This window comes from Candidatus Marinarcus aquaticus, assembly GCF_004116335.1.
GTDB classification, from domain to species: domain Bacteria; phylum Campylobacterota; class Campylobacteria; order Campylobacterales; family Arcobacteraceae; genus Marinarcus; species Marinarcus aquaticus.
Genome location: NZ_PDKN01000009.1, coordinates 57,672 through 115,342 on the forward strand (window position 1 = coordinate 57,672; position 57,671 = coordinate 115,342).

59 protein-coding genes (1 of these 59 only partly in view) are annotated in these 57,671 nt (G+C 34.6%); 48 read left to right on the plus strand and 11 right to left on the minus strand.

Going from position 1 to position 57,671, the window contains the following annotated elements; genetic code table 11:
- Nucleotides 1-16 precede the first annotated feature (16 nt).
- The 3 genes from CRV04_RS11170 (at nt 17) to CRV04_RS11180 (ending at nt 3,543) form a co-directional block, all read left to right on the plus strand.
- Entirely contained in the window at nt 17-1,927 is a 1,911-nt protein-coding gene (locus CRV04_RS11170; RefSeq protein ID WP_128996933.1) for an FIST N-terminal domain-containing protein, read from the plus strand.
- Nucleotides 1,924-2,589 carry a response regulator transcription factor gene (locus CRV04_RS11175; protein WP_128996934.1) on the plus strand — a complete coding sequence of 222 codons (666 nt, stop codon included), beginning with the start codon at nt 1,924-1,926 and terminating at the stop codon, nt 2,587-2,589. Before CRV04_RS11170 ends, CRV04_RS11175 begins: the two co-directional genes overlap by 4 nt.
- A gap of 297 nt (nt 2,590-2,886) precedes the next feature.
- Nucleotides 2,887-3,543, plus strand: coding sequence for an NUDIX hydrolase (locus tag CRV04_RS11180; RefSeq protein WP_128996935.1), 657 nt, complete (start codon nt 2,887-2,889; stop codon nt 3,541-3,543).
- A gap of 1 nt (nt 3,544) precedes the next feature.
- Here CRV04_RS11180 and CRV04_RS11185 read toward each other — a convergent pair whose 3' ends face one another.
- Nucleotides 3,545-3,889: a DsrE family protein gene (locus CRV04_RS11185; protein ID WP_128996936.1), complete on the minus strand. Its 345-nt coding sequence runs from the start codon at nt 3,887-3,889 to the stop codon at nt 3,545-3,547.
- Nucleotides 3,890-3,962: 73 nt separating this feature from the next.
- Here CRV04_RS11185 and CRV04_RS11190 point away from each other — a divergent pair, with 73 nt between their 5' ends.
- The 11 genes from CRV04_RS11190 to CRV04_RS11240 all read left to right on the plus strand — a co-directional run bounded on the left by CRV04_RS11190 (nt 3,963) and on the right by CRV04_RS11240 (nt 21,815).
- Nucleotides 3,963-4,577: a fumarylacetoacetate hydrolase family protein gene (locus CRV04_RS11190; protein ID WP_128996937.1), complete on the plus strand. Its 615-nt coding sequence runs from the start codon at nt 3,963-3,965 to the stop codon at nt 4,575-4,577.
- Between the two features lie 54 nt (nt 4,578-4,631).
- Nucleotides 4,632-6,062 (plus strand): sensor domain-containing diguanylate cyclase, encoded by a 1,431-nt coding sequence (locus CRV04_RS11195; protein ID WP_128996938.1) that lies wholly within the window; start codon nt 4,632-4,634, stop codon nt 6,060-6,062.
- A gap of 3 nt (nt 6,063-6,065) precedes the next feature.
- The gene (locus CRV04_RS11200) at nt 6,066-6,428 is read left to right on the plus strand and encodes a methionine-R-sulfoxide reductase (RefSeq protein WP_128996939.1); all 363 of its coding nucleotides are present in this window, start codon (nt 6,066-6,068) and stop codon (nt 6,426-6,428) included.
- Nucleotides 6,425-6,913, plus strand: a complete 489-nt coding sequence (msrA, locus tag CRV04_RS11205) for a peptide-methionine (S)-S-oxide reductase MsrA (protein ID WP_128996940.1) — start codon at nt 6,425-6,427, stop codon at nt 6,911-6,913. Before CRV04_RS11200 ends, msrA begins: the two co-directional genes overlap by 4 nt.
- Nucleotides 6,914-7,202: 289 nt before the next feature.
- Nucleotides 7,203-9,773 (plus strand): TolC family outer membrane protein, encoded by a 2,571-nt coding sequence (locus CRV04_RS11210; protein ID WP_228126545.1) that lies wholly within the window; start codon nt 7,203-7,205, stop codon nt 9,771-9,773.
- Nucleotides 9,774-9,784: 11 nt separating this feature from the next.
- The gene (locus CRV04_RS11215) at nt 9,785-11,923 is read left to right on the plus strand and encodes a type I secretion system permease/ATPase (RefSeq protein ID WP_128996941.1); all 2,139 of its coding nucleotides are present in this window, start codon (nt 9,785-9,787) and stop codon (nt 11,921-11,923) included.
- Nucleotides 11,916-13,391 (plus strand): HlyD family type I secretion periplasmic adaptor subunit, encoded by a 1,476-nt coding sequence (locus tag CRV04_RS11220; RefSeq protein WP_128996942.1) that lies wholly within the window; start codon nt 11,916-11,918, stop codon nt 13,389-13,391. Before CRV04_RS11215 ends, CRV04_RS11220 begins: the two co-directional genes overlap by 8 nt.
- A 1-nt stretch (nt 13,392) precedes the next feature.
- Complete coding sequence (locus tag CRV04_RS11225; protein ID WP_128996943.1) at nt 13,393-13,989, plus strand: response regulator transcription factor; 597 nt, start codon at nt 13,393-13,395, stop codon at nt 13,987-13,989.
- A 98-nt stretch (nt 13,990-14,087) separates the two neighbouring features.
- Nucleotides 14,088-19,163 carry an Ig-like domain-containing protein gene (locus tag CRV04_RS11230; protein ID WP_128996944.1) on the plus strand — a complete coding sequence of 1,692 codons (5,076 nt, stop codon included), beginning with the start codon at nt 14,088-14,090 and terminating at the stop codon, nt 19,161-19,163.
- 148 nt (nt 19,164-19,311) lie between these two features.
- A complete protein-coding gene (locus CRV04_RS11235) occupies nt 19,312-19,914 on the plus strand; it encodes a transglutaminase-like cysteine peptidase (protein WP_128996945.1) in 603 nt (200 codons plus the stop codon).
- Complete coding sequence (locus CRV04_RS11240) at nt 19,911-21,815, plus strand: bifunctional diguanylate cyclase/phosphodiesterase (protein WP_128996946.1); 1,905 nt, start codon at nt 19,911-19,913, stop codon at nt 21,813-21,815. Before CRV04_RS11235 ends, CRV04_RS11240 begins: the two co-directional genes overlap by 4 nt.
- A gap of 27 nt (nt 21,816-21,842) precedes the next feature.
- On the opposite strand, the gene CRV04_RS11245 is transcribed toward CRV04_RS11240, so the two are convergent.
- Nucleotides 21,843-22,181 carry a hypothetical protein gene (locus tag CRV04_RS11245; protein ID WP_128996947.1) on the minus strand — a complete coding sequence of 113 codons (339 nt, stop codon included), beginning with the start codon at nt 22,179-22,181 and terminating at the stop codon, nt 21,843-21,845.
- A gap of 195 nt (nt 22,182-22,376) precedes the next feature.
- On the opposite strand from CRV04_RS11245, the gene CRV04_RS11250 reads away from it, so the two are divergent.
- Nucleotides 22,377-22,691: an MTH1187 family thiamine-binding protein gene (locus tag CRV04_RS11250; protein WP_128996948.1), complete on the plus strand. Its 315-nt coding sequence runs from the start codon at nt 22,377-22,379 to the stop codon at nt 22,689-22,691.
- 5 nt (nt 22,692-22,696) lie between these two features.
- Here CRV04_RS11250 and CRV04_RS12885 read toward each other — a convergent pair whose 3' ends face one another.
- Together CRV04_RS12885 and CRV04_RS11255 are read right to left on the minus strand one after the other, a co-directional pair.
- A complete protein-coding gene (locus CRV04_RS12885; protein ID WP_164969158.1) occupies nt 22,697-22,867 on the minus strand; it encodes a hypothetical protein in 171 nt (56 codons plus the stop codon).
- Between the two features lie 73 nt (nt 22,868-22,940).
- Entirely contained in the window at nt 22,941-23,510 is a 570-nt protein-coding gene (locus CRV04_RS11255; RefSeq protein ID WP_128996949.1) for a ribonuclease HII, read from the minus strand.
- A gap of 158 nt (nt 23,511-23,668) precedes the next feature.
- Between CRV04_RS11255 and CRV04_RS11260 the strand changes: the two genes are divergently transcribed.
- The 10 genes from CRV04_RS11260 (at nt 23,669) to mnmE (ending at nt 34,903) form a co-directional block, all read left to right on the plus strand.
- Nucleotides 23,669-24,739: an ABC transporter substrate-binding protein gene (locus tag CRV04_RS11260; RefSeq protein ID WP_164969159.1), complete on the plus strand. Its 1,071-nt coding sequence runs from the start codon at nt 23,669-23,671 to the stop codon at nt 24,737-24,739.
- A gap of 5 nt (nt 24,740-24,744) precedes the next feature.
- Nucleotides 24,745-26,877 carry an ATP-binding protein gene (locus tag CRV04_RS11265; protein WP_228126547.1) on the plus strand — a complete coding sequence of 711 codons (2,133 nt, stop codon included), beginning with the start codon at nt 24,745-24,747 and terminating at the stop codon, nt 26,875-26,877.
- Nucleotides 26,878-26,952: 75 nt separating this feature from the next.
- Nucleotides 26,953-29,529 (plus strand): ATP-dependent Clp protease ATP-binding subunit, encoded by a 2,577-nt coding sequence (locus CRV04_RS11270; protein ID WP_128996952.1) that lies wholly within the window; start codon nt 26,953-26,955, stop codon nt 29,527-29,529.
- A 21-nt stretch (nt 29,530-29,550) separates the two neighbouring features.
- Nucleotides 29,551-30,162: a PEGA domain-containing protein gene (locus tag CRV04_RS11275; protein WP_128996953.1), complete on the plus strand. Its 612-nt coding sequence runs from the start codon at nt 29,551-29,553 to the stop codon at nt 30,160-30,162.
- Nucleotides 30,163-30,257: 95 nt separating this feature from the next.
- Nucleotides 30,258-30,392, plus strand: coding sequence for a 50S ribosomal protein L34 (gene rpmH, locus CRV04_RS11280; protein WP_128996954.1), 135 nt, complete (start codon nt 30,258-30,260; stop codon nt 30,390-30,392).
- Nucleotides 30,380-30,715, plus strand: a complete 336-nt coding sequence (gene rnpA, locus CRV04_RS13055) for a ribonuclease P protein component (protein WP_128996997.1) — start codon at nt 30,380-30,382, stop codon at nt 30,713-30,715. The genes rpmH and rnpA overlap by 13 nt, the downstream gene beginning before the upstream one ends.
- On the plus strand, nt 30,712-31,050 hold the full coding sequence (gene yidD / locus CRV04_RS11290; protein WP_128996955.1) for a membrane protein insertion efficiency factor YidD: 339 nt from the start codon (nt 30,712-30,714) through the stop codon (nt 31,048-31,050). Before rnpA ends, yidD begins: the two co-directional genes overlap by 4 nt.
- Complete coding sequence (gene yidC, locus CRV04_RS11295) at nt 31,037-32,662, plus strand: membrane protein insertase YidC (protein ID WP_128996956.1); 1,626 nt, start codon at nt 31,037-31,039, stop codon at nt 32,660-32,662. Before yidD ends, yidC begins: the two co-directional genes overlap by 14 nt.
- Nucleotides 32,663-32,674: 12 nt before the next feature.
- Nucleotides 32,675-33,556, plus strand: coding sequence for a Jag N-terminal domain-containing protein (locus tag CRV04_RS11300; RefSeq protein ID WP_128996957.1), 882 nt, complete (start codon nt 32,675-32,677; stop codon nt 33,554-33,556).
- A gap of 6 nt (nt 33,557-33,562) precedes the next feature.
- Nucleotides 33,563-34,903: a tRNA uridine-5-carboxymethylaminomethyl(34) synthesis GTPase MnmE gene (gene mnmE, locus CRV04_RS11305; protein ID WP_128996958.1), complete on the plus strand. Its 1,341-nt coding sequence runs from the start codon at nt 33,563-33,565 to the stop codon at nt 34,901-34,903.
- A 4-nt stretch (nt 34,904-34,907) separates the two neighbouring features.
- Here mnmE and CRV04_RS11310 read toward each other — a convergent pair whose 3' ends face one another.
- Complete coding sequence (locus CRV04_RS11310; RefSeq protein ID WP_128996959.1) at nt 34,908-35,387, minus strand: SixA phosphatase family protein; 480 nt, start codon at nt 35,385-35,387, stop codon at nt 34,908-34,910.
- A 66-nt stretch (nt 35,388-35,453) separates the two neighbouring features.
- Entirely contained in the window at nt 35,454-35,957 is a 504-nt protein-coding gene (locus CRV04_RS11315) for a SixA phosphatase family protein (RefSeq protein WP_164969160.1), read from the minus strand.
- 87 nt (nt 35,958-36,044) lie between these two features.
- Between CRV04_RS11315 and CRV04_RS11320 the strand changes: the two genes are divergently transcribed.
- Together CRV04_RS11320 and htpX are read left to right on the plus strand one after the other, a co-directional pair.
- Complete coding sequence (locus CRV04_RS11320; RefSeq protein WP_128996961.1) at nt 36,045-36,956, plus strand: 5'-nucleotidase; 912 nt, start codon at nt 36,045-36,047, stop codon at nt 36,954-36,956.
- Nucleotides 36,957-37,005: 49 nt separating this feature from the next.
- Complete coding sequence (gene htpX, locus CRV04_RS11325; protein WP_128996962.1) at nt 37,006-37,848, plus strand: zinc metalloprotease HtpX; 843 nt, start codon at nt 37,006-37,008, stop codon at nt 37,846-37,848.
- A gap of 9 nt (nt 37,849-37,857) precedes the next feature.
- On the opposite strand, the gene CRV04_RS11330 is transcribed toward htpX, so the two are convergent.
- Nucleotides 37,858-38,451, minus strand: coding sequence for a DUF134 domain-containing protein (locus CRV04_RS11330; protein WP_128996963.1), 594 nt, complete (start codon nt 38,449-38,451; stop codon nt 37,858-37,860).
- Nucleotides 38,452-38,691: 240 nt separating this feature from the next.
- Here CRV04_RS11330 and CRV04_RS11335 point away from each other — a divergent pair, with 240 nt between their 5' ends.
- Nucleotides 38,692-39,024 carry a NifB/NifX family molybdenum-iron cluster-binding protein gene (locus CRV04_RS11335; RefSeq protein WP_128996964.1) on the plus strand — a complete coding sequence of 111 codons (333 nt, stop codon included), beginning with the start codon at nt 38,692-38,694 and terminating at the stop codon, nt 39,022-39,024.
- A 20-nt stretch (nt 39,025-39,044) separates the two neighbouring features.
- Here CRV04_RS11335 and aroC read toward each other — a convergent pair whose 3' ends face one another.
- The 4 genes from aroC to CRV04_RS11355 are packed head-to-tail and all read right to left on the minus strand — an operon-like array spanning nt 39,045 to nt 42,269.
- Nucleotides 39,045-40,118, minus strand: coding sequence for a chorismate synthase (gene aroC, locus CRV04_RS11340; RefSeq protein ID WP_128996965.1), 1,074 nt, complete (start codon nt 40,116-40,118; stop codon nt 39,045-39,047).
- Complete coding sequence (rnc, locus tag CRV04_RS11345) at nt 40,115-40,795, minus strand: ribonuclease III (protein ID WP_128996966.1); 681 nt, start codon at nt 40,793-40,795, stop codon at nt 40,115-40,117. The genes aroC and rnc overlap by 4 nt, the downstream gene beginning before the upstream one ends.
- 15 nt (nt 40,796-40,810) lie before the next feature.
- A complete protein-coding gene (gene rnhA, locus CRV04_RS11350; RefSeq protein ID WP_128996967.1) occupies nt 40,811-41,245 on the minus strand; it encodes a ribonuclease HI in 435 nt (144 codons plus the stop codon).
- Nucleotides 41,220-42,269, minus strand: a complete 1,050-nt coding sequence (locus CRV04_RS11355; RefSeq protein WP_128996968.1) for a tetratricopeptide repeat protein — start codon at nt 42,267-42,269, stop codon at nt 41,220-41,222. The genes rnhA and CRV04_RS11355 overlap by 26 nt, the downstream gene beginning before the upstream one ends.
- 111 nt (nt 42,270-42,380) lie before the next feature.
- Between CRV04_RS11355 and dnaG the strand changes: the two genes are divergently transcribed.
- From dnaG to CRV04_RS11455, 20 genes are all read left to right on the plus strand, one after another.
- A complete protein-coding gene (gene dnaG, locus CRV04_RS11360) occupies nt 42,381-44,018 on the plus strand; it encodes a DNA primase (RefSeq protein WP_128996969.1) in 1,638 nt (545 codons plus the stop codon).
- 60 nt (nt 44,019-44,078) lie between these two features.
- Nucleotides 44,079-44,465, plus strand: a complete 387-nt coding sequence (locus CRV04_RS11365; protein ID WP_128996970.1) for a RidA family protein — start codon at nt 44,079-44,081, stop codon at nt 44,463-44,465.
- 94 nt (nt 44,466-44,559) lie between these two features.
- Nucleotides 44,560-44,877, plus strand: a complete 318-nt coding sequence (rplU, locus tag CRV04_RS11370) for a 50S ribosomal protein L21 (RefSeq protein ID WP_128996971.1) — start codon at nt 44,560-44,562, stop codon at nt 44,875-44,877.
- A 26-nt stretch (nt 44,878-44,903) separates the two neighbouring features.
- Complete coding sequence (rpmA, locus tag CRV04_RS11375; RefSeq protein WP_128996972.1) at nt 44,904-45,158, plus strand: 50S ribosomal protein L27; 255 nt, start codon at nt 44,904-44,906, stop codon at nt 45,156-45,158.
- 139 nt (nt 45,159-45,297) lie between these two features.
- The gene (gene obgE, locus CRV04_RS11380; protein ID WP_128996973.1) at nt 45,298-46,392 is read left to right on the plus strand and encodes a GTPase ObgE; all 1,095 of its coding nucleotides are present in this window, start codon (nt 45,298-45,300) and stop codon (nt 46,390-46,392) included.
- Nucleotides 46,389-47,150, plus strand: a complete 762-nt coding sequence (gene proB, locus CRV04_RS11385) for a glutamate 5-kinase (RefSeq protein ID WP_128996974.1) — start codon at nt 46,389-46,391, stop codon at nt 47,148-47,150. Before obgE ends, proB begins: the two co-directional genes overlap by 4 nt.
- A 49-nt stretch (nt 47,151-47,199) precedes the next feature.
- Nucleotides 47,200-48,120, plus strand: coding sequence for a methionyl-tRNA formyltransferase (gene fmt, locus CRV04_RS11390; RefSeq protein ID WP_128996975.1), 921 nt, complete (start codon nt 47,200-47,202; stop codon nt 48,118-48,120).
- 62 nt (nt 48,121-48,182) lie between these two features.
- Nucleotides 48,183-48,818 carry a biotin--[acetyl-CoA-carboxylase] ligase gene (locus CRV04_RS11395; protein ID WP_128996976.1) on the plus strand — a complete coding sequence of 212 codons (636 nt, stop codon included), beginning with the start codon at nt 48,183-48,185 and terminating at the stop codon, nt 48,816-48,818.
- Complete coding sequence (locus CRV04_RS11400) at nt 48,815-49,594, plus strand: ParA family protein (RefSeq protein ID WP_128996977.1); 780 nt, start codon at nt 48,815-48,817, stop codon at nt 49,592-49,594. The genes CRV04_RS11395 and CRV04_RS11400 overlap by 4 nt, the downstream gene beginning before the upstream one ends.
- 4 nt (nt 49,595-49,598) lie before the next feature.
- Nucleotides 49,599-50,459, plus strand: coding sequence for a ParB/RepB/Spo0J family partition protein (locus CRV04_RS11405; RefSeq protein WP_128996978.1), 861 nt, complete (start codon nt 49,599-49,601; stop codon nt 50,457-50,459).
- A 103-nt stretch (nt 50,460-50,562) separates the two neighbouring features.
- Nucleotides 50,563-50,985, plus strand: a complete 423-nt coding sequence (locus CRV04_RS11410; protein ID WP_128996979.1) for a F0F1 ATP synthase subunit B family protein — start codon at nt 50,563-50,565, stop codon at nt 50,983-50,985.
- An 11-nt stretch (nt 50,986-50,996) separates the two neighbouring features.
- Nucleotides 50,997-51,515 carry a F0F1 ATP synthase subunit B gene (locus tag CRV04_RS11415; protein ID WP_228126546.1) on the plus strand — a complete coding sequence of 173 codons (519 nt, stop codon included), beginning with the start codon at nt 50,997-50,999 and terminating at the stop codon, nt 51,513-51,515.
- Nucleotides 51,515-52,045, plus strand: a complete 531-nt coding sequence (locus tag CRV04_RS11420; protein WP_128996981.1) for a F0F1 ATP synthase subunit delta — start codon at nt 51,515-51,517, stop codon at nt 52,043-52,045. The genes CRV04_RS11415 and CRV04_RS11420 overlap by 1 nt, the downstream gene beginning before the upstream one ends.
- Nucleotides 52,046-52,066: 21 nt before the next feature.
- Nucleotides 52,067-53,584, plus strand: a complete 1,518-nt coding sequence (atpA, locus tag CRV04_RS11425) for a F0F1 ATP synthase subunit alpha (RefSeq protein WP_128996982.1) — start codon at nt 52,067-52,069, stop codon at nt 53,582-53,584.
- Nucleotides 53,585-53,594: 10 nt separating this feature from the next.
- Entirely contained in the window at nt 53,595-54,482 is an 888-nt protein-coding gene (gene atpG / locus CRV04_RS11430; RefSeq protein WP_128996983.1) for an ATP synthase F1 subunit gamma, read from the plus strand.
- A gap of 18 nt (nt 54,483-54,500) precedes the next feature.
- A complete protein-coding gene (gene atpD / locus CRV04_RS11435; RefSeq protein ID WP_128996984.1) occupies nt 54,501-55,895 on the plus strand; it encodes a F0F1 ATP synthase subunit beta in 1,395 nt (464 codons plus the stop codon).
- Between the two features lie 18 nt (nt 55,896-55,913).
- Nucleotides 55,914-56,291 (plus strand): ATP synthase F1 subunit epsilon, encoded by a 378-nt coding sequence (gene atpC, locus CRV04_RS11440; protein WP_128996985.1) that lies wholly within the window; start codon nt 55,914-55,916, stop codon nt 56,289-56,291.
- Between the two features lie 6 nt (nt 56,292-56,297).
- The gene (locus CRV04_RS11445) at nt 56,298-56,858 is read left to right on the plus strand and encodes a MotA/TolQ/ExbB proton channel family protein (RefSeq protein WP_128996986.1); all 561 of its coding nucleotides are present in this window, start codon (nt 56,298-56,300) and stop codon (nt 56,856-56,858) included.
- Between the two features lie 7 nt (nt 56,859-56,865).
- The gene (locus CRV04_RS11450) at nt 56,866-57,255 is read left to right on the plus strand and encodes a biopolymer transporter ExbD (RefSeq protein ID WP_128996987.1); all 390 of its coding nucleotides are present in this window, start codon (nt 56,866-56,868) and stop codon (nt 57,253-57,255) included.
- Between the two features lie 2 nt (nt 57,256-57,257).
- On the plus strand, nt 57,258-57,671 hold the 5' portion of the coding sequence (locus CRV04_RS11455; protein ID WP_128996988.1) for an energy transducer TonB. Its footprint extends 330 nt past the window's final position; the window shows 414 of its 744 coding nt (coding positions 1-414); it begins with the start codon at nt 57,258-57,260; its stop codon lies off the right edge, out of view.

A 57,671-nucleotide genomic window follows, 5' to 3' on the forward strand; every position in this document is an offset into this window, starting at 1 on the left:
AAGGTTATGATTGTGTATGCAAACATTTACATATAAGTATGAACATCAAACATTAGAAAAGACCATACCTTTTGAAAAATTCAAGGATAAAGAAAATCTTCTAATACAAGTTTTTTGTGGCGAAAATAAAGAAATTTTACACTCTATTGCCAAGGATTTAAAAGAACAATTACCACAATGTGTATTGATCGGTACTACAACAGACGGTGAAATTAATAACTCAAATATACATACGCATAGTACCATTATCTCATTTTCAATTTTTGATAAAACGACTCTGAGTAGTCACAGTATCAGTGGCAGTGATTATTATGAAGATGGAGAATCATTAGCTCAAAAACTTATTAAAGAAAACACCAAACTGCTGATTTTATTCACAGATGGTACAACCGGAAACGGGGAAGAGTTTTTAAAAGGGATAGAATCGGTTAATAGTAATGTTATTATTTGTGGAGGGATGGCCGGAGATAACGGAAAATTTACACAAACATATATTTGTGAAAATGAAACCATTATAGAACAAGGTGCTGTTGGAGTTGCTTTGCATTCAGATGTTTTAGAAGTTTATAACGACTACCGTTTTAATTGGTCACCCATTGGTATTGAACATACCATTGATAAGATTGAACACAATCGAGTCTATACAATCTCAGGGATGACGCCTGTTGAATTTTATGAAAAATATTTAGGAAAAGAGGTTTCTAAAGAGTTGCCTTCAACAGGGATTGAATTTCCTTTAATCGTTGAAAAAAACGGTTTCAATATTGCCCGAGCGGTTATTGCGAAACATTCAGATGGAAGCTTGAGTTTTGCAGGTAATTTAAAGCAAGGGGATAAGGTGCGTTTAGGGTTTGGAAATGCTGAAATGATTATGAAAAAATCAATCGATACTTATGATGCAATTTCTCAACAAAATGCACAAACTTTTTTTATCTATTCTTGTATGGCTCGACGACGATATATGCCCAATTTAATCAATATCGAGATTGATCCTTTTGTAAAAGTTGCACCCACGGTCGGCTTTTTTTCATATGCGGAATTTTATCATCACCAAGGGCACAATGAACTTTTAAATCAAACATTTACGGTGGTGGGATTGTGTGAATCTGATTGTGGAAAAGATCCAAAAGGTACAGACTTCAAGAAAAAAACAGAACATGAAAAGAATGAATATGCCGTAACTATTGGAGCATTAACACATTTAATTGAACAATCGACACTGGATTATGATAAGCAAAGAATACGTTTACAAACAGAAAAAAACTATTCTAATAATTTGCTCAAATCGCAAGATTTATTTATCAAACATGCTGTACATGAAACCAATACGCCTTTGAGTGTGATCATGAATAATATTGAACTTTTTGAGATGGAATATGGTAAAAACCTTTATTTATCGAACATTGAAGCTGCCATGAAAAATGTTTTTAGCATCTATGATGATTTGTCGTATTTGATTAAAAATGAGCAGGTGATATATGTAAAGCACGACATTGATTTAGTGGATTATCTTAGGAGTCGTATTGAGTTTTTTGATATTGTGGCAAAAAAAGGAAAATTGGCATTTCAATTTGAGAGTGCTTTAGAGAATTTTAATATTCATTTTAATGAAACAAAACTGCAACGTATTATTGATAATAATATCACCAATGCTATAAAATATACCAAAGAAATGGAAATGATATATATTACTCTTCAAAAAGAAGATGAGGGTTGCAGTGTTGCATTTAAAAGTAAATCTTTACAAATAGAGAATCCGGATAAAATTTTTGAACAGTTTTACAGAGAACACTCCAAACAAAAAGGTTTTGGATTGGGGTTAAATTTAGTTAAAGAGATTTGTGACAGTGAAAAGATAAAAATAGAATTGAAATCTAACGAAGATGAAACGGCGTTTATTTACTATTTTACGGGAGTGAATGTATGAAAATGTTACTGCTTGAAGATGATACAATGTTGGGAGAAGCGATTACAAAGTATATAGAATCAACAGGACATGTTGTGAAGTTGGTCAAAAATGGGAATGATGCTTTGGCGCTTATTGGGGTTGAAAAATTTGATTTGTTGATTTTTGATATTACTGTACCCGGAATGGATGGGTTAACGTTGCTTGAAACCATTCATAATAATAAAATACGAATTCCCACGATTTTTATATCTGCTTTGATTGATATTGAGGATATTTCGCGTGCCTTTGACTTGGGTTGTTTTGATTATTTGAAAAAGCCGTTTCATCTAAAGGAACTCACTTTACGTATTGATAAGTTACTTCAAATACGACAAGGTCCACAAGCCCATAAGCGTCTTTCAAAATCATACAGCTTTGACAGTGATACGTTAACTCTATTATTTAATAATGAACCTCAGATTTTGCATAAACGTCAACTTCAAATTATAGAATTGCTTTCTCAAAATAGAAGCAGAGTGGTTAATTATGATATGTTCAGAGAATATGTTTGGAATGATGATGAAATTGATAATGCAACCATTCGAGCTGAAGTGAATCGAGTGAAAAAGAGTTTGCGTGAAGACTTCATTATCAATATTCGCTCAATTGGTTATATGATTGAGCGACCAACATCTTTATAATGTGGTATTTAAGCAGATGTCGGTTGCTCTTGTGTTTGTTTTTTTTAAAGTAAATCCTTCTTCCTGATACTGTCCACATCATTAATCCAAAAAACAATACAAATACGTCTATGTTTACTGGGATGGAGTAGTTGTATGTTGAGGATAAAATAGATACAATACTCTATAAAAAAGTGATGGAATACAAACTGTTATGTATCAAATAAAAGTTTCGATTGAAAGTGAAATGATGACTTGGATAACCAGAGTCTATTTGGATTTGTATGCATACATCTAAGAGTAAAGAAAAAAGAGATCATGAAAAAAAAAGAGTTTAAAAATCTGCTTCAAAATCTTCCTAAACGTCCAGGTGTAATGGGGCGAGACAAACTGTTTAACAGTGCGGTGCTTATTCCTTTTGTTAAAATCAAAGGGGAGTATTATATCCTTTTTCAAAAACGAGCAAAACATATACGTCAAGGGGGAGATATCTGTTTTCCTGGAGGTGGTTTTGAAGAAGGGATTGATAAGAGTTTTAAACAAACGGCTCTTCGAGAGATCAATGAAGAGTTGGGTATTAAGAAAAAAGAGATCAAAATCATTGGTCGTTTGGATACCATGGTAGCAAGTTTTGGTGCAATTGTAGAACCGTTTATTGGCTTGGTGAAAAAGTCTGCATTAAAAAAGATGGTCATTGATCACAATGAAGTTGAAAATACGCTTCTTATTCCTTTGGATTATTTTAAATCGCATGAACCTGAAGTCTATAATTTGCGAAGTGAAGTAAAACCTTATCATATTGATGAAATGGGCAACAAAGAGGTCTATTTCCCTGTCGATGAGTTGGGCTTACCTCAAACCTATCGTAAACCTTGGGGACATAAAAAACACAAAGTTTATGTTTATAAATACGAAGGTGAAGTCATTTGGGGAATGACCGCAGTGATTTTAAATGATTTGCTTCAAAGGTATTAACTCAAAGCGTTATCACCGCATAACTCTCATCTTTTAAGGCTTTGGTTAAAAGCTCTCCGGTGTGATTGATTTGAATGTTCAAGGCTTCTAATTCTTCCACACATGCATACTCTTCCACACATACAATGCATGCACTCATCTCCACACCACTTGTTTGCATCTCTTTGATTTTTTCTTGCAGGGTTGTATCGTGAGCAATGAGTTTAATCGAAGGCCCCCATAACATTAAATGAGCCGTTTTCCAATATCCTCGTTCTAAAACAACATTTCCATACAGCAATGGAAACTTCAATGCAACCTCTCTGTCACCGCTACTGAGTACTATAAGTAAATTTTCTTTTTCCATAAAAATCCCTAAAAAGCTTTTGTGGTTATTTTATCTAATTATGTTAAAATATTTTATACTTAAGGAGAAAAATATGAATAAAATTTTATGTCAAACAAAAGATATATACCCTTCTAAAATTGTCTGTATCGGGCGTAATTATGTGGATCATATTAAAGAATTAAACAACGATGTACCTGAAGAGATGGTCTTTTTTATTAAACCCAATTCTTCGATTTCACCAATATTACAGATACCACAAGGGCATACTTCTTGTCACTATGAAGCCGAAATATCGTTTTTAATAGAAGAGGGAAAAATAAGTGCAGTGGGATTTGGATTGGATTTAACGTTAAGAGAGGTACAAAGCCAATTGAAGAAAAAAGGCTTACCGTGGGAAAGAGCCAAAGCATTTGATGGGGCATCCGTTTTTTCTGAATTTGTTCCTTTTGTTTATCAAAATGAAAATTTGCACGTGCGTCTTTTTATTGATGAGGTTCTTATACAAAATGGCAGTGTGGAATTAATGATCAATAAGCCAGAAGAGATTATTAAAGAGGCCAATACGTTTTTAAGCTTTGAAGATGGCGATATTTTAATGACCGGTACTCCTGCAGGTGTGGGAGAGTTACAAGTGGGTGCACAATTTAAAGGGCAGATTTTACTTGATCATCGTGTTATTGTGGAAAAACAGTGGCAAGTAAATTAGAGTTTTATTCAAATCGTGATATGGTTACTTTTTAAATAATTTTGGGAATTAAAAATGAATATAAAATATAAAGTTGTTTTTACTGTTACTTTTTTATTGATCTCGTTTTCTATAGGTTCGTCCATATTAAACTATATGAAGGCTTTAGAAGAGACACAAACGCAACTCAAAGAGCGTTCACTGCCTTTGTCCATTGACAATATCTATACAGAAGTGCAAAAAAACTTGATTGAACCCACCTTGGTCTCTTCAATGATGGCCAATGATACGTTCTTAAAAGATTGGTTGTTGCTTGAAGAGACAGATGTAGATAAAATCACCAAATATTTAGAGACCATTAAAAATAAATACAACATGTTTACCACATTTTTAGTTTCTGAAAAAACGGGCAACTACTACACATATACAGGTCTGTTGGAAAAAATTGAAAAAGAGAACTCTAACAACTCTTGGTATTATAAATTTAAAGCCATACAAGAACCGTATGAAATCAATTTGGATTTTAATAAGTTCATGGGTGATTCTTTGATCATGTTTGTTAATTACAAAATTTTTGATGAGAAGTATCATTATTTGGGGGCAACGGGTATTGGTATAAAAATCTCTTATATCAATGATATGCTCAAACATTTCAGAGTAAAATATAAATTTAAGGTCTATTTTGTTGATAAAAATGGCAATGTTGTGCTTTCTGAGAACAACAATACGCTTAAAAGTTTAAATGACATTGAAGGACTTAAAGCGTATAAAGATGATATCTTGGTTGAAAACAGCAACGTGATTGAGTACATGGAAAAAAACCGACACTATGTTTTAAACACCAAATACATCAAAGAGTTGAACTTGCATCTTATTGTTGAAGCAAAGGTTGAGAACTTTACTGCTGAAGTTGAGAAGACTTTTTATTTGAACTTGATCATCTCTTTGGGAGTGACGTCACTTATTATTTTCATTATTTTGGTTACGATTAAAGAGTATAACCGTAAACTTGAACGCTTGGCTGCTTTTGACAGTCTGACAAAACTGCCAAATCGACGAAATTTTAATCAATATTTTGAAAAAGCCTTAAGACTTTTTGCTCGAGATAACACACCTCGTTCGGTGGTCTTTTTTGATATTGATAACTTTAAACTCATTAATGATAACTACGGGCATTTAGTAGGAGATAGGGTCTTAAAAAGAATTGCCACAATATTGAATATGCAAATCCGAAGTAGTGATATGGTTTCACGATGGGGTGGAGAGGAATTTTTAGTTTTATTAAATGACTCTCAACTTGAAGACAGTGTTGAGATTGCACAAAAAATTCGTATTTCGTTTGAAAATGATATTGAATTGAATGATTTGATTAAAGGGGGCGTGACGGCCAGTTTTGGAGTGACTACTTTTAAAGAAGGCGATACCATAGAAAAGATTGTGGCACGTGCAGACAAAGCACTCTATGAAGCAAAACGCAGTGGCAAAAACATAGTTATACAGGGATAACGGATGCAATATAATGAACTTACAGATGAAGAGAAATATGTCATAGAACACAAAGGGACAGAACGTCCGTTTAGTGGAAAATATTATGAGTTTTATGAAGAGGGAGTATATACTTGTAAAAAATGTGGTGCAAAATTGTTTGACTCCAGCAGTAAGTTCAGTTCAGGATGTGGTTGGCCCAGTTTTGATGATGACTTAGGAACGGTTAAGAGAGTGCCCGATGCAGATGGACGACGTACAGAAATTGTGTGTGCAAAATGCGGCGGGCATTTGGGGCATGTATTTGAAGGAGAGGGATTTACACCTAAAAACACACGACATTGTGTCAACTCTTTATCAATAGATTTTGAAAAGGAAAACCAATGAAAAAAGAGGCTTATTTTGCAGCAGGTTGTTTCTGGGGAGTAGAGTACCATTTTCAACAACAAGAAGGGGTACTTGGTGCTATCAGTGGTTATATGGGTGGTGTTACACCACACCCCTCATATAAAGAGGTGTGCTCTGGATTAACAGGTCATCTTGAAACTGTAAAAGTAGAGTACGATGATGAGGTTATTGATTTTTTAACGTTGCTTAAACTCTTTTTTGAGATACATGATTTTACACAAACCAATGGTCAAGGCCCTGATATAGGAAGTCAGTATTTAAGTGCTGTATTTTATAATAATGAAGAGGAAAAACAGCACTGTAAAGATACGATTGAAATGCTAAATGCCAAAGGGTATGAGGTTGCAACTTCTCTTATTTCAGCACACAACACACCTTTTTTTGAAGCTGAAGAGTACCATCAAGATTATTATTTCAAACATAATAAAATCCCATATTGTCACACAAGAAAGCCCATATTTTAGCAAAAAAGTGATTTTTACAAGTTATTAATAATAAATAATATTATTTTTTTCAAAAAAATAAGTGAAATTTCAAAATTTTAAAAAGGCCTTGTTTTTAATACTTTTTTAAACAAAAATCCCTATTTTCTCACTTTTATTCACCCTTTTGGGTGAATAAAAATAAAAGTTATTATTATTTCTGCTATACTTATTTTTTAAAAACAGTATAAAAGGGTTCAACGTGAGTTTAAAAATGAAGAACAAATTAGTAAATACTCTGTTAACATGTTTATTATTTGTAGCAGGTAATATGTATGCACTAACTCTTAAAGAGAGTGTGGTAGAAGCATTAAATACAAATCCTGTTGTTCAAGAAAGATTGAAAAACTTCAACGCAACACAACAAGATTTAAATATCGCAGAATCAGAGTTTTACCCAAGTATTGATTATGTTGGTCGATATGGGCGAAACAGAGCAGGTGAGTTAAAAGAGGATGAAGTGACTGACCAAACGTACCGGTATTACAGTAACTCTTTGAAATTGACTCAAAACTTGTTTAATGGCTTCAGTACGCTTAATAAAATAGATTATCAAAAAACACGAATTTTAGCGGCAGCTCATCACTATGTTGAAAATGCCAATGAGATTGCTTTTCAAACAGTACAAGCCTATTTAGATGTATTAAGAGCGTATCAATTGTACCAAAATGCACAAGAGAATGTGAATATCAATGAATCTATTTATGAAGATGTGAAATCGTTGTATGACACAGGATTAACAACAAAATCTGAGATGACCAAAATTCATGCATCACTCTCTTTATCTAAATCAAACTTGCTTGTGCAAAGAAATAATGCTAAAGAGAAAGAGTTTCGATTTAAAAGATTATTAGGGCGAACCGCTGATGTCTCTTCAATGACAATGCCACAACTTGATTTGCCACTTCCTGAGAGTTTAGAACGTGCAACCATGTATGCCATAGAAAATAACCCTTCTATTATCGTAAGTCACTATAATATCAAAGGGAGTGAAGCGTTATATCGAGAACAAAAGAGTAATTTTTATCCTAAAATAGACTTTGAATTAGAACAAGTTTATAACGAACCAGAAAGAACCAACAGTTTTAACTCATCAGATGATCGAATCAGTGCATATATTGTGATGAGCTGGAATTTGTTCAGAGGTGGTGCAGATGTGGCTCAATTACAAAAAAGTCGAAGTACCATTCACAAAGAAGTTGAAATTTTAAGAGATTTAAAACGACAAACCATTGAAGGAATTGAACTTTCATGGTCCGCGTATGAAATGATTGGTCATCAACTAAAAGAGTTGTATCAATACAATGTAAATGCTCAAGATACATTAGAGAGTTATAAAAGTGAGTATGAGTTGGGACGACGAACATTGCTTGACCTTTTATCCGCGCAAAATGATTTGATTAATTCTAAGAGTGAAATTATCAATGCACAAATTGACAAATTGTTTGCCCAATACCGTATTTTAGACTCTATGGGATTATTGGTGAATGTCATTTTAGGAGATGAAACTCAATACAATCAAGTCATTTCACCCACCTTACAACCGTATGTTGAAGTTAAAGATACTTTGCCTATAAATAATGATGTGGATCAAGATGGTGTGGTGGATAACTTAGATATTTGTGATAACTCTTTAGTTGGAAATAATATTAAACCTTACGGATGTGCACAACAAACTGTTGATTCAGATTTTGATGGTGTGATTGATGACAAAGATGAATGTCCCTTGACTTCATTTGGTGATGTAGTGGATGAAAAAGGGTGTACCGTTGAAAACAGTGAAAATAAATTTGTTGTTGATCAAAATGCGTATATTGAAAGTGTGATTGCGTATAATGAGAAGAGTCCTATGAAATCTGAAAAATTAGGATTGTATGATTATGAGTTTAGTGTAGACCCAAATAAAAATGTGAAATCAACACCAATGGATAATCACTTGATGTATGGTAAATTTGAGTTGATTAAACGTTTTAAAGAGGTGAATATGAATCACTTTAAAGCTGCAAACTCAGATGAGCAACTTGAAGCCATTGTCAATGATATTAAAGCGTATCAAAACCAAGATATTACAGTAACGGTTATTGGACATACAAGAGAAAACAGTGATAAAGAAGAGAGTTATAATGATGCCATGCAATATGCTCAAACCATCAAAGAGATTTTAATCAAAAAAGGGGTTAAAAAAGAGGTCATTTTAGCTCAATCACGACTTGATAATGATAAACTTTATGTTACAACACGATATATTGATCGAAGATACAATGATCGTGTGCATGTTACAATGTATGTGCCTGAGGCACTTGATGATGATAAAGACGGCGTTGTAAATGAGTTGGATCAATGTCCCAACACACCAAAAGGGTATAAAGTAGACAATAAAGGATGCCCTTTTGATGATGATAAAGATGGGGTTGTAAATGAGTTGGATAAATGTCCTTCTACTCCTGTAGGATACATTGTTGATGAGTCAGGGTGCTCTAAAAAGATTGACTTGAGAGTTCTTTTTGAACATGATTCGTCAGTTATTTTGCCAAAGACGCTTCAACAAATTAATTTATTCAAAAAATATTTGGATGACTTCCCTCAATATAACGTTGTTATTACGGGACATGCAAGTAAAGATTCCAATGCTTTAGTGCAATACAACATGCAACTTTCACTACAAAGAGCCAATGCAGTTAAAGCTTATTTAGTTGAACAAGGTATTGATGAAAAACGAATTACAACCATTGGAAAAGGTTTCAGTGAACCTTTAGTCAGTAATGATACGCCAGAAGGACAAGCAAAAAATAGAAGAATTGAAGCTCAACTCCTTGAAGCAGCCAAAGTTGAGTTGAATTAAAGAGGGGAAATTTGAAAGTAAATTTTAAAAAAAAAGACTCCTTATTGGAGTCTTTGGTTCTGTATACAAAACTGTTTCATAAGCCTTACAGCGCAGAGTCTTTATTAAGCGGTTTGCCCATTGATGCAGAGCAGATGCTTTTTTCAAAAAAAGGCTCCAAATCACTCTTTTCACGAGCTGCAGCTCGTGCAGGTTTAAAAACCACACTCATTGAGAGACCTATTAATGAAATTTTAGAGTTACAACTTCCCGTGATTTTAATTTTATCCAATGAAAACAGTTGTATCTTAACGGCATTTTCGCCCGATAGAAAACAAGCAAAAATCGTTTTTGCAGCCAATGAGGCTTTAGAGCAATGGACAGATGTCGAGAGACTTGAAGAGGAGTATTTGGGTTATGCTTTTTTACTTCGAAAAGAGTTTCAATATGAACGCAATAATAATGTCTTGGATACATCCAATCAACGCCACTGGTTTTGGAGTACCTTGGGATTGTCTAAAAAAATCTATTATGATTGTATTTTAGCCTCTATTTTAATCAATCTTTTTGTTTTAGCCACCCCACTGTTTACAATGAATGTGTATGACAGAGTGATTCCAAATAACGCACAAGAGACACTTTTGGTCTTTACTATTGGAGTTATTGCTGTATTTCTTATTGATGCATTTTTGAAATTTTTGCGTGCATATTTTTTAGAACTTGCGGGTAAAAAAAGTGATGTGATCATGTCTTCCATTATTTTTGAACGGGTGATGGATTTGAAAATGTCTGTGCATCCAAAATCAGTGGGTTCTTTTGCAAACAACTTAAAAAGTTTTGACTCCATTCGAGGTTTTTTAACCAATGCAACATTGACCGTACTCATTGACTTTCCATTTGCCATTCTGTTTTTATTAGTGATTTTTTATCTCGCAGGTGCAATGGTGATTGTCCCTATTGTCATTATCATTGCTATTGTGATATATGCGTATATGATCAAAGACTCCTTGCAAGAGAGCATTGAGAGCACCTATGAAGCCAGTGCAAAGAAAAATGGGATATTAATTGAATCCTTGCAAAATATTGAAACCATTAAATCTTTAGGGCTTGCAGGAAGCACCCAATGGCATTGGGAAGAATCCACAGGAGAGATTGCCAATAAAAGTTTGAAATCACGACTGATTTCAGCCTCAATTCCTAATGTAACAGGTTTTTTAGTTGGATTAAATACTGTTTTAATTATTCTTTTTGGTGTGCATCTTATTCAAGAGTTTGAATTGACCATGGGGGGATTGATTGCAACCATGATTCTCTCTTCAAGAGCCATTGCACCTATGGGACAAATTGCAGGACTGATCACCAACTATGAAGATGCAAAAACATCATATAAAATGTTGGATGATATTGTGAACCAACCTTTAGAGAGACCATTTGCAAAAGAGTTTGTAAAACGTCCTGCACTTAAAGGAAACATTGAATTTAAAAACGTAACGTTTAAATATCCTGACAGTGAAGCGTATGCCCTTGATAATGTCAGTTTTACCATTAATGAAGGTGAAAAAGTGGCACTGATTGGACGAATTGGTTCAGGAAAAAGTACCATTGCGAAACTGATTTTAAAACTCTATGAACCCCAAAGTGGTTCGATTTTAATTGATGGGATTGATATTGAACAAATTGATCCTGCTGATTTACGGAAAAATATCGGCTATGTGGCACAAGACATCAATCTTTTCAGGGGAACGATTAAAGAGAATATTTTAGGTTCAAGTCGTTTTGTAGATGACGAAGAGATGTTAGAATGTGCTAAAATCAGTACCACAGATGATTTTGTCAAACGTCATCCAATGGGCTATGATATGCCTATAGGAGAGAGAGGACATGGGCTTTCAGGAGGACAAAGACAAAGTGTAGGACTTGCGCGAGCATTGATTAACAATGCCGATATTTTACTTTTTGATGAACCCACCAATGCAATGGATCAATCTACTGAGTATGCCGTACTGAATAATCTCAAACCAATTGTTCAAGAACGAACACTTCTGTTAGTAACTCAAAAAATGAGTATGTTGGAATTAGTGGATCGAGTCATTGTGATGAATAATGGGAAAAAAATACTCGATGGTGAAAAAACTTCAGTGATGAAACAATTAGGTGGCATTCATGGCTAAAGAAAAAATTGAACAACTCAAACAACGCGGACGGGAGATATATAAAAAAGCTCATAAAGAGTCTAAAAAAGGGTATATTAAAGGCGCACGTTTTTATCGAGAAGTGAAAAGTTCTCCTTTTTTTGATGATCATAATTACTTGCCTAAAACACCATTGAATGACGATGATTATGAGTATATGAACAGTTTGAGTGCAGCTGTTATGCAGATGCGTCCACACAAGTTACATTGGGTTTTGGTGGCATTTTTATTCACCATTACACTTTTTATTATTTGGGCCTCTTTTGCAAAAATTGATGAAATTTCACGAGGGAGTGGCAAGGTTGTACCAAGTGGACAAAATCAAATAATTCAAAACCTTGAAGGGGGTATTGTTTCTGATATTTTAGTGCGAGAAGGTGATTTTGTAAAAAAAGACCAAGTTTTAATACGAATCAGTAATGAAAAATCAGCGTCAACAATGGAATCAAGTCGTTTAAAAGCTTACTTTTTAAAAGCGCAAATTTTAAGATTGCAAGCGGAGTTAAATCAAGTTCCATTTGAATATGAGCAAACCAATGATGAACAGATGAATCTCTTTTTGGATAATGAAAAAAAGATGTATGAACAAAATGAACGACAACTCGAGTCCCAAGTACAGGTTTTAAGAGAGCAATTAAACCAAAAAAAAAGTACACTACAAGATTCTATTCAAGCAGAAGAACACTTGAAAATTTCTCTTTCTATGATTTCAAAAGAGGTTGAGATGACAGAGCCTATGGTAAAACGGGGAATTCGTTCACAAGTTGATTTTTTGAAATTGCAAAGAGAAGAGAATGATGCAAAATTGAAGCATCACAGTGCGAGTCTAGCCATAGAAAAGACACGCTCTGAAATCAAAGAAATTGAGAGTAAAATTTCTGAGATTTATGAAGGAAACAAAGTAAAAGTGCGTGAACAGCTTAATGAAAATATCAGTGAGTTAAAAGAGTTAGAGGCAAGTTCAGTGGCATTTAAAGATCAAGTCAAACGTACAACGGTGATGTCCCCTTCAAATGGTATTGTTCAAAAACTGCATATCAATACCATTGGAGGATCGATTAAACCAGCACAAGATTTGATTGAAATTGTACCCACAGATTATAATTTGATTGTAGAAGTGAAAATTTTGCCTTCAGATATTGCATTTATCTATCAAGGTCAAAAAGCGATTGTGAAATTTTCTGCTTATGATTTCTCCATTTTTGGTGGTTTGGATGGGCATGTGGTGAATATCAGTCCGGATACGATTACAGAAAAAGATGAAAAAACATACTATTTGGTTCGTATTCAAACTGAAAAAAACTATTTAGGAACTGAAAAAAAACCAATGAAAATCATTCCAGGTATGGTCGCTGATGTTGATATTATCACAGGGAAAAAGTCAATTTTGGACTATATCTTAAAACCTATTTTAAAAACAAAGCAGTATACCTTTACGGAGAGATAAGATGAAACAGGTTCTATTTAGTAATGACATGGCTTTATTGCAACGTTGGGAATCAATATTAAATAACAAAGATACGCAACTTTTAGATGATTTCAATGAACTTTTCGATCTCAAAGACTCGGTTGTTATTTTTAACAGTGATGCGTGTGAAAATAAGTCTGAAGTGCTGATTGATGTGCTTGTTAAACATAATAATAAGATATTGATTTTGGACAGAGTTCCTGATTATTTTAAAGTTCAAAAATGGCTCGCAAAAGGAATTAAAGGGTATGGAAATGTCATTATGTCCAGTTCATACCTTCTCTCTGCTGTGGATGCTATCAGCGAAGATTTGATTTGGTTAATTCCTGATATTACTACACAATTTGTTAAAAATTTTGTGGGGCATGAAGAACCAAAAAGTCATGAAAATATGCTTTTAGATGAATTGACTAAAAAAGAGAGAGAAATTGCTTTGCTTTTAAAAGAGGGCTATACCAATACTGATATTGCAATGTCACTTAATATCTCAATTAATACAGTTAAAACCCACGTAAAAAATATCTACAAAAAATTTCAAGTGAAAGATCGTATCGCATTTTCAATGCTTTTTAAATAATAAAATAATAAATTTATTATTTTTCACCCGTTGGGGTGATTGTCATAAAAAAGGAATTTTCCTATAATTTATATAATTATTGGATTAGGAGAATTATTATGGCTGAATCTATCGCAAAAGTACAAAGTTTATTAGGAAAGTTTTATGCTCAAGATGAGAGTGGAAACGTTCGTGTATTAAAAGTAGGTGACACTATCTATCAAGGTGAAAAAGTTTATGGTGATGCTGCTAACAACAGCAGCGATAAACTGCAAATTGTTTCTGATACGCAGGAAACTTTTGATATTACGGGCAGTGATAGTTTGGTGTTTGATACATCAACCAATGAAGCTACTTTTGGTAATGAAGAAGTTGCTTTTAATCCAAACTCTGCATGGATGCCAACAGCTGATAATGCTACAGTTCCTGAAGGTGAAACGGTCACTGATGCACAAGGCGATATCACTGAAGAGGAAACAGCTGCAGGTAATGAAGCTGCATCCTCAAGTGATGTAGGTGTCTTTAATTTTGAAAACAGAGATGGCGATTCTGTTAATATCCAATCTGATTTAAGAGAAAGTGTTTTCTCTAATAATAGTGATTCACTTGTTTCAAATAATGGAGATGGTTTAAACTCAAATCCCTCTTCTAATCTGTTATTAAATGGTACTCCAACACCTGATGATGTGAATGATGTGCCCGTGGCTGTGGATGATAGCTTTACCTTAGATGAAGATGCGAGTTATACAGGAACGGTTGCGACCAACGATACCTTAAGTGGGGATGGTGGTAATACCTTTGCCGTGTCAGGGAACCCAGCTCATGGTACGGTTACAATGAACGCAGATGGAACCTTTACGTATACCCCAGCCGCAGATTATAACGGAGCGGACAGCTTTACGTATACGATCACCGATGCCGATGGTGATACGTCAACCGCGACCGTGAACTTAACGGTGAGCAGCGTGAATGATGTGCCCGTGGCTGTGACCGATAGTATTAATGTTTCTGAAGAGGGATTAACAAATGGTATTGGTGATACAAATGGAACACCTACTGATACAACAAACAGCAATTCAGTAGTAGGGCAATTAACCATTCATAATCCTGATAATGATGCCTTGACAATCACATTAAATGCACCAACAGATTCTCTGTCTTCAGGGAATGAAACAATTGTATGGAGTGGAAACAATACTCATGAGTTGATTGGAAAAGTGGGTGATACTGAAGTGATTAAAATTGCAATTGCTGACGATGGTTCATACAGTGTTACTCTACTTGACCCAGTGGATCACCCAATGAATGATGTAGAGGATATACTCTCTTTTAATGTGGGGGTAAATATCAGTGATGGAGAGAGCAGTAGCTCTTCAACCATAACCGTTAATATTGAAGATGATATGCCAACAGTTGAAACTTCAACAACGGTATGGACAGAAGCAACAAGTATTCCAGATATTTTTACAGGGCAAGTGAGTTTTGCAGGTTCAAGTGCAAATCAATCACGATTTGTTTTTGCTAATGGTGCAGTACTTGTAACAGGAAAAGGATTTACATCAGATACAGACTTAACATTAATAGATGCGGATTTAAATCAAAGCAGTGGTGGTTTAGGTGTGGCAAGTGATGAGTCTCCTTATCACAATCTAGCCAATGAAGTTGATTTTAGAAAAACAGCTGATGGTGAAGAGGGTTCTGAAGAGTTGATCATTAAATTGGCCGATGGAAAAATCTCTTATGGGGCAACTATTACATTTGATTATATGTTTGGTGGTGAAGAAGAGGTTGGAGAAGCCTTGTTCTATAGAGATGGAGTATTAATCTCTACACAACGGTTTACATCGGATGCACAAAGCGGAGATTATGCAAAGAATTTTGAAGTTACCGACGGTGGATTTGATACTATTGTTATACGTGCATTGGACAATGGAAACGGGTATCATGATGGAGATAACAGTGACTTTGTTGTTTCGGGTGTTGAATTTTTAGGTTCATCACAAGAAAATCCAATTTCATATGCTGAAGGTACAATTGATTATGAATTTGGTGCAGATGGTGCTGGAAGTATTGTGTTGACTTCATTACAAAACAGTGTACGGTTAGCTGATGGAACGGAACCTGAAATTACAATTTCAGATAATACAATTATTGCTAAAGACGCAGATGGTCATTTGGTGTTCCAAATTCAATTTACACCTTCAACGGGTCAATGGGAATTTTATCAATATCAAAAATTTACAATTGGAGATGGAAGTTCTCAAACGTTAGGATTTAATTTTAGAGTAACAGATGCGGATGGTGATGCTGTAAATGGTACGGTTTCTGTAGGAATTACCAATCATGGTGTTGAAATTGAAGGTATTGGAGCTGCACAAGGTGATCTTACTGTTGATGAAGCCAATTTAGATGATGGAACGCAACCAAATGAAAGTGACTTGACTCAATCAGGAACGTTTACTTTAAATGCGATGGATGGAATAAGTGAGATTCAAATTGGTTCTGAAACATTTACATATGAAGAGTTGGTTAATGCAGCATCGAATAATATCAGTATTGAGACTGATCATGGAACATTGGTTATTACAGGATACAGTGGCAGTGAAACATCGGGTACAGTTTCATACAGTTATACACTCAAAGATTCAGTGGACAATGATACTCAAAATGGTGCAACATCGGATGAATATGTGGATCAAATTGATGTTAATGTAACGGATAAGGATGGAGATAGTAGCAGTGCTTCTATTAATATCAATATTCAAGATGATGCTCCTGTTGCTTCAGATACAACTGTATCTGTGGATGCAATGCAAGAGACTGTTTTCAATGCAAATGTAATGTTAACTCTTGATTATTCAGGAAGTATGAGTTCAACTGCATTAAGTGAGCAAAAAGATGCGGCCAAAAAATTACTCGATCAATATCAAAAAAGTTTAAATGAGGCAGATCGTGGGGATGTGAAAGTTATGGTTATTAAGTTTGCCACTGGGGCAGCGACTCATGAAAAAGTGTGGCTGACCATTGCTGAAGCAAAAGCGTACATTGATCAAGGTAAACCGTATGGTATTGATTCAGGAACGAACTATGATGATGCTCTTAAAACATTGATTGAAAATTATTCAAGCAGTGGAAAAGTAACAGCAGAAGGTACCATCAATAATTCATATTTTATGACAGATGGACAACCGACGCAATCAAACTATACTTCTTCTAACGATGGTTCAAAAACAGAGGACAGCAAAGGGGATGGTATTGGAATAGGTGAACACTCTAATAACCCTTATTATGCACAAGGCACAGATGCAAACAGCACTACGTATGTTGGGACAAATGGAGAAGTTGGTCAAGGGAACTGGCAAGCATTTTTAGAAGAACATGATATTGTCTCTTATGCAATAGGAATGGGTAATAATGTTCAAAGCAGTGGATTAGAGCCAATTGCTTATGATGGTACTTCTGAACAACAAAATCATGATAAATTGTTGCAACCACAAGTTGACTTTAATAAATTGGGTGATTTATTGGTTTCAACAACACCAGAAGCACAACCTGTTACAAGTACGTTAAGTGCAGAGTTGGGAGCAGATGGAGGGTATGTGAGCTCGATTACTATTAGTGGAGAAACATACACTTTTGATGGTACAACCATTACAAATCCTAATGGAACAACAGCGAATGGTCATACATTATGTGTTACAACAGAATTTGGTACTTTTGAGATCAATTTAGAGACAGGAGTCTATACCTATACGCCTGTAGAAGCATTAGCGCAAGTAGAACAAGAAACTATTGGATTTACAGTCACAGATAATGATGGAGATACATCAAGTGCAACATTAACCATTGACTTGTCTGCACTTGTTCCTGATGTACCTACCGTTGTAGAGGATGCACATGATACTGTTATTACGAATGAGAATGGAGCAAGTTCAATACAAGCAGAAGCATCATTGGGCGTTGTTGTTGGAAAAGACTCTGCTGGTTCTACAGTAACGGTTACCAATGCCAATGGTGATTCCTTGGTGGGAGACACCGTTACTGTAAAAGTAACCGATGCAAATGGCAGTGAGCATGAAATCAATGCAACGTATAATGATGTGCAATTAAAATACATCAGTGATGGTTCGGGAGGTTTGATTGCGGTTACGGATGATGCAACGCAAACTCATGTATTTACCGTTGAAGGTGATGCCAGTGCAGGTACCTATAAAGTAACAATGATTCATGCTTTGGATCCAGTTTACAGTGTACCATCAATCCTTGAAGACCAAACCACTCAAATTAGTTTGAACAGCAACGGAGGAAGTAACAGTGGTATTAACGTTACATTAAATAGCAATGGTGGAGCAGTTAATCAGTATGGAAACAGTATCGGTATCAATGATTATGATGTGGGAAGTGCAAAATATGAGATTGAAGGTTATGAAGTATTAAGTATGAACTTCAATGCTCTTACTGGTGTGAGTGTGAGTAAAGTATCGGTTAACTTTAATGATTTTGGATATCATGATGATGCCATAGTAAAAGTGTACTATACTGATAATACATACGATACGTATGAGGTTCATGGAGATTATAATGACAGAGATGGAATTGATATTGAAATTCCTGAAGGCAAAACTCTGAGCCGAATCGATTTTGGTGCGGAGGATTATTATGATGATTATTCGGTTAACTCAACGATTACAGTTGTCTATGATAAACAGAGCACTATTCCTGTGGATAATCCAGAACAAACGCTTGAATTTGGTGCAGTTGTAACGGATGGTAATGGCGATCAAAGTGAAGTGGTTACGTTTGATGTGACTGTAGACAGTGACCATGTGTTACAAGGCGATGTATCAGATTCAATTATCGGTGGCGACGGTGATGATACATTCAAACTTTTAAATGGACAAGATATCAATTTTGATGGATTGGATGCACATATAAAAAATATTGAAACCATTGATTTAAGTGCTGAGGGTAAAAATGAAATCAAAAACTTATCCTTAGATGATGTGATTGATATGACGGATTCAGATAATGAGATTAAAATCTCAGGTACATCAGAAGATGAAGTTCATTTAACAAATGAATGGTCAACCAATAATGTTGTTGATGCAGACGGTTATATTGAGTACATAGGTACATCTGATGATGAGACTGTTAAAGTGAAAATCCATCAAGATATTCATACGGATATTCAATAAAAGAGTGTATAACAAGGCTTTTGCCTTGTTATAACTTTCTCAAAACTCATAGTGATAATGGCGAGCATTGTGATTTTGTAAGTAGATTAAATCAGTTTAAAAAGGCCTTATCTTGTTACTTTTTTATGACCTTATGTTATAATATTATATGAAACTTTTAATCACTTTGTCTCTTAGCATTATTTTATCCATCACTTATGCTTTTGTCACCAGTGATATTATTAAAGAGGTTGAGAAAAATTATGGGCGATTTGCAAAAAATCGTTTTGTTGCTTTAGAGAGACTTATTAAAAGTTTAGAGAATCAAAGTGTTGAAAAAAAGCTTGAAAAAGTGAATGAGTTTTTCAATAATGTGCCTTATTCAAGTGATATAAAGACGTATGGTGTGACCGATTATTGGGCAACACCATTTGAGTTTTTAGCACGTGATAGAGGAGATTGTGAAGACTATGTGATTGCCAAATACTTTGTTTTAAAGCGTTTGGGAATACCAAGTTCAAAAATGTATTTAACTTATGTTCGCGTCAAAGGGTATGATGATGCGCACATGGTACTGACATACTTTCCTACACCACGTTCAGAACCTTATGTTCTGGATAACATTCGAAGAATCTTACTGCCTGCTTCCAAACGTACGGACTTAACGCCTGTGTTTAACTTTAATCCTGAGGTTTTACAAGATGGTAAAAAGACAACTGCACACCGAAAATGGGACAGACTACTTAAACACATTAGGGAGAATAGAATATGACGCTCTACCGACAAATAGCGATATTGGTTTCGTTTGTATTTTTAATTTTATTATCAACCATACTGCTTGTATCTTTCAGTATCGTTCGAGAATCTGCAAAAAAAGAGTTGTATGAAAATGCACAAAACAGTGTTTCAAGCTTAAGTATTTCTATTAGTAGCACAGAAGCGACTCAAGGTGCTATTGAGACGATGATTAATGCCAGTTTTGATAATGGGAATTATGAAAGAATCACTTTTGTTGATATAGATGAAAAGGTGAAATATGAACGTACAAAAGAGATAAATAACAGCAATATTCCTGCTTGGTTTGAAGAAATTGTGGAGTTTGAACTGCCTGTAGCAAAAGCCAAACTTTCAAGTGGTTGGCAAGTCATTGGAACCTTGGAGATTTTAAATAATCGAAGTGTGACCTATTTTCAACTTTATAATATCATGATGAGCATGGTGATGTATTTAGGAATTGCGTGTATTGTGTTTTTATTAATTTTATCTTATGTATTTCATGTGATTTTACGACCGTTGTTGGATATAGAAAAACAAGCGCAAGCGGTGATGAAAGATGAGTTTGTAATTCAAGAAAAAATGCCTTGGACCAAAGAGTTTAAAGCAGTCATTGAAAGTATCAATGCCATGGTGCGAAAATTTGAGTCCATTTTTAAAACAGCCAGTGATACTTTAACAGAAAATAAAGAGCTGCTTTACAATGATAACGTGATGAAAATTGCCAATCGACGTTATTTTATCTTAAAAGCAACCGAATATCTCACAGATGAAAATGGCAAAAATTATGGTTCAACCATCATTATGTCGGTTAAAAAAGCAGATGTTTTGAATCAAGTGTTAGGGTATCAAAGTACAGATAAGCTTTTGTTTGAATTTGCACAGTTCTTAAAAGAGGAAGTTCAAAATTATTCGGATGCCATTGTGTGTCGTATCAATGGTACAGAGATTGTGGTGATGCTTCCAAAAATTTATATGCAAGACATTAAAAGTATCCTGGACAAAATCGTGCAATACATAAATGATAAACTTGAAGAGTTAAAACTTAATAAAGAGGAGTTTGGGTTAGATATTGGTGTATGTGAATATGAACCACAACACAATATGAGTGAACTGTTTAGTTTAGTGGATTATGCACTTGCACAAGCCAAATTGCTTCCTTCTGGGCATTATTATGAACTGTTAAATAATAAAGTGGCCATTGCTAAAGAGCGATGGAGACAGATAATTTTAGATGGTTTTAAAAACGACAGTTTTGAAATCATGTACCGAAAAGTGGTGGATACTTTTACAAAAGTGAAACGTCATAATGTCGTCAGTTTTGCGCTTAACAGCAACAACGAATCCTATTTTTATGGTACATTGATTGCGCCAGTCGTTGAATTGGGAATGGTGCAAGATGTCTATTTGTATGTGATTAAAAAAGTATTACTTTCAAATGACAGTCAAAATGACATCCCATTGACCATTCAAATCTCTTCACAATTTATTGAAGATGAGGATACTTATGAAAAACTCAAAAAGTTGTTTAGAACACATCAACATGAAGTGAAAAAAGAGATTATTTTTGAGATTCCAGAATCGGTTATCAATAAACATTTTGAAAACAGTCAACACTATATTAAACTCTTTAAAGAGTTTGGTTTTGGTTTTGGTATTAACAGTTTTATGGCATATGGAGAGGATTATAACTATCTTAAAGAGTTAAAACCTGCCTTTGTGAAAGCCGATAAACAGTATATCTTAGATGCTCAACAAAACATCAATGTGCTTAAAATTGTTTTAGATTCATTGGGGATTGAGTTGATTGCAACGGGCGTGAATGATTTGGATGAGATTGAATCATTGAATCAAAAAGGGATTAAAGTCGTTGCAGGAATGGTGGTTGATAAAATATAAAGATCAAAGGTACCTTGGTACCTTTGATTATTTGTGCCCTAAAATATAATAAATTGGTTTGTCTTCTATTTTTTCTAAAGCAACGTTATATTTTCTGCTCCAGTGTGATACTTCATCATGAAACTCTTCTAAAATTTCAGGTGCGTCATTTTCATCGCATTTGATTTTAAAATAGTCTGTTTTATTCGATAACCCTACATACGCGTTCATTTTCTTAATGTGATCATGTAGGCTGATAATGTGTTTTGAGAATTTTTCAAACCCTTCTGTATTATCAATCATTTTTTGTGCTTGTGATACAGAACTTTCTGTTTTTGCATATCCTAATTGCGAAAGTAAAACTTCGGCTGATACATCTAAATGCATTTATTTCTCCTAATCGTAGTTACATATTTTTCTCTCAAATTATAGAGAGACCAGAAGATTATGTTAGCTAAATATTTTTAAATTTAGGTTTAAAAATGAATGTTACAAATAAGAGCATATCTAAAAATAAAACAGTGTTTCTTATTTATGTTTAACGCTTCTTTGAGTAGTATTTAAAAAATAAAAAGGAGAACCATGTCAGTACTATTAGAGATGGCAATGTTCCCAACTGATGGAACAGAGAGTAAGAGTGAATACGTCGCACAAGTGATTAAAACCATACGTGATTCAGGCTTTCCTTATCAGCTCACGCCCATGGCCACAATCATTGAAACAAAACACATTTCAGATGCGCTTAATATTATTCAAGAGTGTTATGATGTTTTAGAACACTTAGGGTGTAATCGAGTCTATTCAACCATTACGTTTGATATTCGTAAGAACTCTGATGGTCGATTAAAAGGAAAGGTGGCTTCCATTGAGAGTAAAATTGGAGAAGTGAATAAATAAGGAGATTATATACACTCTCCTTTGAGTGTATACTCCCCATGTCTGTAATTAAAGACTTTTTGTGTTTTAAATTTTTTACCTTGTTGCTTACACTCTAAACGTTGTTCGGCAATGCTTTTTTCTTCACAAGCAGTAAAAATGAGTGCCAATGCAATTAAAAATAATATTTGTTTCATAAGCGACCTTTCTTTAGTCACCTTTATTATAGCACTTTTTTTTAAAAAAAGTATACTTTTTTAAAAAAAATAATTAAAATAGTGTCTGTTCGTTTTTTTTCATAAAGAACTCATCTAATACTTTTGTTTTAAAACTTCGTCGATGTAATTTGCAATATCCATACTTTTTGATGGCATCAATGTGTGCTTTGGTACCATAGCCTTTATGTTTTTCAAATTGATACGGTGGGTATTGTGACGCAATATCACACATAAAACGATCACGACTCACCTTTGCTAGAATAGAGGCAGCACTCACTTCTTGTATGGTGGCATCTGCTTTGATTTTATGATGCAAATTAGGAATTCCAAATGAAGTATTTCCGTCCATCAGATACTCTTTTGCGTTAATATTTTCCATGATTTCAAGAATAGAGTGTTTAATACAACTGCTTAATCCTTTTTCATCAATTGTTTGATTATGGGTAAAGACAATGTGATAGTCACATGAGTTAATGATTTCATCAAAGAGTGCTTCTCTTCTCTTTTCACTGAGTTGCTTGGAGTCATTGAGCCCTTTGATGGTGTTTCGTATTTTTACCCCTGCAACGACCATTGGACCAGCTAAAGGGCCCCGACCTGCTTCATCTATGCCACATAACATAACGTTTCCTTATGAAGGTACCTTAAAAAATCAGATTATTTTTTAGAGATGCCTTTAAATTAAAGTTTCTTAAAATATTTAATGGTATTATAATACACTTATGTTGACAAAGAGGAATAAGGGATACAATGAAGAGGCCGCTTCTTATAATTACCATAGTGATAATAATTGTAGGAGTCGCAGCTTGGTTCAATCGTCCTCATGAAATCAAAATTGGTTTTGTCGCCGGTTTAAGTGGTAAATACTCTACTTTAGGACACAGCGTATTAAATGGAGTGCGTTTGGCTTTAGAAGAGGTTGATTATAAAGTTGGCAATCAAAACATTCAGCTCATTCAAAAAGACGATCAACAAAATCCCAAAGAAGCACAAAATATTATTCATGAATTTGCAGCCAATGGCGTCAAGCTTATTATTGGGAATACCACCAGTTCTATGACCAAAGAGTCCATAAAAATATTACAAGAATATCCACAACTTTTAATGATCTCTCCCACTGCAAGCAGCAGTGAATTCAGTAATAAAAAAGATAATTTTGTGCGAACACAAGTGGCACACAATACTTCTCGTTTTAACAAACTTTCCTCCTATTTACTAGCTCATGATATTCGAAATTTGTATATGGTGTATGATGAAAAAAATAAATCGTATGTGAACAACTATTTAAACAATTTTGAGGACTCTTTTGTGCAATTGGGTGGTCCTGCTTTAATTGAAGCAAAAAAACTCAGTGAATCATACAGTGCCATTGCTTCAGATATTAAAGAGAAAAATGTTGATGCTGTTGTGGTCATTGCAAACTCCATTGACAGTTCAAAATTCATTCAATATTTACGACTTAATGGTATCAAACAACAAGTGGTGGTTTCAGGGTGGGCCAAAAGTGATGACTTTATTGAAAATGGTGGAAAATATGTTGAAGGTATTATTTTTATTACGGGCTATGATGATAACTCAAAAGACCAAGCCTATGTAGAGTTTGTTCAACGTTATATCAATCGTTATGGTACAAAACCTTCTGTTTTTTCTGCTCAAGCGTATGAAACGATGCAAATCATCTTAGAGGTCATTAACAAAGACAGCAATATTGTAAACCTTAAACAACATTTATTGACTCAAAAAGTGTTTGAGGGTCTTCAAGGAAAAGTTGTATTTGATAAGTTTGGGGATGTTGACCGAGACTATTTTTTAATGACAGTCAAAAATAATCAATTTGTAAAAAAAGAGTAGTGTTGGTGAGAAAAATATCTTTAAAACAGAATATTCTTAATATTTTTATCCTTTTTGTGATGTTTGTTACATTAACCGTGGGTTTTCTTTCGGTTTACTCTTTGTATCAATCAAAACTTAGCACGGCTGAACGCAGTCAACGTCAGGTCTTAATACAAGTGGAACAAGAAGTTGAGAAGTTCTTAAATGAAATAGAACAAAATGCTACGTATATGTTGACCAATTACCAAAGAAGCAGTATGATTATAAAAAGTATTGTGGAACTCAATCCCAATATCTCTTCTGTACTGGTGCTAGATAAAAAGGGACAAATAGAAAACTTCTATACCACTTCAGATGTGAATATCTATAAAGGGTTTGATTACTCGTTAAAACGCTATTTTATAGAAATCTCTCAAGGAGAGCAAAGTTATTGGTCAGATACTTTTTTCTCATTGGTTGATGAAGATCAATCCATCACATATAGCTTTCAAATGCCATTAGATAAAGTCGGAGTTATTTTTGTTAAACTCAATAGTTTGGCTTCCTTTTGTGAACGCTACAAGAACAGTGATGATTCATATATGATTCGACTTTTGGACAGCAAAGGAGTGGTGATATTAAATCAAGATAATCCTGAGATGGTGCATCAGCAGTTCAATATTTTAAACACTAGCGTATTTAAGGACTTGATGTACAAAAACGCTCCTTATGTGATGGGAAAATATAAAGGCATTAATCAAAACAGAAAAAATATGGGAATGTATACCACCATTGAAAAAGTGGATTGGAAAGTTTTAGTGCGTGAAGATTATGATATTTTAATTGGAAGTATCAATGAAATTGTACTGAATATTATTATCATTGCATTGATATTTTTATTGGTTTCAGTATACATTGCTCTTAAAATCGCAAAACGATTGTTTAAACAAATTGACCAATACACAGATAATATTGCACAAATATCCGCAGGAAATTATGCGATTAAGATTCAAGACTCTCCTTATAAAGAGTTTGAAACCTTTACGCAAAGTTTTGAATTGATGCAGCGTGAAATTGAAAAACGGGAAGAGTCTTTAGAAGAGTCTTTGAACAGCTTTAAATCTTTGGTTAATTCAACCATGGAAGCTATTTTGATTCATAAAGATGGTGTTTGCTTGGATGTGAATGATGTGGCAGTTAAACTCTTTAAGTATGATAAAAAAGAGGAGATGGTAGGCAAAGAGTTTCTACATTTTGTGGCACCATCATCTCAAAAAATTGTGCAATATAACATGGAAAAAGAGACCGAACCGTATGAAATAGAGTTTTTAAAAAAAGATGGCAGCAGTTTTATCTCGATAGGGCAAGGCAAATTTTTACATCTGTTTGGGTTGAAGCTTAAAGTCTCTACCGTTATTGATATTTCTGAAATTAAACACAAAGATAAACTGCTCTTTCAACAATCAAAAATGGCCTCCATGGGAGAGATGATTGGAAACATTGCACATCAGTGGCGACAACCATTGAGTGCTATTTCAAGTGCTGCAAGTGGGATGAAGGTACAAAAAGAATTTGGAGTGTTAACCGATGATGAAGTTGAAAGCAGTTTAAACTCTATCATGAAATCCACCCACTATTTATCAAAAACGATTGATGATTTTAGAAACTTTTTTAAATCGGATAAAGCCAAAACCACTTTTGATGTGACCAAAGTAACAGACAATGTCATTTCCCTGTTGGCTTCGAGTTTTAAAAATTATGATATAAAGGTGCTCAAAGAGTATGATGAATCTTTGGAAATTTTAGGTTATGAAAACGAACTCACACAAGCGATTATTAATATCTTTAACAATGCAAAAGATGCATTGTTAGAATTACCTAGAGATAAAAAACGTTTGATTATGATTAAAGTTCGTCGCATCAAAACAGACCAAATCATCATTACAGTTCATGACAGTGCAGGGGGAATCCCTAAAAATATCATGCCATCAATTTTTGACCCATATTTTACAACCAAGTATAAACAGCAAGGTACGGGAATAGGGCTTTACATGACACATCAAATTATTGTCTCACATATGAAAGGGAAAATAGTCGCAGAAAACAGTATGTTTACCTATGAAAATGAACAGCATTATGGGGCAAAATTCACTATTGAATTGAGTGTTAAAAAATAAAATTCTTAAATTACTTGACAATAATTCACTCAACTTGCTATAATTATTTAGCAATTAAATACTAGGAGTGCTAATATGAATAAGATTTTTGAAAAACTGACCAATCAACTCGCCGAAACAATAGAGTCTTCTGTTGCTTTGGCACTGCATAATAAAAACCAAGAAGTGGAGTTTGTCCACATTATCTGGGCACTGTTAACCAATACCAATTCTGTTTTAAATCAAGTGTTCAATAAAATGAATCAAGATAAAACAGCCATTGAGTTGGATGTTAAAAGTTATGCCTCAAAACTGCCACAAGTATCAAGTGTAACCAAAGACAATATCAAAGTAGGGCGAGCCGTTGTGGATGCTTTACAAAAAGCAGAGGGCTTGATGTCAAGCAGTGGGGATAAATATATTGCCATAGATACTTTTATCCTAGCAAACTTAGACAATAAACTCTTTAAAGAGGTGATTTCTAAGTATGTGGATATGAACGAGTTTAAAAAGACCATTGAATCCATTCGTGGTGGGGCTAAAATAGAGAGCCAAAGTGGTGATGATGTGTTAGACTCATTGGCGAAATATGGAATTGATTTAAATAAAAAAGCCATTGATGGTGAACTTGACCCTGTGATTGGTCGAGATGAAGAGGTGCAACGAATGATGCAAATTCTCATTCGTAAAACCAAAAATAATCCTATTTTGCTGGGAGAACCAGGTGTGGGTAAAACAGCCATCGTTGAAGGTTTAGCGCAACGAATTGTAGCCCGTGAAGTGCCAACAAGTCTTCAAAATAAAAAGGTGATTACACTTGATATGAGTGCACTTATTGCAGGAGCCAAATATCGAGGTGAGTTTGAAGACCGACTAAAAGCTGTGATTGATGAAGTAAAAAAAGCAGGAAATATTATTCTTTTCATTGATGAGATTCACACCATCGTAGGTGCTGGTGCCAGTGAAGGAAGCATGGATGCAGCCAATATCTTAAAACCAGCTCTTGCACGTGGTGAGTTGCATACCATTGGAGCAACGACACTTAAAGAGTACAGAAAGTATTTTGAAAAAGATGCGGCACTTCAAAGACGATTCCAACCAGTTTCAGTAGATGAACCAACCGTCAATGAAGCCATACATATCTTAAGAGGATTAAAAGAGCGATTAGAAACGCACCACAATATTACAATCAATGACAGTGCTTTAGTAGCTGCTGCTAAACTCTCTGAAAGATATATTGGGGACCGATTTTTGCCGGATAAAGCAATTGACTTAATTGATGAAGCCTCAGCTGAGCTTAAAATGCAAATTGAGAGTGAACCCGTAGTGCTTTCAACCGTTAAAAGAGAGATTGCCACACTCAATGTTGAAAAACAAGCATTGTTAATGGAAGATAAAAAGAAAAACAAAGCCAGAATTGAAGAGATAGAGAAAGAGTTGGCCAATTTAGGTGAGAAAAAAAGAGGACTTGAAACACAGTTTGAGACTGAAAAAGAGACCTTTAATGCAGCTTCAAGTATCAAAGCTAAAATAGAAGAGCTACGAAACAAAGCAGCCATTGCCAAACGAGAGTCAAAATTTGATGAAGCAGCCAAAATAGAATATGGAGATATTCCAGAATTGGAAGCTAAAATCAAAGAGAATGAAAACAAATGGGCCATGATGGTTGAAAATGGAACACTTTTAAGAAACAGTGTGGATGAAGACTCGATTGCAGCCATTGTAAGTAAATGGACAGGAATTCCAGTCAATAAAATGCTTTCAAGTGAGAAAGAGCGTATTTTAAAAGTACAAGAGGTACTTAAAGAGGATGTGGTAGGGCAAGATGAAGCGATCAAAGCGATCAGTCGAGCCATTAAACGAAACAAAGCAGGGTTAAGTCAAGAGAATCGTCCAATTGGATCGTTTATGTTCTTAGGACCAACAGGTGTGGGAAAAACACAAAGTGCAAAAACGTTGGCAAAATTTTTGTTTGATGATGAAAAATCACTCATACGTTTTGATATGAGTGAATATATGGAGAAACACTCAGTCAGCCGTCTTATAGGTGCAGCTCCTGGGTATGTGGGATATGATGAGGGTGGACAGTTAACTGAAGCTGTGCGAAGAAAACCGTACAGTGTAATTTTATTTGATGAGATTGAAAAAGCGCATCCTGATGTGTTTAATATCTTACTGCAAGTATTAGATGATGGACGATTAACCGATAACAAGGGAGTGACGATTGATTTTAAAAACACCATTATTATCTTAACATCAAACATTGGTAGTGCTAAAATCATTGAAATTTCAGATAAAGAGCAACGACGAGCTGAAGTGATGAATGAAATCAAGGGGTACTTTAAACCAGAATTTTTAAACCGACTAGATGACATCGTGATTTTTGAACAACTGGGATTGGATGCCATTACCAATATTGTGGATATTATGTTTGATGATATCAAACGAAAAGTGGCACAAAAAGAGATTACGATTTCACTCACTCAAAGTGCCAAAGAGTACATTGCCCAAGTCGGATTTGACCCTGTATTTGGTGCACGACCTCTGAAAAGAGCGTTGTACGAAGTAGTAGAGGATAAATTAGCCGATTTAATTTTAGAAGATAAAATTAAAGAAGGAAATGATGTCAAGTTTGATATAATAAACGGTGAAATTCAAGCGCAGATTTCGTAATTCGCATTTTAAAGGTTTTTGATGAAGTATTTGGTCGCTCTTTTTTTAACGTTCACGGCACTTTTTTCTACAAGTATTCATGAAGGAGAGTATGCCTTAGAGAACAGAGAGTATTCTAAAGCGTACGAAGTGTTTATGGAAGTCATACAAGATGCGGCCAATGCAAAATATAATCTGGGTTATATGTATGAATTGGGCTTGGGTGTTCCCAGAGATTTTAATAAAGCCATTCGACTTTATAAATTGGCCGCTGCCAGTGGAAGTGTAAAAGCACAAGTGGTTTTAGGCAATATTTACTTCAATGGAATTGGTGTCAAACAAGACATCGATTTGGCCATTCATTGGTTTGAGTTGGCCAACTCTCAAGGGGACAAAAAAGCTAAATTAGCACTCAGACAGATTGATGAAATCAAAGACAACATGGCAGAATTAACCATTAGAAGTAACATACAAGACAACGAAGTCTATATCAATGGAAAATACAGAGGAACAGGAGCTTTAACCATTAAAATACCTGCAGGCAATCAACTTAATATTTTGGTGCGGAAAGAGGGTTATAAACCCTTTTCTTATGAATTAGCACTTAAAAAAAGAGAGAAAAAAACGATTCAAGCAAACTTGGTAAGAGGTTAAAGATAAATCTTGAAAAGAAGCTTAATATAATTAAATCTTAAGCTTAGTTTAACTATAATCCGCAACTTAATTTGTAAAAAGAGGACATAAAGACAATGAAAAGAACATATCAACCGCACAACACGCCTAGAAAAAGAACACACGGTTTCAGAGTAAGAATGAAGACTAAAAGTGGTCGAAAAGTGATCAGTGCTAGAAGAGCTAAAGGTAGAAAGAGATTAGCTGTTTAAGTAAACAACACAGACTTAACAGTAAAAAAGATTTTAACGAACTTTATAAGTCTGGTAAAAAGTGGCACACTGATTCCTTTGTCGCTTTTTATAAACCTGCCCAAGAGACATACGCTGCATTTGTAACATCGAAACGAGTCGGTAATGCAGTTCATCGAAACAGAGCACGACGACGTCTACGTGCTCTGTTTTTATCTTATGAAAACAAAACACTCACTGGAAAATATATCTTTGTTGCAAAAGATAAAATACATGAAAATGATTTTGCAAAACTTAAAAAAGATTTTCAATTCGCATTTAAACGATTAGAGTTACTGAAATGAGAACGCTTTTAAAACTTTTGATTAAGTTTTATCAACGATTTATCTCCCCGCTTACTCCAGGAAGTTGTAGATACTACCCAACATGTTCAGAATATGCCATTTGGCAGTGTGAAAATAATAGTATATTTAAGGCGATTTATTTTACAATAACACGCATATTAAAATGTAACCAGCTTTTTATAGGTGGTTGCGATTACCCTGTAATCAAATATAAATGTAAACAGAATATTGTCTTTAAAAAAATAGCTGTAAAGTATTGGTACGTGCCAATCAATAAAGATGATTTTTACGTAATAAAAAATTGGGAGTATAAAAAGAAGAATGAGTCCAAATAATAATAATCAAGGTATGCAAAAACGAATGCTCGTCATGACATTGGTCGTTTTTGCATTTTTTTTAGCATATGAGTTTTTAGTATTAAAGCCACAACAAGAGGCAAAAGCAAAAGAGCAAGCACAACAAACACAACAAGCTCAACAAGTGACAAGTAACCAAGCTCCAAGTATAGCAAATGAGATGAACCAAGCACCACAAATGGTTCAAGGTGATGTAAATACAAACAGTGTAAATGTTGCTCCAGCGTTGGGATTAGCTCCTAAAAATGTTGCTGCAACCGTTACAACGAATAAAAGTAAATATGAAATTGATAATTTAGGTCGAATTGCTCAAGTAACACTTTTAGAGACAAAGTATGTCAATGAAGATCAAAAACAGATTCAACTGTTTGATTTAAATCAGTTACGACCTTTAGAAGTTCGATTTTCTGATGCGAATATCAATGAAGAAGCATTTAAAACCAATGTGGTTGCAAGTCAAGCTTCTGTTGATGCAACTCAAAATAAACAAGAATTGGTTTTAACACAAACTCTTTCATCTGTAGTTGTAACAAAAACATTAACATTTTATCCTGATGGACACTATGATGTAAATGTCAAAACTTCTACACCACAAACATTTTTCTTAACTACAGGATTCAGACCAAATGTATTGGTTGATATGTATGCAGACCATGGTGCACTTTTAAAGCTCAACGATGGAACACTCACCACTTTTCTTGATGGTGATATGGAAAAAACAGAGAGTTTAACGGGTGTTAAATTTGCTTCAGCATTTGATCGATACTATACAAGTGTGTTGTATAACTTTGATAAAAGCATGTCTGTTTCTGTAATGAAAGATGGAAACAAAGACCCACAAATGTTTATTCACGGTAATGGTGATTTAACCGTAAGTGGATACGCAGGACCAAAAGAGCATATTTTACTGCATAAATTAAACCCAGAACTTGTTGATGTAATTGAGTATGGGTTCTTTACATTCTTAGCTAAACCAATGTTTGTATTTTTACAATTCTTACAAACATATATTGGGAACTGGGGATGGACAATTGTTGCATTGACAATCATTATTAAACTGATTTTATTCCCATTATCGTATAAAGGTATGGTTTCTATGCAAAAGCTTAAAGAGCTTGCGCCAAAAATCAAAGATCTTCAAACCAAATATAAAGATGATAAACAACGACAATCTGCAGCAATGATGGAATTGTATAAAAAACATGGTGCAAATCCAATGGGTGGATGTCTCCCATTGATTTTACAAATTCCAGTATTCTTTGCTATTTACCGTGTGTTATTGAACTCAATTGAGTTAAAAGGGGCAGAGTGGATTTTCTGGATTCACGATTTAGCTGAAATGGATCCATATTTTGTATTACCAATTTTAATGGGTGCATCAATGTTCTTACAACAAAAGTTAACACCAAATACACTTCAAGATGAGATGCAAAAGAAAATTTTCCAATTTTTACCAGTAGTATTTACATTCTTTTTCTTGTGGTTCCCAGCTGGATTAACTCTGTACTGGTTTATCAATAACGTATTTACTATAGGGCAACAATACTATATTAATTCAGTCTTTGAAAAACAAAAAGCCATTAAAAAATAGTAGGATATTATTATGAAAAAGTTTGAAGCAACGTGTTTAGAAGAAGCTTATGAACTGGCGACTAATGAATTTAATTGTTCTATAACTGATTTAAAAATTGATATTATTCAACAATCCAGTAAAGGGTTTTTAGGTTTTGGACGAAAAACAGCCATTATTATGGCTGTTCCAAGGCGTGGCGCCCATCACCATAATCGACGAAGAGAACCAAAATATCGAAAAAATTGTATTAAAATAGAAGAAGTATCGAAAAAAATTGCTGAAAACTGTAAAGATGAGCACAGCGAAGAGTGCCAAAAAGCAAAACGTGAACTTGAAAAATACAAATCTACTCCCAAACTCAAAGAAAAAGACTCTATTTTTGATAACTTCTACACTGAATGTAATGAAAAATTTGATGAAAAATCAAACAAACTTTTTATTAAAAGAGACCAACAAGAGATCATCGATGAAATCAAAAAAGATGTCAATATGTTGTTTGGACAAACCTGTTTTTTGCTTGATGAAATCAAAGTGGATTTTTATGATGAAGAGACGGTATACATTGAGTTTACAGGTGAAGACTCTGCTTTACTTATAGGTAAAGAAGGATACCGATACAAAGCCTTATCCTATATTCTGTTTAACTGGATCAATGAAAAGTATGGATTGATGCTTCGATTAGAGATTGCTGAGTTCTTGAAAAATCAAGAAGAGGCGATTCATAACTATTTAGAACCAGTGATTGAGAACATCAAACAAAATGGTTCGTATAAAACAAAACCACTTGATGGTATATTAGTGCATATTGCACTTAAACGACTTCGAGAAGAGTTCCCTGATAAGTATGTGGCAGTGAAAACCAATCAAAGAGGCGATAAGTACGTGCTTGTCAATGAGTATAAAGCAAAGTAAATTTTTATGAGCTTTGATGATACGATTGTAGCCATTGCTACAGCAAATGCCATTGGTTCTATCTCTATTGTAAGAGTAAGTGGGAAGGATGCCCTTAACATTGCTCTTGCACTTTCAAAACGAAAAGAATTAACTCCCCGATACGCAACACTGAACACACTGTATGATTCCAAAAATGAAGTTTTGGATGAGGCTTTGATTTTGTATTTTAAAAATCCTTTTTCATTTACAGGCGAAGATATTGTAGAGTTTCAATGTCATGGTGGTTTGGCCATTTCAAGTCTGGTTGTGGATGAAGTGATTAAACAAGGTGCCAGATTAGCTGAACCAGGTGAGTTCTCAAAACGTGCATTTTTAAATGGAAAGATTGATTTAACCAAAGCAGAAGCCATAGCTAAAATCATTGAAGCCAGAAGTGAAGATGCGGTTAAGCTTTTAGCCAAACAGCTCAAAGGTGAGTTGGTCGAATTTGTTGAATCTATTCGAGAAGATTTACTTTTTATGTTGGCATATACGGAAGTAAATATTGATTATGCTGAAGAGGATCTGCCTGAAGATATCTTCTTACAGATTGAGCAAAAACTTCAAAAAATCATGGAAAAACTGCATGACACCCTTAATGCCAGCAGACGACGTGAAGGTTTAATTGAAGGCTTTAAAGTGGCCATCATTGGAAAACCCAATGTAGGAAAATCTTCACTTTTAAATAAGCTTTTAAACTTTGATAGAGCCATTATTTCTGATATTGCAGGGACAACTCGAGACACCATTGAAGAGAGTGTAAAAATTGGTACACACCTTATTAAGATTGTAGACACTGCAGGTATTCGAGAAGCAAGTGATGTGATTGAAAAAATTGGTATTGAAAAATCTTTAGAAGCTGTCAATGAAGCCGATATTATCATTGCACTGTTTGATAACTCAAAAAAAGTGGATGCTGAAGATAAAAAGATACTTGAACTTTTAGAGAGTATCACAGATAAAGAGGTTATAACTGTATTGAATAAAGTTGATTTAGATGCACAGTTTGATAAAAGTGTTCTTTTTTCTCATATTGAACTGAGCACCAAACAAAGTATCAATCCATTGGTTCAAGCATTGGAAAAACTTTTGGATAATAACTCATCAACTGAAGGAATGACACTTATATCTAAACGACAAGTAAGTGCAGTTGAAGAGACCTTAGGGTATATTCTTCAAGCAAACATGCCTTTACAAACAGGTGAATTGGAATTCTTTGCGCATCATATTAATGAGGCGTTACAACACATCTCAAATATCACTCGACCGTATCAACACGATGAGATGTTGGATGTGATGTTTGGCTCATTTTGTTTAGGGAAATAAAACTTTAATTAACCTCTTCAAGCCAAATAAGATGCGCATTCTCTTTGGCAATATTGATCCAAGAATCCGTGTGAAATTCTATTTTAAGTACACTGCCTGGTTTGACTTCATCTTTGTGTCCCACCAATGTCAAAACTAAAGCGGTCAATGAAGGGTTGTGTCCAATTAAAAGCAGTTCATTAACCGTATCAAACGTATAGGTGATGGTCTCTATGAGTTCATTTAAAAAGGCTTGATACAGTACTTCATTGTACATGATGGTTTTATTGTACTTAAGCTCTAAAGCCATAATCTCAGCGGTTGTTCGTGTTCTGTTAGCAGGACTTGCGACAATTAAATCAGGTTGAATATTCATTTGACGAAGTCTCTCACCCATTTCATGGGTTTGTTCAATTCCATGCTCTGAGAGTTTTAAATCAAAATTATCTTCTTTTACATTAGATGTAGATTTTTGCGGATGGCGCATTATATATAGTGTTTTCATCAAAGCAATTCCGTCATTAAAAAATTATTTCTAATCAAATTGTAAAGATATTTTGCTTTTAACTAACTAAAAATAATCGAAAAAATCATTATATTGTTTAGGAAAATAAAAATTGACCTTTTTCGCACACTCTTGCGTTACATTTTCCCACAATTGCGTATGAAATTGTATATGCACAATGCCACACGTAGGAATATTTTCTTGATGTTGTACTAATTCATATGCTAATGCATTGAGTTCAGGGTTGTGTCCAATTAAAAACACTTTTTTGTGTGATGGAGAGATCTGTTTAATCATGGTGTACAGATCATGCATTGAAGCTTCATAAATCAAAGGGTCAAAATGAATGTTGGATACTTTTAAGGTTTTACAAAAAGGTTTGGACGTGGCTTTTGCCCTTTTAGCAGGAGAACACAGAATCATATCGGGGATAGCTGCTTTTTTTAAAAGCTTTTCAGACATAAATAAAGCAGAGTATTTTCCTCTTTTATTCAGTGGACGTTCAAAATCATCAAGGGTGAGATCTTTCCACGATGATTTCGCATGACGTATTAAAAACAGTTCGAGCATCATCACTCCTTTTAAAGGATATTCTCAAACTATATTTTATTATTTTTTAGTATAATTGTAAAATTTTCCTATAATTTGGAGTATGTCGTGGGGTACGATTTAGATAAAAAACTGGTGATAGCCATCTCATCTCGGGCACTGTTTAATTTAGAAGAAGAGAATAAAATTTTTGAAAAAAGTGGCTTGGATGAATACTATAAGTATCAAATAGAGCATGAAGAAGAGACCTTGAAAAAAGGTACGGGTTTTAGATTGGTTAAAAACCTTTTAAAAATCAATGAAGATTTTCCTGAAAAACAAGTTGAAGTAATCATTGTTTCACGTAATAATGCTGCAACCAGTCTGCGTATTACAAAATCGATTGACCAATACAAGCTTGATATTCAACGTTCAGCTTGGTCGGGTGGAAATAACATCAGTAAATATTTGAAACCATTTAAAGTGGATCTTTTTTTATCGGCCAATGAAAACGATGTGCAAGATGCCATTAATATGGGAGTAGCAGCTGCAAGAATTTTGCCTTTTGATAATGCCATTGATGTGGAAAGCAATCAAGTGCGAATTGCATTTGATGGAGATGCAGTACTCTTCTCTGAAGACTCAGAGATAGTCTATAAAACACAAGGTTTAGAAGCCTTTTTAGAGTTTGAGCTTCAGCACGCCAGTGACCCGCTTAAAGCAGGACCTTTTGCAAAACTGTTGCGCGTTATTTCAAATATTCAAAGTAAATATCCTGAAGAGAAAACACCCATACGAACGGCACTTATTACGGCGCGTAATTCTCCTGCACATGAAAGGGTCATACGTACGTTGAATGCTTGGAATGTACGTTTGGATGAAGCATTCTTTTTAGGTGGTGTGGATAAATATGAGGTAGTCAATGCTTTTGGTGCAGACATTTTCTTTGATGACCAAGATGTGCATTTAGAGACCACTTCAAAAACTTCACCCAGTGCAAAAGTTCCTTATAAAAGTGAATCAATTTTAAATAGAATTTAATGATAGTTAGTCAATAATGCTATTTTAAACTACTAAAAGGAAAGATACAATGGAACAAGTTAAAACGGTTATTTTATTAACATTTTTAACCGTATTGTTTGTGTTTGTGGGTGCTTATGTTGGTGGAGCCAACGGTGCATTGATTGCCTTTTTACTTGCAGGTGGAATGAATTTTTACGCCTATTACTATTCTGATAAACATGTTTTAGCACATTATAATGCCGTTGAAGTACAAGATTCACACCATATGGTGTATAAAATTGTAAAAGAGTTGGTCTATAAATCGGGACTGCCAATGCCTAAAATCTATATTATCCCTGATAATGTGCCCAATGCATTTGCAACAGGAAGAAACCATGAAAATGCTGCAGTTGCTGTGACACAAGGTTTATTGAACCTGCTCAATGAAAAAGAGATAGAAGGCGTTATTGCTCACGAACTTTCACATATCAAACACTATGATATATTAATAGGAACCATTGCAGCAACTTTTGCAGGTGCGATTGCAATGATTGCAAATTTTTTGCAATTTTCAGCAATTTTTGGTGACAGTCGAAGAGGCATCCATCCTGTGGTGATGATTCTTTTAGCAATTATTTTACCACTGGCTGCTGGGATTATTCAAATGACCGTGAGTCGAAGCAGAGAGTATCTTGCAGATGAAGGAGCAGCACGTATGACAGGAAACCCTGCTGGACTTCAAAGCGCGTTAGGAAAACTCGAACAGTACGCTAAAAGAGGGGAAGTCAGAAACGCAACCGAACAAACGGCTCATATGTTTATTATCAATCCATTCAGTGGACATGAAACAAAGTTTTCTGATCTGTTTAGAACACATCCTACGACACAAGACAGAATTGCACGATTAGAAGAGTTAAAGCACGAACTTTAACTCTTCTACCTACTTAAATATATCTACGACTTTATCAATATTAATGGTGTTGTTATCTTTAATAATAGGATAAATCCCTTTTGCAATGAGCGCATTTTTAAGCGTAACCCCTAATTTATCAGTGATAAAATAGTTCACCTCTTGCTCTTGAAAAAGCTTAGGAAAGAGTTGTGAAGGTTTTTTTTCTCTTGGAAATGCAGGGTTTTTAATGAGCATTTGTGAGGTGAGTTTATAATCTTGAATATGAAAGATAAAAATATACTCTGAATATAAACTGATGTCATTGAGCTCAGTTTTACTTGAAGAGCACACTGCTACTGAGAAATCATTTTTCACTTCATGGATTTTAATGTTATAACCATTGATTAATGCCATTGCAACTTTACGTCGTGCATTTTTAATGATTCGAGAAAAGGTAGCACGAGAGACATTCATTTTTTTGGCGGCATCCTCTTGATACATGTTCTCGATACTCATAAGTTGAATGGCTTCAATCTCTTCATGAAGAAGTACGATGGTTTCGGCTGGTTCAATATCTTTTGGACCAAAATATTTACTCTGTAAAGTTAAGGTTAATTCTCGTTGTACTTTTTCTCTTGCCATGCTTATCTTTTTTTTGCGAATTTTAGCATAAATTAAAAAATTTGGCAAATTTTATATTGACATATGTTCATTAATTTGTTAAAATTCTAACATATGTTCAAATAGATTGAATGATTCGCACATATGTTCAAAAGTAATTACTCCTAATAATTATTAATACATCTGGCTCCCTTGTTGAATGAATCTCCAGTCTGTTTGGACTATATAATTTGAATAACATTGTTTAAATAAGGACAACAAATGAGAATTGTATTTCCTACTAAAGATAATATGAGTTATATTTCACACAGTGCAAGCAGTATTGAAGAGGCTGAGTTTTTGACTGTTTTGGATGTAAGTGATAATGATATTGTTGGTGTTGAAACCCTGAAAAATCAAAAGTTTGCAAACAATGAAGCGTTTGTGAATGAGTTTAAAGAGAATAATTTTGATGCGATCATCGTGCCAAAAACGAATGCACTGCCACTTGAAGATTTAAAAAATGCAGGTATTTGTGTCTATAACGACGAAGATTCTCAAGTAATTTTAAATGCTTTTTCTGATTATATGAATCAAAAGTTAGCATTGGCATAAAAGCAAGTTTGACTTGCTTTTTAGCTGTATATTCTTTTGACGTGTTTGATTTGACTTCCCATATTTAATAACAACATATCTGCTAAAACTAAAGCCATCATTGATTCCGCAACCACGCTTCCTCTAATAGCTACACATGGGTCATGTCGACCTTTTAATGCACAATTTACTTCTTGATTATGTGTATCAAGGGTTTGTTGTTTAATAAAAATAGAAGGCGTAGGTTTAAAATAGACTTTAACATTGATGTCATCCCCATTTGAAATTCCTCCTAAAATACCACCACTGTTGTTGGTTTTAAAACCATTCAGAGTGATTTGGTCATTATTTTGACTCCCTTTGAGTGAAGAAGAACCAAACCCTTCTCCAATTTCCACTGCTTTAACGGCATTGATACTCATCATGGCATTGGCAATTTGTGCATCGAGTTTATGGTAAAGGGGTTCTCCCAATCCTACAGGCGTATTTTTAACATTGATTAAGGCAACGCCGCCCACACTGTCGTGTTGTTTTTTTGCATTTATGATTGCCTCTTTTTGTGTCTCTTCTACTTCTGCGTCCAAAGCATAGATTTCTGAGCTTTTAGCAAATTTAAAATCAATATTTTTTGATTCGATGCCATCAATGGCACAAATACCACTTTGTACAACCACTCCCAGTTCTTTGAGCATCAGTTTGGCAACAGCACCTGCAGCTACTCTGGCAGCTGTTTCTCTGGCACTGCTTCGTCCACCACCACGATAATCTCTGACACCATATTTATTAAAATAGGTAAAGTCTGCATGTCCTGGTCTGAAAAGATCTTTGATGTTGGAGTAGTCTTTGCTTTTTTGGTTCTCATTGAAAATCACCATGGCTATGGATGTTCCTGTAGTTACCCCTTCAAAAACACCACTCAAAATCTCAATCTTGTCCCCTTCATTTCGTGCGGTTGCAAATTCGTTTTGTCCTGGTTTTCTTCGGTTCATTTCACTTTGAATAAACTCTTCATCAAACTTAATGCCAGCAGGAACACCATCTACAATGCAGCCCAATGCTTTTCCATGACTCTCACCAAAGGTTGTAAATCTAAATCGTTCACCAAATGTATTCATCTTTTTTTGCCTTTTATTGTATCTAATGCTATTTTTGCAACGGCTTGTTGTGCCAATTTTTTACTCTTACCTTTCGCACATCCGTAAGTCTCTCCATTGATCCAAATAGAGACTTCAAACTCTTTTTGATGATCTGGTCCATACGATTTTTCAAGCTTATATTCAGGGATTGAACCAAATTCTGCTTGTGTAATCTCTTGAAGAGCTGTTTTATAATCACTGAAAAGTACATCTAAGTTGATTTTATCGTAGCTTTTTTCTAATAAATTAAGCATGATGGGTTTTAGTACCTCTAAGCCAGACTCTAAATAAATGGCACCCATAATGGCTTCAAAAGCATCTGAGAGAATTGAGGCTTTATGTCTTCCTTTGTTTCTCTCTTCTGCAACAGAGATATAAATGAAACTTCCTAAATCAATCTCTTTAGCCAACTTTGTAAAACCTGTTTCATTGACCAATGAAGCTCTGATTTTAGAGAGTTCTCCTTCATTTGATTTTGGGAACTTACTATAAAGGTACTCTCCTACAATTAAGTTTAAAACCGCATCTCCTAAAAACTCTAAACGCTCATTGTTATAAGGTTTCTTAAAACTTTTGTGCGTAAGTGCTTCGATTATCAGGTTCTTATCTTTAAACTGATAATCCAAACACTTCTCTAATTTTGAGTAATCGCTCATTCTTTTTTTCCTTTGTTATTTTAATTTTTCAGCTTGGGTTCGTGCAAGTATATCACAACGTTCATTCTCTTCATGACCAGCATGACCTTTGACCCATTGGGCCGTAATGGTGTGAGGTTTTGAAACTTCAAGATATTCTTGCCATAACTCTACATTTTTTACAGGTTTTTTTGCGGCTGTTTTAAAACCATTTCTCACCCAACCTGCAAGCCATTCATTAATCGCTTGCACCACATATTTAGAGTCACTTATGATGTGGACTTTACAAGGTTCTTTTAATCGTTTTAGACCCTCAATAACACCAGTGAGTTCCATTTGATTGTTGGTGGTCATGGGGTTTCCCCCGCTGAACTCTTTGATATGTCCATTGTACTCTAAAAGAGTACCCCAACCACCTGGTCCTGGGTTACCTAAGCTGGAACCATCACTGTAAAGATTGATTTGCTTCAATAACTCTCCTTGTTAATTCGGGTTCAATTTTAAACGTTAAAATATTATGACAGTGCGGACACCGCGATTCATAAATAGGGTGGATACTTTTGCACTTCGTACAGATAAACTCAAAATTCAAATCAATTTTAAATTGACTTTTAGCTTTTCTTGACATGATGATGACATCCAATTCAAAAACAGAACTGTTTTGAACTTCATTGATGTACCCTTTTGCCGTGTAGAGTTCTTGTAGTATCGCAATTTGTCCTACTGCATCAAAATCAATATCATCAAAATTCAAATACCACAACAGATCCAATATTTTGGAGATATCAAAATGGTGTATGTTTTTCCAAAAAAGTGTTTTATTAAACTGTAACAAGTATTGCACAACAAGACGTTCAATGATTCGGTTCATTTTAAACAGTACCAAGAGTTGATTCGACTTTTTGTCAAATGAAATCAAGGGGTCGTTTAAAAGTTTGAGTGTTCCAATATAGATATTCTCTCTTACAACATCAACATCGAGTTCCTCTAAAGATTCAATCACTTCAGAAGCTTTTTCAAACTCTTTGAGTTTTTCATAGATTAAAAGCAAGTGTGTTAACGCTTCTTTGTTTCTTGGAGAGAACTTTAAAATTTTAAGAAAAATCTCCTTACTTCGTTGTAAGAATCCTCCTTTAAAATAGGTCTTTCCTAAAAGCTCTAAAAGCTCCTCTTTTTTAACTCTTTCGGTTACATGCTCAAGCAGAGCCAAATAAACCCCAATGGCTTTATTGTAATCTCCTTTATGCAAAAAAGTCGATGCCAATAAAATAATGGAATCAAAAGGCAAGTTATAAGTGGTATACAGATGAACATAATCATCCTCTTTTAAATTTCCCAATTCAAATCGTTGCAGCAGTTTTCGATACTCTGCTCGCGATTTTTTCTCTTTATACAGACCAAAAGAGTAGGTTAAAAATGAGATAACAAAAATAAGAGTGAAGAATATAATGACACCAAATAAAGGGTCTCTATACTCTAAAACAAGTCCGTCCACTCGTTTGACCTTTCATATAAAATTGGGATATATTAGCATAAAAGTTCATAGAAAATAATAAATTTGTCCCATTGGTGGTTTCTAAAGAGTATTAAAGGTATAATACGCGTCATGATTACAAAAGATTCAATTGAAAATTTAAAAAACCATTTAGATGTTGTTGATGTGATATCTCAATTTATTGAGATAAAAAAATCTGGAGCAAACTTTAAGGCGTGTTGCCCTTTCCATGGAGAAAAAACTCCCTCTTTTGTAATAAGTCCTGCAAAACAGATCTACCACTGCTTTGGATGCGGAGTAGGTGGAGATTCTATTAAGTTTGTCATGGAGTATGAGAAACTCTCTTACCCTGAAGCGATTGAAAAACTCGCTTCCATGTATAATGTTTCATTGAATTATGACAATAATAACCAACAAAAACAGGACACAAAAGTACTTGAAGAGGTCAATAAGTATTATCAAAAATTGTTTATCTCACATGAACCTTCAAAAGAGTACATCAAAAGCAGAGGCATCTCTGAATTTTCAATTGAGAAGTTTGAAATTGGTTATGCTCCAAGTTCTGCGCAAACTTTACAGTTTTTAAATCAAAACTTTTTAAACCTAGGGGATGCCAAAGAGTTAGGTGTCATAGATACAGGTACCAATGGATTGTATGCCAGATTTATTGAACGTATTACGTTTCCTATTTATGCACTCAATGGAAGAATTGTGGGATTTGGTGGACGAACCATCACAGGGCATAATGCTAAATATGTCAACTCTCCACAAACCAAACTCTTTAATAAATCACGACTTTTATACGGATACAATTTGGCCAAAGAGCACATCTACAAGAAAAAAGAGATTATCATCACTGAAGGGTACTTGGATGTGATTATGCTGCACCAAGCAGGTTTTGAAAATGCTGTAGCAACACTGGGAACCGCACTCACACAAGACCACCTTCCCTTATTAAGACGAGGTGAGCCCAAAGTCATTGTGGCGTATGATGGTGACAGTGCAGGGCTAACAGCAGCATATAAAGCTTCTGTAATGCTTTCACATGGGAATTTTGAAGGGGGTGTGGTCATTTTTGGAAATGGGATGGACCCAGCAGACATGGTTAAAGATAAACGAATCAATGAACTCAATCAAATTTTTGCGAATCCAAAACCTTTTATCCCTTACGTGATTGATTATATTGTGTCCAAATATGATATTCGCGATCCACAAAATAAACAAAAAGCACTTTTAGAAGTCAATGAGTATTTAAAAACACTGAATCCTATTTTTCAAGATGAGTATAAACGGTATGTGGCTTCACGACTTAATATCAATGAAAGGTTGATTAAAGTACAAGCTCAAACCAGACAAGAAAGCCGAAATGTGCAGTTTTCTAAAGTGGATATTTTAGAGTTGAGTATCATTAAATCCATTGCCGATAACCCAACACGACTTGAAATGGTCTTAGACAGCATTGATGCAAGCATGTTTGAGTTTCATAAAGAGGAGTTTGAACTGCTTTTAAATGATCCTCAAAACCCAAGATTAACAGGGATTTTACTCAATGAGCAAATCAAAATATATGACGATGCACAGCTTGAAAAAGAGTTGCGTTTTATACTTATAAAATTTTATGAAAAACGTCTTTCACAAGTGAAGTATGAGACTCATTTGGAACACAATGAAAAAAAAGTATTGATTTTTAAAATCAGAGATAATATTGCACAACTGAGAAAAGGGAAATTAATCTCATATAACTTATAAATTAATTGATTCAATAATTTATTTGTTGTACAATAAGCAATATTTTTTTAGGAGAATTTTATGGAAATTATTTCAACACAGAATGCACCAGCAGCAATTGGGCCATATTCACAAGCCATTAAGTTAAACAATCTTATTTTCACTTCAGGTCAAATTCCATTAACACCAAGTGGTGAGTTGGTGGACAGAGATATTAAACGACAAACACGACAAGTATTAACAAACTTACAAAATGTATTAGAAGAAGCAGGATCATCATTGAATGATGTGATTAAAGTAACCATTTTTTTAGAAGACATGAATGACTTTGGTGTGGTTAATGTGATTTATGCAGAATATTTTGGTGAACATAAACCAGCACGAAGTACCGTTGCAGTAAAAACATTACCCAAAAATGTACTCGTAGAGATGGATGTGATTGCACAAGCACCTAATTTTGTTAATTAAAGTTTGGCTTAAAGAAAGTTTAAACTAATTTAAGATATTATTCGCTTCACAAAAAATCAAAGCAAGAACAGAATAGATAACCTAAGGATATAAAATGTACGCAATTATCAAATGTGGTGGAAAGCAATACAAAGTTACAGAAGGTGATATCATTGATATTGATTACACTGGAAAAGCTGCAAAAGAAACACTTGAAATTACTGATGTATTAGCTGTTAACAACGGTGAATTAAAGTGTGGTGATGCTGTTTCATCTGCAAAAGTAGAAGCAGAAGTAGTACTTGATGGTACTGGTGTAAATAGAGATAAGAAAGTTATCATTTACAAAAAAAGAAGAAGAAAAGATTCTAAATTGAAAAAAGGTTTCAGAAAAAGCTTTACAAAAATTAGAATTACTAAAATCGCTGCATAAGCGCAATAACTTTAAGGAGATAAGATATGGCTCACAAGAAAGGTCAAGGTAGTACACAGAATAACAGAGACTCAGCTGGTAAAAGACTTGGAGTTAAAAAATATGGTGGTGAAGTTGTAAGAGCTGGAAACATCATCATTCGACAAAGAGGAACAAAAATCCACGTTGGTGAAAACGTTGGAATTGGTAAAGACCATACAATCTATGCTTTAATTGACGGTACAGTTAAATTTGAAGTAAAAGATAAAAACAGAAAAAAAGTTTCAGTTTACGCATCATAAGTAAAACGGAAATAAGTTCTTAAAAGGGTGTATGGCATGGTTTTGCCTGCACCCTTTTTTTAATTATAAAAAAGCAGTGAACAGTGAAAAGTCAACAAATAATCTTGATTTTTCACTTTTCACTCAAACGGAGGTTTAAGTGTTTATAGACAGTGTAAAATTTACAGTAGTTTCAGGAAAAGGGGGACAAGGATGTGCCTCTTTCAGACGTGAAAAATTTGTTGTTAAAGGTGGACCAGATGGTGGTGATGGTGGAAAAGGTGGAGATATTGCTTTTATCGTTGACAGCAACACCGATACGCTTTCATGGTTCAAAGGTCGAAGAGTTATAAAAGCTGAAAATGGGAAACAAGGTATGGGACGAAACATGACGGGTAAGTCTGCACCTGCTTTGGTTCTTCCTGTACCTCCTGGAACACAAGTAATTGATGCAGAATCAGGTGAAGTACTGCTTGATTTACTTATTGAAGGAGAGCAAGTTACATTTTTAGAGGGTGGAAAAGGTGGATTAGGAAATGTTCACTTTAAAAACTCAAGAAATCAACGACCTACTTACTTTCAACCGGGACTTCCAGGACAAAGTAAAGAGATTCGACTTGAGCTTAAACTGATTGCAGATGTGGGATTGGTGGGGTATCCAAATGTAGGAAAGTCAACATTGATTTCAACCGTATCAAACGCATCACCAGAGATTGCAAACTATGAGTTTACAACACTCACACCAAAATTGGGTGTCGTAGAAGTAGGGGATTACAACTCATTTGTAATGGCCGATATTCCTGGTATTATTGATGGTGCAAGTGATGGAAAAGGACTGGGATTAGAGTTCTTAAAACATATTGAGAGAACCAAAACTTTGCTCTTTATGATTGATGTTGCAAACTATCGAACCATTGTGGATCAATTTGCAGTATTAAAAGAGGAAGTGAAGAAGTTCTCAATGGAGCTTAGTGGACGAAATTTTGCCATTGCATTGACAAAAATTGATGCGTATTATGGAGAAGATTTAGAAGCCGATATTTTGAACTTCATTAAAGAGCTTGGTTTAGAGTCAAGTGTTTCAAATGAGTTTGGATTTGATAAGAGTCTTCCATATTATGTTCAAGATGATACCTTTACACGATTTGATGGAACAAAACCATACTTCATCTTACCGTTGTCATCGGTAACTCACCTGAACACCAAATCAATTTCGTATGCGTTATATGAACTTATAGGAAAAACTAAAAAATGAAACGAGTGGTCTTAAAAGTTGGAAGTGCTGTTTTAACTCAAGATGGGAAATTGGCACTTGCACGATTACAAAATTTAGTGGATTTGATTGCTTTATTAAAACAAAAAGATATAGAAGTAATATTGGTCAGTTCAGGAGCTGTTGCAGCTGGGTTTACTTCTTTACAACTGGATAAAAAATCTGTTACAAACCGACAAGCTTTAGCTGCCATTGGGCAACCATTGTTGATGAAGCATTATAAGTCCCGATTTAAAGAGCATGGTATTACGTGTGCTCAGATGCTTTTAATTGCAGATGATTTTGATTCACGAAAACGAACAGCGTTTGCTAAAGGGGCTATTGAAGTACTGCTTCAAAACAAAGTCTTACCAATTATCAATGAAAACGATGTAACAGCAACTGATGAGCTTCTTTTTGGAGACAATGATCAACTAGCAGCTCATGTAACATACTACTTTGAAGCAAACATGTTGGCTATTTTAACCGATATTGATGGATACTACAACAAAAATCCACATCAATATGATGATGCGGTATTAGAGAAGTTTATAAGTTCTATTAATGATACCATGTTAGAAGGTGAACACAATCCAAATACAGAGTTTGCTACAGGTGGTATTGTCACCAAACTCAAAGCAGCTGATTTTTTATTGAAAAGAGATGTTCCAATGTATTTAAGCAGTGGTTTTGATTTGACTTATGCAAAAGAGTTTTTAGTCAATAATAACCATATTGGCGGAACACTCTTTAAAAAGTAAAATAAAAATGAACATTCTCTTTTAAATGAGAGATGATAAAAGGATAACAATGAGTAAACGTATACTGTTTATGGGAACACCCGATTATGCAACAACGATTTTTGATGCATTGATCAACTCTTCGTATGAAATAGTAGGACTGTTTACTCAACCCGATAAACCTGTGGGACGAAAACAGGTTTTAACGCCTCCTCATATTAAGCAGTACTGTTTAGATAATACTTTAAACCTTCCTATTTACCAACCTTTAAAACTTCGACACAATGATGAGGCTTTAACGCAAATTAAGGCATTAAAACCAGATTTTATTATTGTTGCAGCCTATGGACAGATTTTGCCTAAAAGCATTTTGGATGTCGCTCCATGTATCAACTTGCATGCATCATTGCTTCCAAAATACAGAGGGGCCAGTCCCATACAAGAAGCACTTTTAAATGATGATGCATTTACAGGTGTGACATCAATGCTCATGGAAGAGGGGCTTGATACGGGAGATATTTTAGGATGGCAATATCTTAAAATCACACCTAGTATGGATGTCATCGAAGCATTTAATGAGTTATCAAAAATAGCGGCACAATTGACATTGAATACCTTAGATAAGTATGAAACTATTGCACCTAAAAAGCAAGATGATACACAAAGTTCATTATGTAAAAAAATCAAAAAAGAGTATGGATGTGTTGATTTTACTCATGCAAAAAAATTGGTGTTAAGGTATAAAGCTTACTCTTTTTGGCCGGGGATTTTCTTAGAATCAGGCCTAAAACTCAAAGAGGTTTCTTTGGTTGAGGAGCACTCACATCATCAAGAAGGGATTATTTTAGAGATTCTTGAAGATGGAATTATCATTGGTTGTGCTCAAGGTTCAATCAAAGTAAAAACATTGCAAGCTCCATCAAAGAAACCTCTGGCTGCAACAGAGTATCTTAAAGGTGCACGGCTCTCAATAAAAGAGTTCATAAAATAAAAATTATTTTAAATTTTCAATTAATTTCAAATATTAATCTTTAATCCAGTATAATGGTTGTCATGAAGATTGTGTTATTAGATGAGATTGACTCTACTCATACGTATTTGAAAAATGAAATATGCAAAAATGGTTTTACAGCACCTCTATGTGTTGCAACCACACTGCAAACGAATGGCATTGGAAGTAGAGGAAACAGTTGGATCGGTCAAAAGGGGAATCTCTTTTTCTCTTTCGTGCTCAAACAAGAGCATCTGCCTGATGATTTACCTTTGCAATCTGCATCTATATACTTCTCATTTGTATTGAAACTGGTGTTGCAAGAGCAGGGCTCAAACATATGGTTAAAATGGCCCAATGATTTTTATATTGAAGATAAAAAAATTGGTGGTACCATCACTTCAGTAGCAAAAGATTTAATCTATTGTGGCATAGGATTGAATCTGCTTCATGTCGGTGATGAGTTTGGATGTTTAGACATTAAAATGTCACCTGAATCGATATTAAACGCGTATTTCTTGAAATTAAATAAGATGCTTCTATGGAAGGAAATTTTTAGTCAGTTTAAGATAGAATTTCAAAAAAGCAGATTTTTTAAAGCGACCATAGATAATGAAAAAGTTTCATTAGAAAACGCGACTTTAAACGATGATGGTTCAGTAAGTATTCGTAACGAAAAGGTGTTTAGTTTAAGATGACAACAGAAATAATTGCAATCGCAAATCAAAAAGGTGGAGTTGGTAAAACAACCACCGCAGTGAATTTAAGTGCCGCATTGGCACTTGAAGGAAAAAGAGTTTTATTGATTGATGCAGACCCACAAGCCAATGCTACAACGTCATTGGGATTTCAACGAGATACATATGAATATAATATTTATCATGTGATGCTTGGAACAAAAGAGTTAAATGAGATTCTTTTGGACAGTGAAATTGAGAATTTAAAAGTCGCACCATCTAATATAGGTCTTGTTGGAATTGAAAAAGAGTTCTATAAAAATACAACCGAGCGGGAATTGATTTTAAAACGCAAGATTGATCCTATAAAAAAAGATTTTGATTATATCATTATTGATTCACCTCCCGCTCTTGGACCAATCACAATCAACACGTTAAGTGCATCAAGTTCGGTACTTATTCCTATTCAGTGTGAATTCTTTGCACTAGAAGGGTTAGCACAACTACTTAATACCATCAAACTTGTAAAACAGACCATCAATCGACAATTACAAATTTGTGGATTTTTGCCTACAATGTACAGTGAGCAAAACAACCTTTCAAAACAGGTTTTTGCAGATTTGGCACAACATTTTGAGAACAAACTCTTTAAAGTAGATGAACACTCATATGTGGTGATTCCAAGAAACATTAAACTGGCAGAATCGCCAAGTTTTGGTAAACCCATTATGTTATATGATAACAAAGCAATAGGTACAAAAGCCTATACAAATTTAGCGAAAGCAATAGCAGGATAAGAATATGGCATTAGGAAGAGGACTTAGCGAATTATTGGGGGAAGTTGAGACTGCATATGGTCGTTCAACAACAGAAGACAGTTCAAAACATATTGTTGAAATTGATGTTGAAACGATTCAAGCCAATCCCAACCAACCACGAAAAATCTTTGATGAAGAGAAACTCAAAGAGTTAAGTGAATCTATCCAAAAGCACGGATTATTACAACCTGTTACTGTTATTGAAGACAACAAAGGTGGGTACACTCTTGTAGCAGGTGAAAGACGTTTACGAGCACATAAACTAGCAGGTCTTCCAACCATTAAAGCCATTGTTACAAATTTGGAAGATTTACAACTTCGTGAGTTTGCCCTTATTGAAAACATTCAAAGAGATGATCTGAATATCATTGAGTTGGCATACTCATATGCACAACTTATTAATGAACACAATTTAACACACGAGGATCTTTCTAAACGTGTGTTTAAAAGCAGAACGTCTATTACTAATACGCTTCGATTACTTCAATTAAGCTCGTATGTACAACAGTTCTTAGCCAATGGAAAACTAAGCGCCGGTCATGCAAAAGTGATGCTTGGATTAACCGATGATGAGCAAAAACTGGTGGCTGATTCAATCATTGGTCAAAAACTCTCTGTGCGAGAGACTGAAAAGCTCATCAAAGAGTTAAAAAATCCTACCATTAAAGAGGAAAAAAAGTCTAAAAAATCTGTAAAATATGACTTAAACTCTTTAGAAAATATTATTAAAAATCTACAATCTGACGATCTGAAAGTCAAAGTGGATAATAAATTCTTCAAAATAGAAATCACCTCTCAAGAGGACATTGAGAAGATTTCTAAACACTTTGGTAACACTTTATAAATTTTATTAACATTATTTCTTCATTTAAACTTCTATTATACATATTTTTGTTAGAATTGTGCAGTTTTAGTCAAACTAAACTGTAAAAAATATGGAGGAATGAATGTTAGACATAAGTCCAATATTATTGCTTAGTTCTGGTATTATCTTTCTACTAGTTCTTGCCAGACTAAACAGTTGTCTATTTAAACCTTTATTGAAACACATGGATGACCGATCTGAATCTATCAAAAAAGATTTAGAGAACGCTAAGTCAAACAGTGCGGATGTAGATGGTATGCTGGCTGAAGCAAATGATGTAATTGCAAAAGCAAAGAAAGAAGCAGCTGCAATTAGGGAGAGAGCTTATTCAGAAGCTAAAGAGGTTGCCGATGCAAAACTTGAAACAGCAAAATCTGATATTGAAACAAAATATACTGGATTTACAAAAGAGTTACAAGACGAAGCAAAAGTATTAAAAGATTCTTTAGTTGCTTCAATGCCTCAATTTAACGAGAGCTTAAAAGCTAAGCTTAATTCAATTTAAAGGAGACGATGGTGAGAAAATTATTCGTATTAATCATGTTAGCATTCGCTCCTTTAGCATTATTTGCCAGTGAAGGTGCGGAAACAAACTACGATATCGTACAAAGAACCGTTAACTTTGTTATTTTTGCTGCTATTTTATGGTATTTATTAGCAGATAAAATCAAAGCTTTTTTTGCAGACAGAAGCTTAAGTATTCAAGCTGAACTTGACAAAGTTCAAGATACTTTAAAAGAGTCTCAAGCTAAAGTAGATGATGCTGCTTTAGAGTTAGAAAAAGCAAAAAAACTTGCTGTTGAAATAGTAGATGGAGCTAACGCAGAAATCGACTCAATCAAAGCTAAAATCGCACAAGCTGTAGATAACGAAATTGCTAACTTGAATAAAAACTTTGATGAAAAGATCAAAGTGGAAACAAGAAAGTTAAAAGTTGAGATCGTTGAAGAAGTTCTTAACGAGTTATTAAGCAGTGAAAATATTGGTGTATCTCAAGACGAGCTTGCTAATATTGTACTTAAGAAGGTGGCGTAATGATTGATTTAATAGCAAAAAGATATGTTAAAGCATTATTAGATGGTAGAGATGTTAATTCAGCGACTGCTATTGGTGATGAATTAAATAAAATTGCTTCAGCATATGCTGATGAAAAATTTATTGCTATTATCTCTTCTTCTGAGGTAAAAGAGAGCGATAAAGTAGAGTTTGTTATCTCATTAGCGGATAACGCAAGTGATACAACAAAAAATCTTATCAAACTTTTAGGTGAAAATAAAAGATTAGAAGCGATTCCTTTTATTGCACAAGAGCTTAAAAAACAAATCAACACTTTAAACAATACTTATACGGGTGTTGTCTATACAAACAAAGAGTTAGACTCTGGTTATGTTGATTCAATCACTGAAAAATTTAGTCAAAAATTTGATGTTAATTTGAGTTTAGAACAAAATATTTGTGATTATGATGGAATTAAAGTTGATATAGATGGACTTGGTGTTGAGATCAGTTTCTCTAAAGAGAGATTGAAATCTCAAATGATTGATCATATTTTAAAAGCAGTTTAGAATTTATAAAGGAGAAAATGAATGAGTGCAAAGATTCAAGCAGATGAAATCAGTTCAATAATTAAAGAAAGAATTGATAACTTTGAATTAAATGTAGATGTTAACGAAACTGGTAAAATCATCTCTTATGCAGATGGTATTGCACAAGTTTACGGTCTTAAAAATGTAATGGCTGGTGAGCTTGTAGAGTTCGAAAACGGAGAGAAAGGACTTGCATCAAACTTAGAAGAATCTTCAGTTGGTGTGGTTGTTCTTGGTAAAGGTGAAGGTTTAAGAGAAGGTACATCTTGTAAAAGAGTTGGACGACTTTTAGACACGCCAGTTGGTGAAGCTATGGTTGGTAGAGTTGTTAACGCACTTGGTGAACCAATCGATGGTAAAGGTGCAATCGATTCTTCTGAGCGAAGATTAGTTGAAGAGAAAGCTCCAGGGATCATGGCTAGAAAATCTGTACATGAACCTTTACAAACTGGTATTAAAGCTATTGACGCACTTGTTCCAATCGGAAGAGGACAAAGAGAGCTTATCATTGGAGACAGACAAACGGGTAAAACTACAGTTGCAATCGACACAATTCTTAACCAAAAAGGTGAAGATGTTGTATGTATTTATGTAGCTATCGGTCAAAAATCTTCTTCAATTGCTTCTGTTGTTAGAACATTAGAAGAGTCTGGTGCAATGGATTATACAATCGTTGTTAACGCATCAGCAGCTGATTCTTCAGCATTACAATTCTTAGCACCATATACAGGTGTTACAATCGGTGAGTACTTCAGAGATAACGGTAAACACGCGTTAATCGTTTATGATGATTTATCAAAACACGCAGTTGCGTACAGAGAGATGTCTTTATTATTACGAAGACCTCCAGGTCGAGAGGCATTCCCAGGGGATGTATTCTACCTACACTCAAGATTACTTGAAAGAGCAGCTAAAATGGCTGACGAATTAGGTGCTGGTTCTATGACGGCGTTACCTATTATTGAAACTCAAGCGGGAGACGTTGCGGCATATATTCCAACAAACGTTATTTCTATTACAGATGGTCAAATCTTCTTAGAAACTAACCTATTTAACTCAGGTATTCGACCAGCGATTAACGTTGGTTTATCAGTATCACGGGTTGGTGGTGCTGCACAAATTAAAGCTACTAAACAAGTTGCTGGTACATTAAAACTATCTTTAGCACAGTTTAGAGAGCTTGAAGCGTTCGCACAATTCGCGTCTGACTTAGATGAGTCAACAAGAAAAGAGCTTGAACTTGGTCAAAGAATGGTTGAAGTACTTAAACAAGGTGTAAACAAGCCGTTGGTCATTGAGAAACAAATTGTTATCATCTATGCAGGTACAAAAGGTTACTTAAATGATGTAGCAGTAAGTGATGTTGTTCGATTTGAAAATGAATTACATGCATTCATTGAGCAAAAATATTCTAATATCTTAGAAGAGTTAAAAGCTAAGAAAAAATTAGATGACGAAACTGAAGCAACGTTAGTATCAGCATTAGAAGAGTTTAAAACTGTTTTTAATGCCAATTAAGGATTAGCACATGGCTAACTTAAAAGAAATTAAATTAAAAATCGGAAGTGTATCGAATACTCAGAAGACTACGAAAGCTATGAAGCTTGTATCTTCTGCGAAACTTACTAGAACACGACAGCTTTCTGAACAAGCGCGTGCGTATGCGAGTAAAATTAACGATGTACTTTCTGAGATTGCACATGAAGTTAGCAAAGTTCAAGATGGAGAGATGACAGACAGAGCATTTATTCCAAATGACGCACCAAAAACAGTAGACATTGTTTTTGTAACAGCAGACAAAGGACTTTGCGGTGGTTTTAATATGGCAACAATTAAAACTGTGAATCGATTAATGAAAGAGTATCAGTCAAAAGGGGCAACGGTTAGATTAAGAGTTGCTGGTCGAAAAGGTATGGATTACTTTACATTCCAAAAAGTTGCTTTAGCGCAAAAAGTGAATGATTTAAGTTCTGCACCTGACTATGACAGAGCTTGTGAATTTATTGAAGAAGCAGTAAAAGATTTTAATAACGGTGTAACAGATAAAGTTGTATTAGTTTATAACGGATTCTTAAACATGTTAACACAAGAGATTAGAGTAAGAGATTTATTGCCAATTACATTAGAAGATGCTCCAAAAAAAGAGAAAGAGTCTTCTATGTTAGATATTGAGCCAGATGATGATGGTGAAGTTTTAAAAGAATTAACAGGTAAATACATTGATTTCAATATGTATTACTCATTAATTGACTCTTTAGCAGCAGAGCACTCTGCACGTATGCAAGCGATGGAAGCTGCAACGAAAAATGCAAAAGAGAGAGTTGATACTTTAACGATCGAATATAATAAAGCTAGACAAGCTGCAATTACAACAGAGTTAATTGAGATTATCTCTGGTGTTGAATCATTAAAATAAGATAAAGGAGCTGCCCGTATGAAAGGTAAAATTATTCAGGTAATGGGTCCGGTTGTTGACGTAGAGTTTGACGGATACTTACCAGAAATTAATGAAGCAATCGAAGTTACATTAGCGGATGCTAATGCAGACAGATTAGTTCTTGAGGTTGCTGCACACATTGGAGATAGCAGAGTTAGAACTATTGCTATGGATATGACTGAAGGTTTACAAAGAGGTCAAGAGTGTACTGCACAAGGTGGACCTATTCAAGTTCCAGTTGGTGAAGCTGTACTTGGAAGAATTTTCAACGTTATTGGAGATCCAGTTGACGAAGGTGAAGCAATTCCTGCTGAAACTGAAAGATGGTCAATTCACAGATCTGCTCCAACATTTGAAGAGCAATCAACAAAAACTGAAATGTTTGAAACAGGTATCAAAGTAGTTGACCTTTTAGCACCATATTCAAAAGGTGGTAAAGTTGGACTATTCGGTGGTGCTGGTGTTGGTAAAACGGTAATTATTATGGAACTTATCCACAACGTTGCGTTTAAACACTCAGGTTACTCAGTATTTGCTGGTGTTGGTGAAAGAACAAGAGAAGGAAATGACCTTTATCACGAAATGAAAGACTCTAACGTACTTGACAAAGTTGCATTATGTTATGGTCAAATGAGTGAGCCTCCAGGTGCAAGAAACAGAATTGCATTAACTGGTCTTACAATGGCTGAGTACTTCAGAGATGAAAAAGGTCTTGATGTACTTATGTTCGTTGATAACATCTTTAGATTTGCACAATCAGGTTCAGAGATGTCAGCTCTTTTAGGAAGAATTCCTTCAGCAGTTGGTTACCAACCAACATTGGCATCTGAAATGGGTAAATTACAAGAGAGAATTACTTCTACTTCTAAAGGTTCTATTACTTCTGTTCAAGCAGTATACGTACCTGCAGATGACTTGACTGACCCTGCTCCTGCATCAGTATTTGCTCACTTAGATGCAACTACAGTACTTAACAGAAAAATTGCTGAAAAAGGTATTTACCCAGCGGTTGATCCGTTAGATTCTTCTTCTAGAATCTTAAGTGCAGATGTACTTGGTGAAGAGCACTATGCAGTTGCTCGAGGTGTTCAATCAACACTACAAAAATATAAAGACTTACAAGATATTATTGCAATTCTTGGTATGGATGAGTTAAGTGAAGCAGATAAACTTGTTGTTGATAGAGCAAGAAAAATCGAAAAATTCTTATCTCAACCATTCTTCGTTGCAGAAGTATTTACAGGAAGCCCTGGTAAATATGTTGAGTTAGCAGATACAATCGCTGGTTTCAAAGGAATCATCGAAGGTAAATATGACCACATTCCAGAAATGGCATTCTACATGGTTGGTGGTATGGATGAAGCTATCGCCAAAGCTGAGAGTATGAAATAACAAACCATAAGGCATAACATGGATACATTAAAATTATCAATTGTTACACCAAATGGTCCAATTTTTAATGAAGACGTAAAAACAGTAACTCTTCCAGGTAAAGAGGGTGAGTTTGGAGTACTACCGGGGCACGCCTCGTTAGTATCTTCGTTAACAGTTGGTGTAATAGTAATTGAAAAAGCAAACAGCACTGAAGCAATAGCAATTAACTGGGGACATGTTAAAGTAAGTGAAACTTCAGTAGATGTACTGGCTGATGGTGCAGTTGCATTAACTCAGGGACCTGGATCTGAAACAGCTAAAAACATTGATGCTGCTAAAGAATTAGTTAATTCTGTAAAAGATGCAAACGTCTCTTTAGCTGCTGTAGAAGCAAAAATTAACTCATTTGCATAATTGCTTATGATTGATCTACTTCTAAATTATTTAAGCAACAGCAGTGCTATTACGTTTATCGTATTAGCAGTGCTCTCTGCTTATTTAATTCTAACATTCTGGATTTTCATCTATCGTTTTATGTCCTTAAACACTTTAGTTATAAACGAAGAAAAATCATTAAATGCACTCACTTCTAAAAGCTCATTTGTGAACCCACTCTCATCATTACAAAAATGTGCGAATGGTGCTAAGCAAAAAGAGTTATTACAAGCATGTGAAATCAGTATTATCAAAGATGCAAGTGTAGGCGTCTCTTGGTTATCAATCATATCTTCAACTTCTCCATTCGTGGGGCTTTTTGGTACAGTTGTTGGTATTTTAGAATCTTTCGCAAAATTTTCTACACACTCAAAAGTTGGCTTTTCTATAATTGCTCCTGCAATTTCTGAAGCGCTTGTAGCAACAGCTGCAGGTATTTTCGTGGCAATTTTTGCATATACTTTTCATCAACTGTTAGTTCGAAAAATATATGAATTGGACACTTATTTAAAGGCACAAACAAAAATTTTAGTCTCTAAAGGTTAATTGAGTCATGTATGATTTTAATCAAAAACCTGAACTCAATATCACTCCTTTAGTGGACATTATGCTTGTATTGCTTGCTATTTTGATGGTTACTGCACCTGTTATTGAGTTTGAAGAGCCGATTAATCTTCCAAAAGGCAGTAAAAGCAAACAAGTTGAGCAAAATCAGAAAATCAATATCTATATTACCAAAGATAAAATAATCACCGTTAATAAAAACAAATACCAATTTAAAAATTTTCCTGACAGTTTTGTGCTGTTTACAAAAGATAAAAATAAAGAGACACCTGTCCACATAAGAGCTGAGAAGACACTCATGTACAATGATATTGTATTTGTGCTCAAATCAGTTAAAGAGGCAGGATTTTATAAAGTAGCATTGGTTACAGACGGATAAAAATGACAGATAGAAATATATTTTATGTTTCAGGTTTTATCTCTGTTAGCGTATACGTTTTAGTCTTTTTACTTTTGATGCTTTATTTAAAAGCCCATGATGTTAAAAAGATTGATGCTTTCACTAAAACAACAGTTTTAGAACTGGACATTGTACTTGATTCAAACTCGAATATTAATCAAAAAACCAGTACAGAACACGTTAAAAACACAAAAGTGGCTGAAAAGATTGTAAAACAGTCAACTTCACGAAGTGTAAAACAAACAGCAGATGTAAAATCTCTTTTTTCAAATGTGACCACAGAAGCAAAAAAAGTACAAAAAGAGGATACTTTAAATGTTGAAAAAAGTTTGGTATCCAGTCGATTTAAATCAAAATTTGAAAAAGAGAAGAAGCTTGATAACGTTTCGGTGTCA

Excerpts from the sequence above, each read along its gene's own strand:
- CRV04_RS11170 (WP_128996933.1), top strand. The coding sequence starts at position 17 with ATGCAAACATTTACATATAAGTATGAACATCAAACATTAGAAAAGACC.
- CRV04_RS11175 (WP_128996934.1), top strand. The coding sequence starts at position 1,924 with ATGAAAATGTTACTGCTTGAAGATGATACAATGTTGGGAGAAGCGATT.
- CRV04_RS11180 (WP_128996935.1), top strand. The coding sequence starts at position 2,887 with ATGAAAAAAAAAGAGTTTAAAAATCTGCTTCAAAATCTTCCTAAACGT.
- CRV04_RS11185 (WP_128996936.1), bottom strand. The coding sequence starts at position 3,889 with ATGGAAAAAGAAAATTTACTTATAGTACTCAGTAGCGGTGACAGAGAG.
- CRV04_RS11190 (WP_128996937.1), top strand. The coding sequence starts at position 3,963 with ATGAATAAAATTTTATGTCAAACAAAAGATATATACCCTTCTAAAATT.
- CRV04_RS11195 (WP_128996938.1), top strand. The coding sequence starts at position 4,632 with ATGAATATAAAATATAAAGTTGTTTTTACTGTTACTTTTTTATTGATC.
- CRV04_RS11200 (WP_128996939.1), top strand. The coding sequence starts at position 6,066 with ATGCAATATAATGAACTTACAGATGAAGAGAAATATGTCATAGAACAC.
- msrA (WP_128996940.1), top strand. The coding sequence starts at position 6,425 with ATGAAAAAAGAGGCTTATTTTGCAGCAGGTTGTTTCTGGGGAGTAGAG.
- CRV04_RS11210 (WP_228126545.1), top strand. The coding sequence starts at position 7,203 with ATGTATGCACTAACTCTTAAAGAGAGTGTGGTAGAAGCATTAAATACA.
- CRV04_RS11220 (WP_128996942.1), top strand. The coding sequence starts at position 11,916 with ATGGCTAAAGAAAAAATTGAACAACTCAAACAACGCGGACGGGAGATA.
- CRV04_RS11225 (WP_128996943.1), top strand. The coding sequence starts at position 13,393 with ATGAAACAGGTTCTATTTAGTAATGACATGGCTTTATTGCAACGTTGG.
- CRV04_RS11230 (WP_128996944.1), top strand. The coding sequence starts at position 14,088 with ATGGCTGAATCTATCGCAAAAGTACAAAGTTTATTAGGAAAGTTTTAT.
- CRV04_RS11235 (WP_128996945.1), top strand. The coding sequence starts at position 19,312 with ATGAAACTTTTAATCACTTTGTCTCTTAGCATTATTTTATCCATCACT.
- CRV04_RS11240 (WP_128996946.1), top strand. The coding sequence starts at position 19,911 with ATGACGCTCTACCGACAAATAGCGATATTGGTTTCGTTTGTATTTTTA.
- CRV04_RS11245 (WP_128996947.1), bottom strand. The coding sequence starts at position 22,181 with ATGCATTTAGATGTATCAGCCGAAGTTTTACTTTCGCAATTAGGATAT.
- CRV04_RS11250 (WP_128996948.1), top strand. The coding sequence starts at position 22,377 with ATGTCAGTACTATTAGAGATGGCAATGTTCCCAACTGATGGAACAGAG.
- CRV04_RS12885 (WP_164969158.1), bottom strand. The coding sequence starts at position 22,867 with ATGAAACAAATATTATTTTTAATTGCATTGGCACTCATTTTTACTGCT.
- CRV04_RS11255 (WP_128996949.1), bottom strand. The coding sequence starts at position 23,510 with ATGTTATGTGGCATAGATGAAGCAGGTCGGGGCCCTTTAGCTGGTCCA.
- CRV04_RS11270 (WP_128996952.1), top strand. The coding sequence starts at position 26,953 with ATGAATAAGATTTTTGAAAAACTGACCAATCAACTCGCCGAAACAATA.
- CRV04_RS11275 (WP_128996953.1), top strand. The coding sequence starts at position 29,551 with ATGAAGTATTTGGTCGCTCTTTTTTTAACGTTCACGGCACTTTTTTCT.
- rpmH (WP_128996954.1), top strand. The coding sequence starts at position 30,258 with ATGAAAAGAACATATCAACCGCACAACACGCCTAGAAAAAGAACACAC.
- yidD (WP_128996955.1), top strand. The coding sequence starts at position 30,712 with ATGAGAACGCTTTTAAAACTTTTGATTAAGTTTTATCAACGATTTATC.
- yidC (WP_128996956.1), top strand. The coding sequence starts at position 31,037 with ATGAGTCCAAATAATAATAATCAAGGTATGCAAAAACGAATGCTCGTC.
- CRV04_RS11300 (WP_128996957.1), top strand. The coding sequence starts at position 32,675 with ATGAAAAAGTTTGAAGCAACGTGTTTAGAAGAAGCTTATGAACTGGCG.
- mnmE (WP_128996958.1), top strand. The coding sequence starts at position 33,563 with ATGAGCTTTGATGATACGATTGTAGCCATTGCTACAGCAAATGCCATT.
- CRV04_RS11310 (WP_128996959.1), bottom strand. The coding sequence starts at position 35,387 with ATGAAAACACTATATATAATGCGCCATCCGCAAAAATCTACATCTAAT.
- CRV04_RS11315 (WP_164969160.1), bottom strand. The coding sequence starts at position 35,957 with ATGCTCGAACTGTTTTTAATACGTCATGCGAAATCATCGTGGAAAGAT.
- htpX (WP_128996962.1), top strand. The coding sequence starts at position 37,006 with ATGGAACAAGTTAAAACGGTTATTTTATTAACATTTTTAACCGTATTG.
- CRV04_RS11330 (WP_128996963.1), bottom strand. The coding sequence starts at position 38,451 with ATGGCAAGAGAAAAAGTACAACGAGAATTAACCTTAACTTTACAGAGT.
- CRV04_RS11335 (WP_128996964.1), top strand. The coding sequence starts at position 38,692 with ATGAGAATTGTATTTCCTACTAAAGATAATATGAGTTATATTTCACAC.
- aroC (WP_128996965.1), bottom strand. The coding sequence starts at position 40,118 with ATGAATACATTTGGTGAACGATTTAGATTTACAACCTTTGGTGAGAGT.
- rnc (WP_128996966.1), bottom strand. The coding sequence starts at position 40,795 with ATGAGCGATTACTCAAAATTAGAGAAGTGTTTGGATTATCAGTTTAAA.
- dnaG (WP_128996969.1), top strand. The coding sequence starts at position 42,381 with ATGATTACAAAAGATTCAATTGAAAATTTAAAAAACCATTTAGATGTT.
- CRV04_RS11365 (WP_128996970.1), top strand. The coding sequence starts at position 44,079 with ATGGAAATTATTTCAACACAGAATGCACCAGCAGCAATTGGGCCATAT.
- rplU (WP_128996971.1), top strand. The coding sequence starts at position 44,560 with ATGTACGCAATTATCAAATGTGGTGGAAAGCAATACAAAGTTACAGAA.
- rpmA (WP_128996972.1), top strand. The coding sequence starts at position 44,904 with ATGGCTCACAAGAAAGGTCAAGGTAGTACACAGAATAACAGAGACTCA.
- proB (WP_128996974.1), top strand. The coding sequence starts at position 46,389 with ATGAAACGAGTGGTCTTAAAAGTTGGAAGTGCTGTTTTAACTCAAGAT.
- fmt (WP_128996975.1), top strand. The coding sequence starts at position 47,200 with ATGAGTAAACGTATACTGTTTATGGGAACACCCGATTATGCAACAACG.
- CRV04_RS11395 (WP_128996976.1), top strand. The coding sequence starts at position 48,183 with ATGAAGATTGTGTTATTAGATGAGATTGACTCTACTCATACGTATTTG.
- CRV04_RS11400 (WP_128996977.1), top strand. The coding sequence starts at position 48,815 with ATGACAACAGAAATAATTGCAATCGCAAATCAAAAAGGTGGAGTTGGT.
- CRV04_RS11405 (WP_128996978.1), top strand. The coding sequence starts at position 49,599 with ATGGCATTAGGAAGAGGACTTAGCGAATTATTGGGGGAAGTTGAGACT.
- CRV04_RS11410 (WP_128996979.1), top strand. The coding sequence starts at position 50,563 with ATGTTAGACATAAGTCCAATATTATTGCTTAGTTCTGGTATTATCTTT.
- CRV04_RS11420 (WP_128996981.1), top strand. The coding sequence starts at position 51,515 with ATGATTGATTTAATAGCAAAAAGATATGTTAAAGCATTATTAGATGGT.
- atpA (WP_128996982.1), top strand. The coding sequence starts at position 52,067 with ATGAGTGCAAAGATTCAAGCAGATGAAATCAGTTCAATAATTAAAGAA.
- atpG (WP_128996983.1), top strand. The coding sequence starts at position 53,595 with ATGGCTAACTTAAAAGAAATTAAATTAAAAATCGGAAGTGTATCGAAT.
- atpD (WP_128996984.1), top strand. The coding sequence starts at position 54,501 with ATGAAAGGTAAAATTATTCAGGTAATGGGTCCGGTTGTTGACGTAGAG.
- atpC (WP_128996985.1), top strand. The coding sequence starts at position 55,914 with ATGGATACATTAAAATTATCAATTGTTACACCAAATGGTCCAATTTTT.
- CRV04_RS11445 (WP_128996986.1), top strand. The coding sequence starts at position 56,298 with ATGATTGATCTACTTCTAAATTATTTAAGCAACAGCAGTGCTATTACG.
- CRV04_RS11450 (WP_128996987.1), top strand. The coding sequence starts at position 56,866 with ATGTATGATTTTAATCAAAAACCTGAACTCAATATCACTCCTTTAGTG.